At 71.0% G+C, this 56,771-nt stretch carries 47 protein-coding genes (2 of these 47 running past the window's edge); 10 read left to right on the top strand and 37 right to left on the bottom strand.

What is annotated here, in order from left to right:
* Positions 1-321, top strand: the 3' portion of a protein-coding gene (locus MQN93_RS33635) for an aminoglycoside phosphotransferase family protein (RefSeq protein WP_242712512.1). Its footprint begins 579 nt before the window's first position; only the last 321 of its 900 coding nucleotides appear in the window; its start codon lies beyond the left edge, outside the window; it ends in the stop codon at positions 319-321.
* A 182-nt stretch (positions 322-503) separates the two neighbouring features.
* Here MQN93_RS33635 and MQN93_RS33630 read toward each other — a convergent pair whose 3' ends face one another.
* The 12 genes from MQN93_RS33630 to MQN93_RS33575 form a co-directional block, all read right to left on the bottom strand.
* The gene (locus MQN93_RS33630; protein WP_242712511.1) at positions 504-2,207 is read right to left on the bottom strand and encodes a proline--tRNA ligase; all 1,704 of its coding nucleotides are present in this window, start codon (positions 2,205-2,207) and stop codon (positions 504-506) included.
* A gap of 72 nt (positions 2,208-2,279) precedes the next feature.
* Entirely contained in the window at positions 2,280-2,846 is a 567-nt protein-coding gene (locus MQN93_RS33625) for a GNAT family N-acetyltransferase (RefSeq protein WP_016432324.1), read from the bottom strand.
* Positions 2,847-2,900: 54 nt separating this feature from the next.
* Positions 2,901-3,749: a GNAT family N-acetyltransferase gene (locus MQN93_RS33620; RefSeq protein ID WP_016432325.1), complete on the bottom strand. Its 849-nt coding sequence runs from the start codon at positions 3,747-3,749 to the stop codon at positions 2,901-2,903.
* A gap of 144 nt (positions 3,750-3,893) precedes the next feature.
* Positions 3,894-4,787, bottom strand: a complete 894-nt coding sequence (locus MQN93_RS33615) for an ABC transporter permease (protein ID WP_242712510.1) — start codon at positions 4,785-4,787, stop codon at positions 3,894-3,896.
* Positions 4,787-5,686, bottom strand: a complete 900-nt coding sequence (locus MQN93_RS33610) for an ABC transporter permease (protein ID WP_242712509.1) — start codon at positions 5,684-5,686, stop codon at positions 4,787-4,789. Before MQN93_RS33610 ends, MQN93_RS33615 begins: the two co-directional genes overlap by 1 nt.
* Positions 5,683-6,789, bottom strand: a complete 1,107-nt coding sequence (locus tag MQN93_RS33605; protein ID WP_242712508.1) for an ABC transporter ATP-binding protein — start codon at positions 6,787-6,789, stop codon at positions 5,683-5,685. The genes MQN93_RS33610 and MQN93_RS33605 overlap by 4 nt, the downstream gene beginning before the upstream one ends.
* Positions 6,790-6,792: 3 nt before the next feature.
* Positions 6,793-7,959 (bottom strand): extracellular solute-binding protein, encoded by a 1,167-nt coding sequence (locus MQN93_RS33600; protein ID WP_242712507.1) that lies wholly within the window; start codon positions 7,957-7,959, stop codon positions 6,793-6,795.
* Positions 7,960-8,129: 170 nt separating this feature from the next.
* On the bottom strand, positions 8,130-9,134 hold the full coding sequence (locus tag MQN93_RS33595; RefSeq protein WP_242712506.1) for a LacI family DNA-binding transcriptional regulator: 1,005 nt from the start codon (positions 9,132-9,134) through the stop codon (positions 8,130-8,132).
* A gap of 116 nt (positions 9,135-9,250) precedes the next feature.
* Positions 9,251-10,408 carry a flavodoxin-dependent (E)-4-hydroxy-3-methylbut-2-enyl-diphosphate synthase gene (ispG, locus tag MQN93_RS33590; RefSeq protein WP_242712505.1) on the bottom strand — a complete coding sequence of 386 codons (1,158 nt, stop codon included), beginning with the start codon at positions 10,406-10,408 and terminating at the stop codon, positions 9,251-9,253.
* A 174-nt stretch (positions 10,409-10,582) separates the two neighbouring features.
* The gene (locus MQN93_RS33585; RefSeq protein WP_505016697.1) at positions 10,583-11,887 is read right to left on the bottom strand and encodes a M50 family metallopeptidase; all 1,305 of its coding nucleotides are present in this window, start codon (positions 11,885-11,887) and stop codon (positions 10,583-10,585) included.
* Positions 11,884-13,152: a 1-deoxy-D-xylulose-5-phosphate reductoisomerase gene (gene dxr, locus MQN93_RS33580; protein WP_242712504.1), complete on the bottom strand. Its 1,269-nt coding sequence runs from the start codon at positions 13,150-13,152 to the stop codon at positions 11,884-11,886. Before dxr ends, MQN93_RS33585 begins: the two co-directional genes overlap by 4 nt.
* 164 nt (positions 13,153-13,316) lie before the next feature.
* Positions 13,317-15,248, bottom strand: coding sequence for an acyl-CoA dehydrogenase family protein (locus MQN93_RS33575; RefSeq protein WP_242712503.1), 1,932 nt, complete (start codon positions 15,246-15,248; stop codon positions 13,317-13,319).
* Between the two features lie 295 nt (positions 15,249-15,543).
* Between MQN93_RS33575 and MQN93_RS33570 the strand changes: the two genes are divergently transcribed.
* Together MQN93_RS33570 and MQN93_RS33565 are read left to right on the top strand one after the other, a co-directional pair.
* The gene (locus MQN93_RS33570) at positions 15,544-16,560 is read left to right on the top strand and encodes a LacI family DNA-binding transcriptional regulator (protein ID WP_016432335.1); all 1,017 of its coding nucleotides are present in this window, start codon (positions 15,544-15,546) and stop codon (positions 16,558-16,560) included.
* Between the two features lie 55 nt (positions 16,561-16,615).
* Positions 16,616-18,673, top strand: a complete 2,058-nt coding sequence (locus MQN93_RS33565; protein WP_242712502.1) for a glycoside hydrolase family 31 protein — start codon at positions 16,616-16,618, stop codon at positions 18,671-18,673.
* Between the two features lie 81 nt (positions 18,674-18,754).
* Here MQN93_RS33565 and MQN93_RS33560 read toward each other — a convergent pair whose 3' ends face one another.
* Genes MQN93_RS33560 through MQN93_RS33535 form a run of 6 tightly spaced genes read right to left on the bottom strand, consistent with a single transcriptional unit; the run spans position 18,755 to position 27,375 of the window.
* Entirely contained in the window at positions 18,755-19,471 is a 717-nt protein-coding gene (locus MQN93_RS33560) for a glycoside hydrolase family 12 protein (protein ID WP_242712501.1), read from the bottom strand.
* A 35-nt stretch (positions 19,472-19,506) separates the two neighbouring features.
* The gene (locus MQN93_RS33555) at positions 19,507-21,696 is read right to left on the bottom strand and encodes a glycosyl hydrolase family 95 catalytic domain-containing protein (protein WP_242712500.1); all 2,190 of its coding nucleotides are present in this window, start codon (positions 21,694-21,696) and stop codon (positions 19,507-19,509) included.
* On the bottom strand, positions 21,693-23,660 hold the full coding sequence (locus tag MQN93_RS33550; protein WP_242712499.1) for a beta-galactosidase: 1,968 nt from the start codon (positions 23,658-23,660) through the stop codon (positions 21,693-21,695). Before MQN93_RS33550 ends, MQN93_RS33555 begins: the two co-directional genes overlap by 4 nt.
* Positions 23,657-24,595, bottom strand: coding sequence for a carbohydrate ABC transporter permease (locus MQN93_RS33545; RefSeq protein ID WP_242712498.1), 939 nt, complete (start codon positions 24,593-24,595; stop codon positions 23,657-23,659). Before MQN93_RS33545 ends, MQN93_RS33550 begins: the two co-directional genes overlap by 4 nt.
* Positions 24,592-25,629 carry an ABC transporter permease gene (locus MQN93_RS33540; RefSeq protein ID WP_016432341.1) on the bottom strand — a complete coding sequence of 346 codons (1,038 nt, stop codon included), beginning with the start codon at positions 25,627-25,629 and terminating at the stop codon, positions 24,592-24,594. The genes MQN93_RS33545 and MQN93_RS33540 overlap by 4 nt, the downstream gene beginning before the upstream one ends.
* Before the next feature lie 27 nt (positions 25,630-25,656).
* On the bottom strand, positions 25,657-27,375 hold the full coding sequence (locus MQN93_RS33535; RefSeq protein WP_242712497.1) for an extracellular solute-binding protein: 1,719 nt from the start codon (positions 27,373-27,375) through the stop codon (positions 25,657-25,659).
* 295 nt (positions 27,376-27,670) lie between these two features.
* Between MQN93_RS33535 and MQN93_RS33530 the strand changes: the two genes are divergently transcribed.
* A complete protein-coding gene (locus tag MQN93_RS33530; protein ID WP_242712496.1) occupies positions 27,671-30,508 on the top strand; it encodes a glycoside hydrolase family 3 C-terminal domain-containing protein in 2,838 nt (945 codons plus the stop codon).
* Positions 30,509-30,542: 34 nt separating this feature from the next.
* Here the strand turns inward: MQN93_RS33530 and MQN93_RS33525 are convergent, their stop codons facing one another.
* The 3 genes from MQN93_RS33525 to MQN93_RS33515 form a co-directional block, all read right to left on the bottom strand.
* Positions 30,543-31,988, bottom strand: coding sequence for an aldehyde dehydrogenase family protein (locus tag MQN93_RS33525; RefSeq protein WP_242712495.1), 1,446 nt, complete (start codon positions 31,986-31,988; stop codon positions 30,543-30,545).
* Between the two features lie 176 nt (positions 31,989-32,164).
* Positions 32,165-33,772: a PucR family transcriptional regulator gene (locus MQN93_RS33520; RefSeq protein WP_242712494.1), complete on the bottom strand. Its 1,608-nt coding sequence runs from the start codon at positions 33,770-33,772 to the stop codon at positions 32,165-32,167.
* 139 nt (positions 33,773-33,911) lie between these two features.
* Positions 33,912-36,029 (bottom strand): ATP-binding protein, encoded by a 2,118-nt coding sequence (locus tag MQN93_RS33515; protein ID WP_242712493.1) that lies wholly within the window; start codon positions 36,027-36,029, stop codon positions 33,912-33,914.
* 250 nt (positions 36,030-36,279) lie between these two features.
* On the opposite strand from MQN93_RS33515, the gene gabT reads away from it, so the two are divergent.
* Complete coding sequence (gene gabT / locus MQN93_RS33510) at positions 36,280-37,614, top strand: 4-aminobutyrate--2-oxoglutarate transaminase (protein ID WP_016432347.1); 1,335 nt, start codon at positions 36,280-36,282, stop codon at positions 37,612-37,614.
* A 220-nt stretch (positions 37,615-37,834) separates the two neighbouring features.
* Complete coding sequence (locus tag MQN93_RS33505; protein ID WP_242712526.1) at positions 37,835-38,677, top strand: phosphatase PAP2 family protein; 843 nt, start codon at positions 37,835-37,837, stop codon at positions 38,675-38,677.
* Here the strand turns inward: MQN93_RS33505 and MQN93_RS33500 are convergent.
* From MQN93_RS33500 to MQN93_RS33465, 8 genes are all read right to left on the bottom strand, one after another.
* Positions 38,616-40,421: a chitinase gene (locus MQN93_RS33500; protein WP_242712492.1), complete on the bottom strand. Its 1,806-nt coding sequence runs from the start codon at positions 40,419-40,421 to the stop codon at positions 38,616-38,618. The two genes, MQN93_RS33505 and MQN93_RS33500, sit on opposite strands and share 62 nt — an antisense overlap.
* A 69-nt stretch (positions 40,422-40,490) precedes the next feature.
* Positions 40,491-40,958, bottom strand: a complete 468-nt coding sequence (locus MQN93_RS33495; RefSeq protein WP_016432350.1) for a bifunctional DNA primase/polymerase — start codon at positions 40,956-40,958, stop codon at positions 40,491-40,493.
* A gap of 110 nt (positions 40,959-41,068) precedes the next feature.
* Complete coding sequence (locus MQN93_RS33490) at positions 41,069-42,487, bottom strand: NAD(P)/FAD-dependent oxidoreductase (protein ID WP_016432351.1); 1,419 nt, start codon at positions 42,485-42,487, stop codon at positions 41,069-41,071.
* 29 nt (positions 42,488-42,516) lie between these two features.
* Positions 42,517-43,317, bottom strand: a complete 801-nt coding sequence (locus MQN93_RS33485; protein WP_016432352.1) for an ABC transporter permease — start codon at positions 43,315-43,317, stop codon at positions 42,517-42,519.
* On the bottom strand, positions 43,318-44,241 hold the full coding sequence (locus MQN93_RS33480) for an ABC transporter permease (protein ID WP_016432353.1): 924 nt from the start codon (positions 44,239-44,241) through the stop codon (positions 43,318-43,320).
* The gene (locus tag MQN93_RS33475; RefSeq protein ID WP_016432354.1) at positions 44,241-45,392 is read right to left on the bottom strand and encodes an ABC transporter ATP-binding protein; all 1,152 of its coding nucleotides are present in this window, start codon (positions 45,390-45,392) and stop codon (positions 44,241-44,243) included. Before MQN93_RS33475 ends, MQN93_RS33480 begins: the two co-directional genes overlap by 1 nt.
* Before the next feature lie 5 nt (positions 45,393-45,397).
* Positions 45,398-46,645 carry an ABC transporter substrate-binding protein gene (locus MQN93_RS33470; protein ID WP_016432355.1) on the bottom strand — a complete coding sequence of 416 codons (1,248 nt, stop codon included), beginning with the start codon at positions 46,643-46,645 and terminating at the stop codon, positions 45,398-45,400.
* A gap of 76 nt (positions 46,646-46,721) precedes the next feature.
* Positions 46,722-48,260 (bottom strand): gamma-aminobutyraldehyde dehydrogenase, encoded by a 1,539-nt coding sequence (locus MQN93_RS33465; protein WP_016432356.1) that lies wholly within the window; start codon positions 48,258-48,260, stop codon positions 46,722-46,724.
* A 210-nt stretch (positions 48,261-48,470) separates the two neighbouring features.
* On the opposite strand from MQN93_RS33465, the gene ybiA reads away from it, so the two are divergent.
* Positions 48,471-49,061 (top strand): riboflavin biosynthesis intermediates N-glycosidase, encoded by a 591-nt coding sequence (ybiA, locus tag MQN93_RS33460; protein ID WP_037780325.1) that lies wholly within the window; start codon positions 48,471-48,473, stop codon positions 49,059-49,061.
* A 66-nt stretch (positions 49,062-49,127) separates the two neighbouring features.
* Here ybiA and MQN93_RS33455 read toward each other — a convergent pair whose 3' ends face one another.
* Positions 49,128-49,589 (bottom strand): DUF4190 domain-containing protein, encoded by a 462-nt coding sequence (locus MQN93_RS33455; protein ID WP_016432358.1) that lies wholly within the window; start codon positions 49,587-49,589, stop codon positions 49,128-49,130.
* 102 nt (positions 49,590-49,691) lie between these two features.
* Positions 49,692-50,372, bottom strand: a complete 681-nt coding sequence (locus MQN93_RS33450) for a DUF4190 domain-containing protein (protein ID WP_372504504.1) — start codon at positions 50,370-50,372, stop codon at positions 49,692-49,694.
* 176 nt (positions 50,373-50,548) lie between these two features.
* Between MQN93_RS33450 and MQN93_RS33445 the strand changes: the two genes are divergently transcribed.
* Positions 50,549-51,688, top strand: a complete 1,140-nt coding sequence (locus MQN93_RS33445) for an adenosine deaminase (RefSeq protein WP_242712490.1) — start codon at positions 50,549-50,551, stop codon at positions 51,686-51,688.
* A 19-nt stretch (positions 51,689-51,707) separates the two neighbouring features.
* Complete coding sequence (locus tag MQN93_RS33440; protein WP_242712489.1) at positions 51,708-52,406, top strand: glycerophosphodiester phosphodiesterase; 699 nt, start codon at positions 51,708-51,710, stop codon at positions 52,404-52,406.
* Between the two features lie 12 nt (positions 52,407-52,418).
* Here MQN93_RS33440 and MQN93_RS33435 read toward each other — a convergent pair whose 3' ends face one another.
* From MQN93_RS33435 to MQN93_RS33415, 5 genes are all read right to left on the bottom strand, one after another.
* Entirely contained in the window at positions 52,419-52,940 is a 522-nt protein-coding gene (locus tag MQN93_RS33435) for a hypothetical protein (RefSeq protein ID WP_242712488.1), read from the bottom strand.
* Positions 52,941-52,978: 38 nt separating this feature from the next.
* Complete coding sequence (locus tag MQN93_RS33430; protein ID WP_016432363.1) at positions 52,979-53,494, bottom strand: hypothetical protein; 516 nt, start codon at positions 53,492-53,494, stop codon at positions 52,979-52,981.
* Positions 53,478-53,969: an RNA polymerase sigma factor gene (locus MQN93_RS33425; RefSeq protein WP_016432364.1), complete on the bottom strand. Its 492-nt coding sequence runs from the start codon at positions 53,967-53,969 to the stop codon at positions 53,478-53,480. Before MQN93_RS33425 ends, MQN93_RS33430 begins: the two co-directional genes overlap by 17 nt.
* Positions 53,970-54,099: 130 nt before the next feature.
* Entirely contained in the window at positions 54,100-54,735 is a 636-nt protein-coding gene (locus MQN93_RS33420; protein WP_242712487.1) for a class F sortase, read from the bottom strand.
* Positions 54,732-55,085 (bottom strand): hypothetical protein, encoded by a 354-nt coding sequence (locus MQN93_RS33415; protein ID WP_016432366.1) that lies wholly within the window; start codon positions 55,083-55,085, stop codon positions 54,732-54,734. The genes MQN93_RS33420 and MQN93_RS33415 overlap by 4 nt, the downstream gene beginning before the upstream one ends.
* A gap of 217 nt (positions 55,086-55,302) precedes the next feature.
* Between MQN93_RS33415 and MQN93_RS33410 the strand changes: the two genes are divergently transcribed.
* The gene (locus tag MQN93_RS33410) at positions 55,303-55,977 is read left to right on the top strand and encodes a YceI family protein (RefSeq protein ID WP_037780331.1); all 675 of its coding nucleotides are present in this window, start codon (positions 55,303-55,305) and stop codon (positions 55,975-55,977) included.
* A 19-nt stretch (positions 55,978-55,996) separates the two neighbouring features.
* On the opposite strand, the gene MQN93_RS33405 is transcribed toward MQN93_RS33410, so the two are convergent.
* Positions 55,997-56,771, bottom strand: partial view of a polyamine ABC transporter substrate-binding protein gene (locus MQN93_RS33405; RefSeq protein ID WP_242712486.1) — the 3' portion only. It continues 416 nt past the right edge of the window; the window shows 775 of its 1,191 coding nt (coding positions 417-1,191); the start codon falls outside the window, past its right edge; it ends in the stop codon at positions 55,997-55,999.

Below are 56,771 nucleotides of genomic sequence, written 5' to 3'. Positions count from 1 at the left end.
CACGGGACGTTCCGGCAGAGCAAGGTGCTGGCCGGGGAGCGGATGCCGTGGCTGGCGGTCGGGCCCGATCCGGTGGTCGGTGAGTGCGCCTTCGACCTGGCGCGGCTGGTGCGCGACCGGGTGGAGGACCTGATCGCCTCGCCGTCGGGGGCGGCGACGACTCGGCGGCGGGTCAAGCGGCTCGCGGAGTCGCTGTACGTGGATCAGGAGCGGCTGCGGGGGTGGACGCTGTTCCGGGCCGTGGAGTCGGGGGTGCGGGCGCTGCGGGTGGGGCGCTCGAAGGATGCGGAGCTTTTGCTGGAGTTCGCCGCCTGGCTCTGAGGGGGTTCGCGGCTGCGGGCTCGTCGTGGTCGCCTCGCCCGGAGGTCGGCTTACGCCATCAGGCGGGCGGGGAAGTGCGTCCGGCGCGGGCCCGTCGTGGTCGCTCGCGCAGTTCCCCGCGCCCCTGTCGGGGCGCTCGGCCTCCCGCAGCGACACCCAGTCGCCGCGGGAGGGGCGGCCGGCTATGCCGTCAGGCGGGCGATTGCCTCGGTCACCGTGAGTTCCTCGCGCTCACCGGTCTTGCGGTCCTTCAGTTCCAGTACGCCGTCGGCGGCGCGGCGGCCGGCGACGAGGATCTTGGGGACGCCGATGAGTTCGGAGTCGGTGAACTTCACGCCCGGGGAGACACCGGCGCGGTCGTCGACGAGGACGCGGAGGCCGGCGGCGCGCAGCTTTTCCGAGACGTCGAGGGCGAGTTCGGTCTGCAGGGCCTTGCCGGCGGCGACGACGTGGACGTCGGCCGGGGCGACCTCGGCGGGCCAGCACAGGCCCTGCTCGTCGGCACTCTGCTCGGCGAGGGCCGCGACCGCGCGGGAGACGCCGATGCCGTAGGAGCCCATGGTGACGCGGACCGGCTTGCCGTTCTGGCCGAGGACGTCGAGCTTGAGGGCGTCGGCGTACTTGCGGCCGAGCTGGAAGATGTGGCCGATCTCGATGGCGCGGTCCAGCTTGAGGCCGGTGCCGCACTTCGGGCAGGGGTCGCCGTCCTGGACGACCACGACGTCGACGTACTCCGCGACCTCGAAGTCGCGCCCGGCCTGGACGTTCCTGGCGTGGACGCCCGGCTTGTTGGCACCGGTGATCCAGGTGGTGCCGGGGGCCACGCGCGGGTCGGCGAGGTACTTGACCTTCTCGCCCAGGCCCTGCGGTCCGACGTAGCCGCGGACCAGGTCCGGGCGGCCCGCGAAGTCGGTCTCGGTGACCATCTCGACGACGCCCGGCGCGAAGTGCGCCTCGACCTTGCCGAGGTCGACCTCGCGGTCGCCGGGGACACCGATGGCAACGATCTCGCCGTCGACCTTCACCAGGAGGTTCTTGAGGGTCTCGGAGGCCTGCACGCCGAGGAAGGCGGCAAGGCTCTCGATGGTCGGGGTGTCCGGGGTGTCGAGCTCCTCGACGGGACCGACGCCGGAGCCGTCCACCGGCTTCAACTCGTACGTGATCGCCTCGGTGTTGGCGGCGAAGTCGCAGTTCGGGCAGTCCGCGAAGGTGTCCTCACCGGCCTCGGCCGGGGCGAGGAACTCCTCCGACTTGGAGCCGCCCATCGCGCCCGCGGTCGCGGCGCAGATGCGGTAGTCCAGGCCGAGGCGCTCGAAGATCCGCTGGTAGGCCTGGCGGTGCAGGGCGTAGGACTTCGCCAGGCCCTCGTCGTCGGTGTCGAAGGAGTACGAGTCCTTCATCAGGAACTCACGGCCGCGCAGGATGCCGGCCCGGGGGCGGGCCTCGTCGCGGTACTTGTGCTGGATCTGGTAGAGGACGACCGGCAGGTCCTTGTAGGAGGACGCCTGGTCCTTCACGAGCAGGGTGAAGATCTCCTCGTGGGTCGGGCCGAGGAGGTAGTCGCCGCCCTTGCGGTCCTTGAGACGGAACAGCTCGGGGCCGTACTCGTCCCAGCGGCCGGTCGCGTCGTACGGCACCCGCGGCAGCAGGGCGGGGAGCAGCACCTCCTGGGCGCCGATCGCGTCCATCTCCTCACGGACGATCCGCTCGATGTTGCCGAGGACCTTCTTGCCGAGCGGCAGCCAGCTCCAGATGCCGGCGGCGGTACGGCGCACGTAACCGGCGCGGACGAGCAGCTTGTGGCTGAGGACCTCGGCGTCCGCCGGGTCGTCACGCAGCGTCTTCGCCATCAACTGGGACATGCGCTGGACCGGTGCGTTCGCCATGGTTCTCGTACTCCGTCTGCGTAAGGGTGATGGCAGGAGGTTATCCGGGGGGCCTGCGCCGGTGGAAATCGGTTAACGGCGCCGCAGCGGGAGCGGGGCGCCCATCACGGCGTACGGCATCGGGGCGCTCGGGAAGAGGACCTGGCGGGCCAGGTCCTGGTAGCCGAGGGAGTGGTAGAGGCCGCGGGCCGGGCTGTCGACGTCGATCGCCGAGAGGATCGAGCGGGGCTCGGCGGCGCCGTCGGTGATGTTCGTGATCAGGGCGCGGCCGACACCGCGGTTCTGGTGGTCGGGGTGGACGTGCAGCTCGGTGATCACGAACGAGTCGTCGAGCCAGTCCTCGTGCCCCTGTGCGCGCAGATAGGGCTCGACGACGGTGGACCACCAGTGGGCGCGGTCGTTCGGCATGCCGTAGACGAAGCCGAGGAGGCGGCCCTTGCTGGTGGCGCCGAGGGCGCGGGCTCCGGGGTAGGCCATGTGCCGCAGCACGATCTGCCGGCGTACGGCGACCTCGTCGGAGCCGAGTCCGAAGGCCAGGGCCTGCACGGCGAGCGCCTCGTCGACCCGGGCGGACAGGTCGAGCGGACCGATCACGACGTCGTCGGGCCGGCGGTGTCCGTGACCGGGAAAGCGCAGCATGCCGGGGAGACTACAGGGCTCGTGCGAGCGTCAGGCGGGCACTGTGAGGTGCGGCTAGAACAGGACGCTGGTGAAGGCGCCGACTTCCCTGAAGCCCACCTTTCGGTACGCCCTGCGGGCCGGGGTGTTGAAGTCGTTGACGTAGAGGCTGACGATCGGGGCGATGTCGGCCAGGGCGTAGCGGAGCACGGCGGCCATGCCCGGGGCCGCGTACCCCTGTCCGCGGTACTCGGGGGCCACCCAGACGCCCTGGATCTGGCAGGCCTGGGCGGTGGCCGCGCCGATCTCGGCCTTGAAGACGACCTTGCCGTGCTCGTCGAGACGGGCGAACGAGCGGCCGGAGCCGACGAGTTCGGCGACCCGGGCCTGGTAGAGCAGCCCGCCGTCACCGGCGAGCGGCGAGACTCCGACCTCCTCCGTGAACATCGCCACGCACGCCGGCATGATCGTCTCCAGCTCGTCCTTGCGGATGCGGCGGACGTACGGGTCCGGGGCGATGCCGTCGGGCATCCGGTCGGTGACCATGAGCGGCTGGTGGGAGCGGATCTCGCGGGCGGGCCCCCAGCTGGGTTCGAGCAGCTGCCACAGCTGGGTGGTGGGCTCGCTGGGGCCGACGATCGAGGAGCAGCGGCGGCCGGCCCTGCGGGCGCGGTCGGCGAAGGCGCGCACGGCACGCGGGCCGGCGCAGATCGGGACGAGGTTGGCGCCCGCGTAGCACAGGGAGGTCAGCATGCCCTCCTCGTAGAAGCCCCACATCTCGCCGCCGAGCCGCCAGGGGTCGAGGCCCGCGACCTGGACCCGCGACGTCACGAAGGCGTTCGCGACCGGCTCGCGGTCGAGGACGGCGAGCGCGGCGTCCAGGTCACTCGGTTCGAGCACCCGGGAGGTGGTCTGGGTCAACACGCGGGGGCCTCACGCTGCGGGTTCTGCTGATCTCCGCACTGTACCTGCCGAATTTGTGGCGCGCCGCCCTGTGGGCCGGCCCGGTGGGGCAGGGGGGTCGGCCGTGGCGCACGGGGCGGCCGGAGCCGGCCGTCCCGCGGCGGTTCAGTCGCGGCTCCGCTCCTCCCGGACCCGCGTGACGAGCTGGGTGGGATTGACGAAGCGCAGGGCGATGACCAGCAGGACGAGCATCGACAGCGTGTACATCACGGCCATCGCGTCGATGGACTGCTGGGTGCGGATACCGGCCGAGAAGACGGCGTAGTAGAGGGCGACGACCAGGGTCTGGCTGTCGGGTCCGGCGGTGAGGAAGGTCAGCTCGAACATGCCGACCGTGCGGACGAGGACCAGTACGGAGGCGGCGAGGATGCCCGGCACCAGCAGTGGCGCCAGCACCCGCAGCAGCACGGACGAGGTGCGCGCCCCGCACATCCGCGCGGCCGCCTCGATGCGCGGGTCGATCTGCTCGATGAACGGCGTCATGGTCAGCACGACGAACGGCACCGACGGCACCAGGTTGGCCAGCACCACTCCGCTCAGGGTGCCCGCGAGGTGGAACTTGTACAGGACGGTCGCGAGCGGGATGCCGTACGTCAGCGGCGGCACCAGGATGGGCAGCAGGAACAGCAGCAGGACGAGCCGGTGGCCGGGGAAGTCGCGGCGGGCGAGCGCGTAGGCGGCGGGCACGCCGAGCACCACCGAGATCGCGACGACGAGCAGGGACACCAGGGCGGTCGTCCAGAAGACCTGCCCGAGGCCGAACTCGCGCCAGGCCTCGCCGTACCACCTGGTCGTCCAGCCCTCGGGCAGCCAGCTGGTGAACCAGCGGGTGCCGAAGGAGTCGGCGACGGGGACGCCGACCACGCCGGCGAGGTTGAGGAAGAAGAAGCCGAAGACGAGGACGGCGACCCAGGTGGCGGGCTTGCGCAGGGGGTTGCGGCGGGTGGGTCCCGATGTCCCTTGCTCCTTGCGGGACTTGGTGAGTACGTCCGCCGCCATCAGCCCTTGCCTCCCGTCGCACCGCGGTACAGCAGCGACCGCCAGGCCAGCACCAGCACCACGACCGCGAGCATCACGGCGGCCATGACCATGGCGATCGCCGAGCCGAGCGGGTAGTCGAACTTCTGGAACGCCGCCTGGTAGGCCTCGATGGAGATGACATGGGTGGCGCCGCGCGGGTCGCCGACCAGCTGCGCCGACGGGAACACCGCGAAGGCCAGCACGAAGGAGAGACAGAAGGTGATCGCGAGGCCCGGCGCGAGCAGCGGCAGCGTGATGTACCGGAAGCGGTGCAGGCGGCCCGCGCCGAGAGTGGCCGCCGCCTGCTCCAGGCTGGGGTCGATGCCCGTCAGGTACGACAGCGTCAGCAGATAGGCGAAGGGGAAGCCGGTGATGAGCAGGGAGGCGAGAACTCCCCAGTAGTTGTGGACCAGTTGGACCGGCTGGTCCACCAGGCCGAGGGCACGGAGGATCTTGTTCAGCCAGCCGTTCGGACCGAGGTAGCCGAGCAGGCCCTCGGCGGTGAGGACCGTGCCGAGGGTGATCGGCATGACGAGCAGGGTGGTGAGCAGCCGGCGCCCGCGGAAGGGACGGCGGGTGCGGAAGGCGACCGGGACCGCGGCGAGGCAGTTGATCAGCGCGGCGGGCACGGCCAGCTTCAGGGTGGTCCAGATCGTCTCGCGCAGATACGCGTCCTCGAAGAAGCGCCGGTAGTCGGCGAGCGGGCCGCCGCCGTCCTTGGGCTGGAAGGAGAGCTGCAGCCCGTAGAGGAACGGATAGCAGAACAGCAGCACCAGGAAGACGACACCGGGCGCGAGCAGCAACAGGGTGCGGTCCACGCCCCGTTCGGCCAGGCGGTGGCGGAGTGCGGGGCGGGCCTCGGCGGTGGGCGCGCTCATCGGGCGGTCACCGCCGGCTCGTCGTCCGCGGCCACTGCCGTACGGTCCTCGTCCGCGGTGAACACCAGCACCCGGTCGGCGGGGGCGGCCAGGTGGACGGCGTCGTCGGGGGCGAGCCGCTCGCGGGTGCGGAAGTGCACGAGCTGCCCGTCCGGCAGGACGGCCCGGACGGCGAGTTCACGCCCGTGGTACTCGACGACCTCCACCCGGGCGGCCAGTCCGTCGGGCCCGGTCGTCACGTCGATGTCCTCGGGTCGCACGGCCGCGGTCACCGACGCGCCGACGCGCGCGCCGTCGCGGTCGAGGCCGGTCAGCCGGGTGCCCGCGATCTCCAGCTGGGCCCGGGTGCCGTCGGTCGCCACGACGCGGGCGTCGAGCATCGTGCGGTAGCCCATGAAGCCGGCGACATAGCGGTTGGCGGGCCGCCCGTAGACCTCCTCGGGGGTGCCGATCTGCTGGGTGCGGCCGTCCCGCAGCACCACCAGACGGTCGGCCAGCGACAGCGCCTCCTCCTGGTCGTGGGTGACGTACACCGTGGTCAGTCCGAGCCGGCGGTGCAGCCGCTTGATCTCCGCCCGCATCTCCAGTCGCAGGGCCGCGTCCAGATTGGATAGCGGCTCGTCCATGAGCACCAGACGCGGTTCGAGTACGACGGCCCGGGCGATGGCGACGCGCTGCTGCTGTCCGCCGGAGAGCTGTCCGGGCCGCTTGTCGGCGTGCTCGGTCAGGTGCACCAACTCCAGGGCCCGGTCGGTGCGTTCGGCGGCCTCGGCCTTCGGTACCCGGGCCATCTTCAGCCCGAAGGCGACATTGCCGCGCACGGTCATGTGCGGGAACAGGGCGTAGTTCTGGAAGACCATGCCGAAGCCGCGCCGCTCGGGTGCGAGGTGGTCGATGCGCGAGCCGTCCAGCAGGATCGCGCCACCGGTCAGCGGCAGCAGCCCGGCCAGGCAGTTGAGCGCGGTGGACTTGCCGCAGCCGGAGGGTCCGAGCAGGGCGACGAACTCCCCGCCGGAGATCTCCAGTTCCAGTTCGTGCAGCGCCCGGTGGCGGCCGTAGCTGCGCGAGACGCGTTCGAGCCGCAGGGTGTCGAACCGTGCCATGGCTCAGCCGCCCGCCACGTTGCGGCTCCACAGGTCGAACGCGGTGACCTGCTGTTCGGCCGGGAGCGACGGCTTCTTCGGGAACTGGTCGATCCAGGAGTCGAAGTCCTTGTTGCCGTACGTCTCGATGGTCTTGCGCGACTTGGCGGGCGCCAGCGACAGCGGTACGTCCCGGACTGCGGGCCCCGGGTAGAAGTAGCCGTCGTCGTAGGCCTTGGCCTGCTGCTTCGGCGTCAGGATCCACTTGATGAGGTTGAGGTCGGCGGACATCACGTCGGCGCTGACGCCCTTGGGGACGACGGCGTACTGCGCGTCGGTCACCCAGGTCATGTCGTCGAAGTGGCCGACCGCCATCTTCTTCGGGACGGTGCCGAGGGCGCGGGGGTTGATGTACCAGCCGGTGGTGCTCATGATCATGTCGACCTGGCCGGAGGCGAGGTTCTTCATGGTCTCGGTGGTGCCGGAGGCGTACGGCGCCGCGTACTTGTCGAGTTCCTTCAGGTACGCCCAGGTCTTGTCCCAGCCGTGCTCGGGGTCGGCGGGGTCCTTGTCGCCGAGCAGATACGGCAGGCCCATCAACCAGGTGCGCCCCGGGCCGGAGTTGGCGGGATCGGCGTACTGGAAGCGCTTGGGGTGGGCCTTGGCCCAGGCGAGCAGCGCCTGCGGGGTCTTCGGCGGGGCGGCGACCTTCCCGGGGTCGTACTCGACGAGCGGCCCGGACGGGTAGTAGACGATCGCCTGTCCCTTGCCCTGTGCCAGCTTCGCCATGTCGGCGGCGGGCGGCAGGTAGTCGGGGGTGCCGATGACGTCCTTGTGGGCGGCCAGGTCGGACCAGAGGTCCTGGGAGAGGCCGGCGGCGAGGCCGTCGGTGCCGGTGAGCACCAGGTCGATCTGGACGCGCCCTGCCTGCTGCTGCGCCTTGATCTTGCCGGCGAGGTCGGGGGCCGGGGCCTTGGAGTAGGTGACCTTGCCGACGATGTCCGGGTGCTGCCGGCGGAAGTCGTCGATCATGCCCTGGGTGAGCTGGAGATTGCCCGCGACATCGAGGATGTCCAGGTCGACGGGCTTCGCGGGTTTCGCGGGGATCTTCTGCCCCGTTTTGTCATCGGATGACTTGTCGTCGGGTGCCCCGCAGGCGGCTACGACACCGATGACCAGCAGAGCCGTCACGGCCAGCCGGGGTGTGGGGTGTCGAAGTAGTCGGGACCTGTTCTGCGTACGGAACACGGCGGCTCCTGCAGGCGTCGGCCGGGGAGGCCCCCGGCGATGAGACAGCGCTTTCTCAGTCCGTGTGCTGGAACAAGGTCCTGCGATACATCGGAGCTGTCAAGGACCTGCGCTCAGGCTGTCCCGGTGGATTCACGAACCCGCAGCTCAACGGGGAGGGTGCGGGACTCCAGGTCGTCCTCGCCGGCCATCAGCCGCGCCAGCGCCTCGCCCGCGGCCCGGCCGAGGTCGTAGCGGGGAACCGCTACCGTCGTGAGCGGGGGCGAGGAGTAGCGGGCGAGGTCGATCTCGTCGAAGCCGGTCAGGGAGAGGTCGCCGGGCACCCGTACGCCCAGCTCGGTCAGGCGGGAGAGCAGGCCGAGGGCGACGAAGTCGTTGTAGGCGACGACCGCGGTCGCGTCGGTGTCGAGGACGGCGGGTCCCGCGGCGTAGCCGTCGTCGGTGAGCGAGCCGCAGGCGAGCACGGTCACCTCCAGGCCGAAGGAGCGGGCGCCGGACAGGGCGCGCAGCCGTTCGCGGTTGGCCCACGAGCCCTCGGGGCCGGCGAGGTAGGCGACCTTGCGGTGGCCGAGCTGGGCGAGGTGGCCGCAGACGGCGAGCAGGCCGCCGTGGACGTCGATGCAGACCGAGTGCAGGGCGAGGCCCGGTTCCTGGCGGTTGGCCACGAGCAGCGGCAGACCCCGTGCGACCAGGGCGGCGAGGTCGGCGCGGGGCATCCGCGGCGCGCACAGCAGCAGTCCGTCGGCGTACCGGATGAGGTCCTCGGCGAGCTCCCGCTCCACGGCCGGGTCCTCGTCGGAGTCCATGACGAGGACGCGCGCGCCGAGGTCGCGGACGGCCGCCGAGAACACCTTGACCAGATCGCTGAAGTGCGGGTTGGCGAGGTCGGGCACGAGCACCCCGATGGTGCCGGAGCGGCCCCGGGCCAGCCCCTGGGCCGCGGCGCTGGGCCGGTACCCGAGCTCCTCGATGGCGAGGCGCACCCGCTCGGCGAGCGCGGGGTCGACGGTGCCGATGCCGTTGAGCACCCGCGAGACCGTGGACACGGAGGCGTCCGCGGCGCGGGCGACGTCGGCGATGGTGATCCGCCGGGTCCGCGAGGGCTTCGCCATGGCCATCGGCCCCTCCCTCCGTCAGCCTTCGGCACCGCACGAGGGAGCGCTTTCCCGTGACGGTCCTGGGGAGAAAGTAGCTGGCGTCGGAAGAGTCGGGAAGATCCCGGGGCGGGCGGCGGTCAGCCGGTGACGGAGACCGACGGTTCGCCCGAGGACACGCCCTCGTCCTGCATCTGCTCGGCGATCTTCATGGCCTCTTCGATGAGCGTCTCGACGATCTTCGACTCGGGGACGGTCTTGATGACCTCGCCCTTGACGAAGATCTGGCCCTTGCCGTTGCCGGAGGCGACGCCGAGGTCGGCCTCGCGCGCCTCGCCGGGCCCGTTGACCACGCAGCCCATGACGGCGACGCGGAGCGGGACCTCCATGCCGGTCAGGCCCGCCGTGACCTCTTCGGCGAGCTTGTAGACGTCGACCTGGGCGCGACCGCAGGAGGGGCAGGAGACGATCTCCAGGCCACGCTGCTTGAGGTTCAGGGACTCCAGGATCTGGTTGCCGACCTTGACCTCCTCGACGGGAGGCGCGGACAGGGACACGCGGATGGTGTCGCCGATGCCCTGCGACAGCAGCGCGCCGAAGGCGACCGCCGACTTGATGGTGCCCTGGAAGGCGGGACCGGCCTCGGTCACGCCGAGGTGCAGCGGGTACTCGCACTGCGCGGCCAGCTGCTTGTACGCCTCGATCATCACGACCGGGTCGTTGTGCTTGACCGAGATCTTGATGTCGCGGAAGTCGTGCTCCTCGAACAGCGAGGCCTCCCACAGCGCCGATTCGACCAGCGCCTCGGGGGTGGCCTTGCCGTACTTCTGCAGCAGCCGCCTGTCCAGCGAGCCGGCGTTGACCCCGATGCGGATCGGCGTGCCGTGGTCCTTCGCCGCCGACGCGATCTCCTTGACCTTGTCGTCGAACTGCTTGATGTTGCCCGGGTTCACCCGCACCGCCGCACAGCCCGCCTCGATCGCGGCGAACACGTACTTCGGCTGGAAGTGGATGTCCGCGATCACCGGGATCTGCGACTTCCGGGCGATGGTCGCCAGCGCGTCCGCGTCGTCCTGCGTCGGACACGCCACCCGCACGATCTGGCAGCCCGACGCGGTCAGCTCCGCGATCTGCTGGAGCGTCGCGCCGATGTCCGACGTACGCGTCGTCGTCATCGACTGCACCGACACGGGGGCGTCCCCGCCCACGGCCACGGTTCCGACCTGGATCTGACGGCTCCTGCGCCGCTCGGCGATCTTGGTCGGAACGGACGGCATGCCGAGAGAAATCGCAGTCATCTGCTGTGCAACCCCAAGTCGTGGATCAAGGCCAGGTCCCGTCAGCAGCGGGCTCCAGGCTTCGAGATTACGGCACGTACCTGAACACCGGCACACGGCGGCCCGACGATCCGCTCAATGGTGTCCCATGGATGCGGACCGCCGGGCCGCCGTGTGAGCCCGGAGCCGCCCCCCTCAGCTGATCTTGACCGGATTGACCACGTCCGCCACCAGCACCAGCAGGGTGAAGCAGACGAACACGCCGGCCACCACGTACGCCACCGGCATCAGCTTCGCCACGTCGAAGGGACCGGGGTCCGGGCGGCGCAGCACGCGCGCCAGGTTCCGGCGCAGCGACTCCCACAGGGCGCCCGCGATGTGCCCGCCGTCCAGGGGCAGCAGCGGCAGCATGTTGAACAGGAACAGGGAGAGGTTGAACCCGGCGATCAGCATCAGGGCCGTGGCCAGCTGCTGGGTGGGCGGGATGTCGAGGGTGAAGATCTCGCCGCCGACCCGGGCCGCTCCGACCACGCCCATCGGAGAGTCGGGTTGGCGGGGGGCGCCGTCGAAGGCCGCGTCCCACAGGGCCGGGATCTTGCCGGGCAGGGCCGCGAGGGAGTCGACGGCCTCGCTGATCCGGTCGCCCATCCAGGACACGGATTCGCCGAAGTCCTGCCGGACCACGCCGTTGGCGGCGCTGAAGCCGAGGAAGCCCGCGCTGACGAACTTGCCGGGGACCACCTGGCCGGAGGAGTCCTTCTTCGCGACCTGGTTGGTGGCGATCTTCGCGTGCAGGGTGACGTCCTGGCCCTTGCGCTCGACGACGATCGCCACGTCCTTGCCCGGGGTGGCCCGGATGAGGTCGGAGAGCTTGTTCCAGTCGTCCGTGCGCACCCCGTTGAAGGAGACGATCTTGTCGCCCGCCTTGAGGCCCGCCGCGGCGGCCGGGGAGGCCGGGTCGCCCTTGCGGCAGTCGTCGCGGTTCTGGCTCTGCGCGATGACGCACTGGGAGACGGAGCTGACGGTGGTGGTCTGCTGGGCGATGCCGAAGCCCATCAGGACCGTCAGGAACAGCGCGACGGCCAGGATCAGGTTCATGAAAGGGCCCGCGAACATCACGATGACCCGCTTCCAGGGCTTGCGGGTGTAGAACAGCCGCCTCTCGTCGCCCGGCTGGAGCTCCTCGAAGGCCGCCGAGCGGGCGTCCTCGATCATGCCGCGCCAAGGGGACGTGGAGCGCGCGGCGATACGGCCGTCGTCGCCGGGCGGGAACATGCCGATCATGCGGATGTAGCCGCCGAACGGGATGGCCTTGAAGCCGTACTCCGTGTCGCCCTTCCTGCGTGACCAGATGGTCGGGCCGAAGCCCACCATGTACTGCGGCACGCGGATGCCGAAGAGCTTGGCGGTGGACAGGTGCCCCAGCTCGTGCCACGCGATCGAGACCAGCAGGCCGACCACGAAGATCACTATGCCGAGAACCATCATCAGGGATGTCATGCACGCGCCTCCGCGGTGGCCGTAGCCGTCTGCGCCGTCAGTTCCCGGGCCCGGGCCCGTGCCCAGGTCTCCGCTTCGAGGACGTCCGACACGGTGAGCGAGGTTCCCGTCCGCGGTGTGCCGTGCTCCTCCACCACCCGGGTCACGGTCTCCATGATCCCGTTGAAGGGCAGCGCACCGCCGCGGAACGCCTCCACGCACTCCTCGTTTGCCGCATTGAACACCGCCGGGGCGGTGCCCGCGAGCTCACCCACGTGCCGGGCGAGGTTCACCGACGGGAACGCGTCGTTGTCGAGCGGGAAGAACTCCCAGGTCGACGCCGTGCGCCAGTCGAAGGCCGGGGCCGCGTCGGGGATCCGCTCGGGCCAGCCGAGACCGACGGCGATCGGCCCGCACATGTCGGGGGGCGTCGCCTGGGCGATCGTCGATCCGTCCGTGAACTCAACCATCGAGTGGACATACGACTGCGGATGCACGACCACCTCAATGCGGTCGAAGGGAATGTCGTAGAGGAGGTGCGCCTCGATCACTTCCAGCCCCTTGTTCACCAGGGTCGCGGAGTTGATCGTGATCACCGGGCCCATGGCCCAGGTGGGGTGCGCGAGGGCCTCCTCGACGGTGACGTTCGCCAACTGCTCCTTCGTACGGCCGCGGAAGGGGCCGCCGGAGGCCGTCACGACGAGCTTGCGCACGTCCGCGCGCGTGCCGGCCGCCAGGGCCTGGAACAGGGCCGCGTGCTCGGAGTCGACCGGGATGATCTGTCCGGGCTTGGCGAGCGCCTTGACCAGCGGGCCGCCGACGATGAGCGACTCCTTGTTGGCGAGCGCGAGGGTGCGGCCCGCCTCCAGGGCGGTGAGGGTCGGTGCGAGGCCGATGGAGCCGGTGATGCCGTTGAGGACGGTGTGGCAGTCGGAGGCGGCGAGATGGGTGGCCGCCTCGGGTCCGGCGAGGATCTCCGGGAGCGGCTCCCCCGCCCCGTACTGCGCGGCGAGTGCCTCGCGCAGCTCGGATACGACGTCCTCGCGGGCGACCGCCACGGTCCGCACCCGCAGCCGGTGGGCCTGCTCGGCCAGCAGCGCGACCCGGCCGCCGTTGGCCGAGAGCCCGGTGACCCGGAAGCGGTCGGGATGGCGCAGCACGAGGTCGATGGCCTGGGTGCCGACCGACCCGGTGGAACCGAGGATCACCACGTCCTTGGGGCCGCTGCCCGCCACGGGGTCGTAGACGAGGTGCGGGTCGGCGAGTGGGGCTGGACTATCGGTCATCTCTCCATTGTTGCCGAGGCGCGCCACCGGGAGGACAGTGCGTCGCCCGGGAGGGTGGCTTGTCGCGCTCTTCCCGGTTGGGGCGGGATCCCCCCTTGTGAGGGCTGCATGAAGACCGGGCGGCGGGGGGGATCCCTTCCGGGTGTGCCGTGACGTGCGCGACGTCACCCGATGGAGCGGTGCACGTTCTCCTTCTGTGAGGGTCCGGGATCGGATGCGGCGATCCACGGTCCTTCGCCCGAGGGGTCGACGATGCCGTCCTCCAGCCACTCGTACGTGCCCGACATCACGCCCTTGACCACCGTGCGGTCGAGGTCGTCGGTGTTGTTCCAGAGCCGGCCGAAGAGCTCCTCGACGCGCAGGCGGGACTGGCGGCAGAAGGCGTCGGCGAGCTGGTAGGCCTCGCGGCCGTGGTCGCCCTGGCTGCGCAGCAGTTCGGCCCGTACGCAGGCCGCGCTCATCGCGAACAGTTCGGCGCCGATGTCCACGACACGGCCCAGGAAGCCCTGCTTGGTCTCCATCCTCCCCTGCCAGCGGGACATGGCGTAGAAGGTGGCGCGGGCCAGCTTGCGGGCGTGCCGCTCGACGTAGCGCAGGTGTCCGGAGAGGTCCACGTCGCGCTTGAACTCGCCGTAGGAGACGGGGAGTTGTCCGGGTCCGGCGACCAGCTTCGGGAGCCACTTGGCGTAGAAGACGCCTGCGTTGGCGCCCGCCTTCGCCTTGTCCTGGAGGGACTTGTCGGGGTCGATGAGGTCGCCGGCGACGGACAGGTGGGCGTCGACCGCCTCGCGGGCGATCAACAGGTGCATGATCTCCGTCGAACCCTCGAAGATGCGGTTGATCCGCAGGTCGCGCAGGACCTGCTCGGCCGGGACGGCCCGTTCGCCGCGGGCCCTGAGGGACTCCGCCGTCTCGAAGCCGCGTCCGCCGCGGATCTGGACGAGTTCGTCGGCGATCAGCCAGGCCATCTCGGAGGCGTAGAGCTTGGCGAGCGCGCCCTCGATGCGGATGTCGTTGCGGTCCTCGTCGGCCATCTGGCTGGAGAGGTCGAGTACGGCCTCCAGGGCGAAGGTCGTGGCCGCGATGAAGGAGATCTTGGCGCCGACGGCCTCGTGGTGGGCGACCGGCTTGCCCCACTGCTCCCGCGCCCCGGACCATTCACGGGCGATCTTCAGGCACCACTTGCCGGCGGCCACGCAGGACGCGGGCAGGGAGAGCCGGCCGGTGTTCAGCGTGGTCAGCGCGATCTTCAGGCCCGCGCCCTCGGGGCCGATGCGGTTGGCGGCGGGGACCCGGACCTGGTGGAAGCGGGTGACGCCGTTCTCGATGCCGCGCAGGCCCATGAAGGCGTTGCGGTTCTCGACGGTGACGCCGGGCGAGTTGGTCTCGACGACGAAGGCGGTGATGCCGCCCTTGTGGCCCTCGCTCTTCGGCACCCGCGCCATCACGACGAGGAGGTCGGCGACCACGCCGTTGGTGGTCCACAGCTTGACCCCGTCGAGGACGTAGTCGTCGCCGTCGCGCACGGCCGTGGTCGCGAGCCGTGCCGGGTCGGAGCCGACGTCGGGCTCGGTCAGCAGGAAGGCGCTGATGTCGGTGCGGGCGCAGCGGGGCAGGAACTGCTCCTTCTGCTCGGGCGTGCCGAACAGTTTCAGCGGCTGCGGTACGCCGATCGACTGATGCGCGGAGAGCAGGACGCCGATGGCGGGGCTGGCGGAACCCGCCAGGGTCAGTGCCTTGTTGTAGTACACCTGGGTGAGGCCGAGACCGCCGTACTTGGTGTCGATCTTCATGCCGAGGGCGCCGATCTCCTTGAGGCCGGTGATGACCTCGTCGGGGATGCGGGCCTCGCGCTCGATCAGTGCTCCGTCGACCTTGGTCTCGCAGAAGTCGCGCAGTTTGGCGAGGAACTCCTCGCCGCGCTGGGTGGCCTCGTCGGTCGGCATGGGGTGGGGGTGGATGAGGTCGAGCCGGAAGCGGCCGAGGAACAGTTCCTTGGCGAAGCTGGGCTTGCGCCACTCCTGTTCCCTGGCCGCCTCCGCCACCTGGCGGGCCTCACGTTCGGAGACGGTGGGTTTGCTGGATGGTGCGGACATGAGGCTCACCTCGCCGCGAGGAGGGGATCTTGGACCGATTTGGTTACCGGTGGGTGCTACTCGATCGTATGTACCCGATCCCGGGCCACCCCACCACCCCTGGGACGCAGTCGTCGGTCCGAATTGACGGCCGGGGCTCCCGCGCGGAAGATCGGGACGCCTCGGGGAAGACGCTGTCGAAGCGCTTCGACAGCCTATGGACACCCACCTCCGCTAGAGCTAGTGTCGAACCACCCTCACCCGCCCCTGTTCGTCATGCGCACTGTCGAAGCGCTTCACACGCTTGGAGAGCTGGATGGTCACCCTCGCCGAGGTCGCCCAGCACGCCGGAGTCTCGGCGAGCACGGTGAGCTATGTCCTCAGCGGCAAGCGGTCCATCTCCACGACCACCCGGCAGCGGGTCGAGCGGAGCATCCGCGAGCTCGGCTACCACCCGAACGCGGGCGCGCGCGCCCTGGCCAGCAGCAAGTCGAACATCATCGCGCTGATGGTGCCGCTGCGCACCGACATGTATGTGCCGGTGATGATGGAGATCGCCATCGCGGTCGCCACCACGGCCCGCACACACGGCTACGACGTCCTGCTGCTGACCGGCGAGGAGGGCCCCGACGCCGTGCGCCGGGTCACCGGCAGCGGGCTCGCCGACGCGATGATCCTGATGGACGTCGAGCTCGACGACGAGCGGCTGCCGCTGCTGCGCGGCACGCACCAGCCGTCCGTGCTCATCGGACTGCCGGCCGACATCACCGGACTGACCTGCGTCGACCTCGACTTCAAGGCGACGGGCGCGCTGTGCGTCGAGCACCTGGCCATGCTCGGCCACCGTGACATCGCTGTCATCGGCGAGGCCCCCGCGGTCTACGAGCGGCACACCGGCTTCGCCGTGCGCACACTGGAGGGACTGCGCTCGCGGGCCCGGGAGTTGGGCGTACGACTGCTGCACCGGCCGTGCGAGGGCGGCTACGACGCCATGGCCCTCACCCTCGCCCGCATCCTCGACGAACGCCCCGGCACCAGCGGCTTCGTCGTGCAGAACGAGTCGGCCATCGAGCCGCTGCTCGCGCTGCTGCGCCAGCAGGGCCGCGCCGTGCCCGAGGACGTGTCGGTGGTCGCGGTCTGCCCCGAGCAGGTCGCCACCCAGGCCTCGGTGCGGCTGACGTCCGTCGCCATCCCCGCACAGGAGATGGGCCGGCACGCCGTGGAGCGGCTGGTCGCCAAGCTCGATGGCCGCGGGGCCGACGAAGTCGTCCTGATCTCCCCCGAGTTGACGGTCCGGGCGAGCACGGGCCCGGCGCCCTCCAGCACGACCTGACCGCCGCTTTCCCCAGCCCTGCGGGCACCCGCATGTCCCTTCGGGAGCACCCTTCGTGAATCAGCCTGCCGAAAATCAGACCCGGATCAGCCTCGCGCAGTCCTCCCCCACCCTCGGCACCTTCCGTGAGCGGGACGGCGCGCTGGAGTGGAGCGGCCGCCAGGAGACGCTGCGCATCGAGCCCTGGGGGCCGGACGCGGTCCGGGTCCGGGCCCGGCTCGGCGGGCCCGTCCTCATGGACACACCGGGTGCGCTGCTCGACGAGGTTCCGGCCGCCGAGAGCAGCGTCAAGATCGGTGACGGGGAAGGGCAGTTGACGGTCGGTGCGCTGACCGTCCAGGTCGACGCCGAGGGCCTGATCCGCTTTCTGCGCACCGACGACCTCTCGGAACTCCTGGCCGAGCAGCGAGCCCACTTCTGGTGGCCCGGCTCGCGGCTGTACACGGCCGTCGGCAACGGGCATCACCGTCTGGAGCAGCGCTTCGCCGCCTACGACGACGAGAAGCTCTACGGCCTCGGCCAGCACCAGCACGGCCGCCTCGACCAGAAGGGCCTGGTCGTCGACCTGGTCCAGCGCAACGCCGAGGTCGGCGTTCCGGTGCTGTGCTCCAGCCGCGGCTACACCCTGCTGTGGAACAACCCGGCGATCGGCCGGGTGGAGCTGGCGTACAACGGCACCCGCTGGGTGGCGGACTCAGCCCGTCAGATCGACTACTGGATCACCGCGGGCGGCCTCGCGGACGGGCAGCGCCGCTACAGCGCGGTCACCGGCCGTACGCCGATGCTGCCCGAGTGGGCGGCCGGGTTCTGGCAGTGCAAGCTGCGCTACCGCACCCAGGACGAACTCCTCGCGGTGGCACGGGAGTACAAGCGGCGCGGGCTGCCGATCTCCGCGATCGTCTGCGACTTCTTCCACTGGACGCATCTGGGCGAGTGGAGGTTCGACCCGGCCGAGTGGCCGGATCCGGCGGCGATGGTGCGTGAACTGGACGAGCTGGGCATCAAGTTGGTGGTCAGCGTCTGGCCGTCGGTGTCGCCGCTGAGCGAGAACCACCCCGTCATGGAGCAGCGCGGCTACTTCATCGGCACCGAGTACGGCCCGATGGCGCACGCCGACTGGCCCGACAAGGGTGTCGCCTCCACCGTCCAGGTCGCCTTCTACGACGCCACGAACCCCGGGGCCCGTGACTTCGTGTGGTCGAAGGTGAAGGAGCACTACCTGGAGCCGTACGGCATCACCGCCTTCTGGCTGGACGCCTGCGAGCCCGAGCTCAAGCCCGGGTTCCAGGAGAACCTGCGGTACTGGGCGGGTCCGGGTCTCGAGGTCGGCAACAGCTATCCGGCGGAGAACTCCCGGACCTTCTACGAGGGTCTGCGTGCGGCCGGCGAGACCGAGGTGGTGACGTTGAACCGGTCGGCCTGGGCGGGCAGTCAGCGCTACGGCGCCGCCCTGTGGTCCGGTGACATCGGCACCGACTTCGCGACGCTGCGCCGGCAGATCGCCGCGGGGCTGAACACCGCGATGTCCGGGATTCCCTGGTGGAACACGGACATCGGTGGGTTCCACGGGGGTGATCCGGACGATCCGGCCTACCGCGAGGTGATGATCCGGTGGTTCCAGTTCGGGGCGCTGTCGCCGCTGATGCGGTTGCACGGCTTCCGGGACCCGGGAATGCCGCTCGGGCCGGAGATGACCGGTGGGGCGAACGAGGTGTGGTCGTACGGGGAGGAGGCCGGGGCGATCATGGAGCGGTATCTGCGGCTGCGCGAGAGGCTGAAGCCGTACGTTCTGGACGTGATGCGCCAGGCGCACGAGGAGGGGGTGCCGGTGATGCGGCCGCTCTTCCTGGAGTTTCCGGAGGATCCGGTGGCGTGGTCGGTGGACGATGCGTATCTGCTCGGGCGGGATCTGCTGGTGGCGCCGGTGCTGACCGCCGGGGCGACTGCTCGGACGACGTATCTTCCGGCAGGGGGTTCCTGGGCGGACGCCTGGACCGGGGTGAGGTATGCGGGGGGTGCGGCTGTGACCGTGGACGCGCCGCTGGAGCGGATTCCGTTGTTTCTGCGGGATGGGGTGCGGTTGCCCATTGCGCCGGAGGGGGTGCCGGGATAGGTCCGTGGGCGGCTGCGCGTTCGTTGTGGCTGGTCGCGCAGTTCCCCGCGCCCCTTTCGGGGCGCGAGGTAACCGGTCCGCCTAGCTGCTGGTGACGCTCTCGCTGTTGACGGTGAAGTCCAGTCCGCCGGAGGAGGACGTGATCTCGAAGCCGAACTGCAGGTCCCCGATGGTCACGTTGCCGAACCAGCCCTTGGTGTCCTTGATCCACTTCAGGATCGGCAGGACGTTCACGGTGCCGGAGCTGGAGTTGGAGGTGCGGATGAAGGAGAAGACGTCGTTGGCGCCGTTGTTGCCCTTGTAGACGGTCCAGGTGTGGCCGCCCAGCGTGACGTTGCCCTGCGAGGTGCCGAGCGGGCCGACGGCTCCCGTCTTGTTCATCCAGAGCATGATCTCGTACTGGTAGCCGGTGTCCCAGATGTCGTACGAGGTGTTGTACGCGCCCGACGACGGGACGGAGACGTTGTAGCTGCTAGAGAGCGAACCGAGCGAGGTGATCGACTTGTTGATCACCTTCTTGGCGTTGGGGTAGGACTTGATGCCGCCGGTGTTCGGGTGGTTGGCGTTGACGCCCCAGTTGGTCCCGGAGTTGGCCCAGATGCACTGGCTGCCGGCGCCGGAGCCCCAGATGTTGTTGTAGAGCGTGTAGCCGTTCAGCGTGGTGTTGCCCCACTGGTCGCAGGAGCTCCAGACGGCGGCGGACGCGGGGGCGGAGGCCAGGCCGACGGTGGCGCCGAGCGCGAGCGTGGGAGCGATCAGGGCCATGCCGATCCGGCGGCCGAGCGTGCGTGTTGCCATGGTGTCCCTTCCATGGGTGGGGGGAGGTGCACAGGTCACCCCGTCCTCAGGGTGAGGACGTGGTCTTCTCCGGCGACGAGGTCGAGCGGTCGGGTCCCGGAGGAAGTCCGGAGTTCGACGCGGTGGGTGCGGGTGGGGCGGAGCACCGCGGTCGCTTCGTGCGGGGTCCAGGTCAGGTCGAGGCGCGCCCCGAACCGCGTGCGCACGCCGCGGAGTCGGCCGTGCGGATACGCGTCCGGGAGCGCGGGCAGCAGGACCAGTCGGTCGGGCGTGGACTGCACGAGCATCTCGATCAGTACGGCGGGCAGGGTGTGCGCGGCGTCCGCGTTGTAGACGTCGCGGTTCGGGTAGTGCGCGCTCATCAGCGAGGCGTGGAAGTAGTCGCCCTTGAGCACCTGGCCGAGCGCGTGCGCGACCCGTTCGCCGTCGCGCAGCCGGGCGGCGACGAGGGCGTGGTGCAGATGGCCGTGCGCGGAGTCATTCTCGGCGCCGCGCAGTTCGAGGGCGCGATGGGCGGCGGCCGCGAGCTCCGGGGTGTCGTACGGATTGATCTCGTCGAGCGGCCAGACCCCGTAGAGGTGGCTGAGGTGGCGGTGGTCGTAGGTGTCGTCGAGGCCGGGCCGGGCCCATTCGGCGAGGGCGCCGTCGGCGTTGATCCGGTGCGGCGGCAGCCGGTCGGCGAGCGCGCGCCACCGCTCGGCGTGCCGCGGGTGCCGGTCGGCCGCGGTCAGCAGGGCGTGCCGGGCGGCCGAGAGGTCCATGGCCGCGTTGACCGCGCCCCAGCCGGCGCCCACGGGCCGGTTCTCCGGCGAGTAGGAGGGGACGACGACCACACGACCGTCCGGGTCCGTCCGGTCGAGGAAGTCCTCGTAGAACAGGGCCACTTGGGCGAGCGCATGCGTGGTGCGCGGGTCGCGGGTGCCGTGGGTCTCGTCGTGGTCGACGAGCGGCTTGAGCAGCCAGTCGGCGCCCGCGGTCCACAGGTGCAGGGGGTATTCACGGCTGAAGTGGTACGACAGCCCGGACTCGCCGTCGGTGTGGGCCGGGGCGACCACGCCGCGGGCGCCGAAGACCGCACGGGCGTTCTCGGCCCAGTCATCGAGCTGACGGCAAATCAGCGAGGCGTGGGCCTCGGTCACTTCGGGTAGGGCGGCGGCCGCCGCGGAGGAGGTCTGGAGGTTGAGGTTGGCGTCGTTGGTGAACGCGGCGGACCAGGCGGTGTTCCAGTCGCCGGTCCAAAGGCCGACGAGCCGGGGCGGGAACAGCCCGCTCGCGCTGAGCAGGTGGTAGCGGCCGGCGGCGAAGAGGCGCTCCAGCAGCGCCGGGCTGTCGGGACGTGCCAGCAACTGTGAGCCGGGCAGGGCCCGTTCGGCCTCGTCGGCGCCCAGGTCCAGGGTGACGCGCTCGTAGGCGGTGCGGTGCAGGGCGGTGTGCCGGGCCAGGAGGGCGGCGTACGGGTCCTTGTCCTGAGGCACCAGCGAGCGCAGGGCGCGGGCGTGGGGTGTGATGTCCAGCTCGCCGGAGTGCCGCAGCACGCGCGTCAGCAGCAGGACCGACGCGGCGCCGGTGACCCGGGCGCCCGGCGGCGTGAGCACCGTACGGCCGCCCGTGGCCACGACGAGGGTCAGTCCGGTGTAGGCGGTGTCGCTGCCCGGGTAGCGGACCCGCAGCGTGAGCAGGGCGCCCTCCGGGGTGAGCACGGCCCCCTCCCCGACCGCGAGTCCACTGGGCGCTCCGGGGAGGCGGTGGTCCAGGGCGATGTCCACGTCGGGTGCCGTGAGGTGCTGGACGATGACGTCCTCCGCCCGCGAGACGAAGACCCGGCTGGTCCGGCCCTGGCAGACCGTCTGGACGACACCGGTGGTGAAGTCGACGCTGCGGCGGTGACCGGGCGGCTGTTCGCCGGGCGTGCGGCGCAGCCGGATCCAGAAGGCGGGGTGGAAGGGCTGCACCCACTGCAGCTCACGGCCGTCGGTGAAGGCCTCGGCGGCATCCCACTCCCCCGCCATCAACCGGTCCTTCAATGCGGGGAGTTGGTCCGCGAGTTCGGGCGGCCTGGCGCTCTCGCCGCCGTTGGGGCGTACGAGGGTGTGATGCGTGACGACGACCCGTTCGTCGTTCGGATCGCCGAACACAAGGGCGCCGTGGCGGCCGTTGCCGCTCAGGAATCCGTCCTCCCAGCGGGTGGCGGGCCGGGGCTCCCAGGTGCCGTGGACGATGCTCATGACCGCAGCACCGCCACCCCGTACCGGCCGAGGGTGAGTTTGTTCTCGACGGCCGACCCCGTGAGCAGGTCGTGGTGACGGCCCGGCAGCGCCACGGTCACCGGCTCACGCCCGTGATTCAGGACGAAGAGCAGGTCGCCGCGGCGGACCGCCTCGACCCCGTCGGGCAGGCCGTCGACGACGCGTCGGACGCCTGCGCCGGCCGCGATCCGGGCGAGCAGGACGCGCAGGGCGTGCGGCTCGGGGAGGGTGGAGAGGTACCAGGCGCGGCCCCTGCGCAGCACCGCGGGCAGCCCGTCGAGTTCGCCGCGCTGGTAGCGGGCCTCGATCGAGGCGCCCTCGGCGGCCTCGATCTCCTCCGACCACAGGGTCCCGCCGAAGGCGTCGGTCCCGGCGCTCTCGTCCTCGTCCAGCGGCCACCACTCGTGCAGGGTGCGGATGCCCAGCAGCTCGCGCAGGCGCTCGTCCATGCCGCCGGGGCGCACCCGGTCGTCCTGGTCGGCGACGCCGGTCAGGAAGCCGCAGACGAGGGTGCCGCCGTCGCGGACGTGGGCGAGGAGGTTGTCGACGGCCGCGTCCGTGAGGGCGTACAGCTGGGGGACGACGACCAGCTTGTACGCCCCGAGGTCGTGCTCGGGGTGGGCGAAGTCGGTGGCGAGGTGGGCCTGCCAGAGCGCGCGGTGCCAGACGGTCAGGACCTGGGCGTAATCGACCCGGGTGGAGAGGCGGCCCTGGTGGGCGCCCGCCCACCAGGAGTCCCAGTCGTGCAGGATCGCGATGTCGGACGGCGTGTGACTGCCCGTCACCTGGGTGCCGACCAGGGCGAGTTCTGCGCCGAGCTGCTTGACCTCCTGGTACGTCCGCCCCTCCTCCCCCGCGTGCGGGACCATCCCGGAGTGGAACTTCTCGGCGCCCTGCCTGGACTGGCGCCACTGGAAGCAGCAGACGGCGTCGGCGCCGCGGGCGACGGCCTGGAAGGACCAGAGGCGGTTCAGGCCCCGCCGCTTGGGGTGGTTGACGCCGCGCCAGTTGACGGCTCCGGCGGCCTGCTCCATCAGCATCCACGGGCCGCGGGCCTGCGAACGGGTCATGTCCTGCACGAGGGCGCCGTGCTGGGCGCCGAGGGGGTCGCGCGGGTCGGGATAGAGATCGACGGAGACGACGTCCTCCTCCCGCGCCCACCGCCAGGCGTCCTGTCCGGACCACAGCGGCATGAAGTTGGTGGTGACCGGGAGGTGCGGGGTGTGGCGGCGGACGATGTCCCGCTCGGCGGTGTAACACTCCAGGAGCATGTCGGACGTGAAGCGCCTGAAGTCCAGGACCTGTCCCGGGTTCTTCAGGTAGTGGGCGTGGCGGGGCGGCAGGATCTCCTCCCAGTCGCCGTAGCCCTGGCTCCAGAAGGCCGTTCCCCAGGCGGAGTTGAGGGCGTCGAGCGTGCCGTGTCTGCGCCTGAGCCACTGCCGGAAGCGGACCGCGGCCTCGTCGCCGTAGTCGTAGGTGCAGTACTCGTTGTTGATGTGCCACATGGTCAGCGCGGGGTGGCCGGCGTAACGGGCGGCGAGGTCCTCGGTGATGGCGGCGGCATACCGGCGGTAGGCGGCGCTCGCGTGCGAGAAGTGCTGCCGTCCGCCCCACCACTCGATGCGGCCGTCCTCGTCGCGCGGCAGGGTCTCGGGGTGCAGCCGCCCCAGCCACGGCGGGGGCGAGGAGGTGGGGGTGGCGAGGACGACGCCGATGCCGTGGTCGTCCATCAGGTCCATGAGCCGGTCAAGCCAGCCGAACTCCCGTGCCCCCGGCCGGGGTTCGAGCCGGGACCAGGAGAAGACCCCCATCGTCACGGAGTTCACCCCGGCGGCCTTCATGAGCCGGACGTCCTCCGCCCACACCTCCTCGGGCCACTGCTCCGGGCTGTAGTCCCCGCCGAACAGGATGCGCCCACGGGTGACGTCCGCGAGGCCCGTCATCCCTTGATCGCCCCGGTCAGCATGCCCTTCTTGAAGTGCCGCTGCACGAACGGCGACAGCACCGCCACCGGCAGCAGCGCCATCACCATCACGGCCATCTGCACGGCGAGCCCCGACAGTTGCCCCGTCTTGATCGCCTGCCCGAGTCCCACCGGGGCCTCCTGCTTCTGTACGAGCTGGATCATGACGTTCTGCAGCGGCATCATGTTCTGGTCGTTGAGGTACAGCGACGCGTTGAACCAGGCGCTCCAATAGCCGACGGCGTAGAACAGCGTGATCACGGCGAGGACCGCGCGGGACAGCGGCATCACGATCTGCCACAGGATCCGGAAGTCGCCGGCGCCGTCGATCCGCGCGCTGTCGATCAGTTCCTGCGAGATGCCCATGAAGAACCCGCGCAGGACAAGGATGTTGAAGACGCTCACCGCGCTCGGCAGGATCAGGGCGAGATAGCTGTCGGTCAGCCCCAGGGACTGCACCAGCAGATAGGTGGGGATCAGGCCCGCGCTGAAGAACATCGTCGCCAGCAGCAGCATCAGCAGCCAGCGGTGGCCGAGCGAGCCGATGCGGGAGAGGCCATAGGCGCACAGCACGGACACGGCCATCGAGAACAGCGTGCCGACCAGCGTGACCAGGACGCTGATGATCGCGGCCCGGGTGACCTGGCCGCCGCTCAGCAGCTCCCGGTACGCGACGAGGGTGATCCCCTTCGGGACCATCACCAGGCCGCCCGCCTCGTCGATCGTCTTCCGTGAGGACACACTGGTGACGACGACGATCCAGAGCGGGAAGAGGATGCCGAGGCAGGCCAGCGTCAGCACCAGGCCCTTGCCGGCGAGGCCCGCCCTGCTCGGCTCCTCCTCCCACACCGGGCGCGGCACTGCGGCCCACGCGGACGGTTTCCGGACCGGCGGCTTGTCGACGACGGCGGTCATTTCCTGTACACCCCCTGCTCGCCCATGAGATGGGCGATCTTGTTCGCGGCGAGGACCAGGCCGAGGCTGACCACGCCCTTGATCAGCCCGGCGGCGGCCGCGTAACCGAAGTCCTGGTTGCGTACGCCGTTCCACCACACGAAGGTGTCGAGGACCTCCGCCGCCCCCGGGCCCACGGCGTCGCGTTGGAGCAGGATCTGCTCGAAGCCGACGGTGAGCGCGTCGCCCACGCGCAGCACCAGCAGCAGGGCGATCACCGGCCGCAGCGCGGGCAGGGTGACATGCCACATGCGCCGCCACCGCCCCGCGCCGTCCATCGCGGCCGCCTCGTACAGGTCGGGGCTGACCGAGGCCAGCGCCGCGAGGAAGACGATGATGCCCCAGCCGGCGTCCTTCCAGATCGACTCCGCGGTGACGAGGAACTTGAAGGTGGACGGGTCGGTCATGATGTCCAGGCCGTCGTACCCGTGCCGGCGCAGCAGCTGCGACAACACGCCCGCCCCGCCGAGGAGTTGCTGGAAGACGGCGATGACCAGCACCCACGAGAAGAAGTGCGGGAGGTACATGATCGCCTGCGACAGCGCCCGCACCCTGGGTCTGACCACGCTGTTGATGAGCAGGGCGAGTGCGATCGGGATCGGGAAGAACAGCACGAGCTGCAGGGAGAACAGCACCAGCGTGTTCTGCACCGCGTTCCAGAAGGCCGAGTCCTCGAAGATCCGCTGGAAGTTCTCCAGGCCGACCCAGGGGCTGTGCAGCATGGAGACGATGCCGTTGTCGCTGACGTAGGGGTCGTAGTCCTGGAAGGCGACGATGTTGCCGAGGATCGGCAGGTAGTTGAAGAGCAGGAGCAGCAGGATCGCGGGCAGCGTCATCAGGAGCAGCACGCGGTCGCGTCTGAATCTGAGGCGCAGGCTCAACCTTCCCTTGATCGCCTTCTGTCGGGCGCCGGTCGCGCCGCCGGACGCCACCGGGGTCCGGTCCGCCGGGTGGTGTGCCTCGGCCCTGCTGCGAGGCACCGTGCTGTGGGACACGGCCTTCTCCTTGCCTCGGTGCCGGGGTCAGTTCGCCGAAGAGCCGTTGTCGTCGAGCAGCTTCTGATACCAGTCGCGCAGCTTGTCACCGCCCTTGCTCTTCCAGTCGGAGACGGCCTGCTGCATGTCGCTGATCTTCTTGCGGCCGCGGGTGATGTCGTCCTCGAGCTGCTCGAAGTCGTTCATGAGGTTGGTGTAGCGGGACGGCTCGGTGATCATCTGGCCGTAGAAGCTGGACTTCCTGGTGAAGGCGCCCATCCGCTGCTGCCATTCGACCTGGGCCTTGGCGACGTCGGGGAAGTCGGGGTGGGCGATGGTGGCGGCCGGGCTCGCGACCATGACGTAGGCGTTGAGGACCTCGTTGTTGCCCTGGGTGGTCTTGACGGGCACCCCGTTCTTGACGGTGTAGTCGGTGCCCTCGGGGCCGTAGTTGGTGAGCATGTACTCCTTGGTGCCGTACGGCGCCGCGGTGACGTTGGCGACGGCCAGCACGTCGCGGATCCGCGCCTCGGAGGCCTTCTTGTTGACGAAGGCGAAGATGCCCGCGGGCTGTTCGGCCCACAGCTCGGGGTCGCCGCCGTCGTGGCCGAAGATGTCCATGCCCCAGATCCTGTAGTCGGGGTTCTGGGTGGCCTGTTCGGCGGTGCGGCTCCACCACTGGCTGATGTTCTGGGCGTAGATCAGGAACTCGCCGGCGGCGAACTTGGGCCCCGGGTCGGGTGCGTTCTTGCCCATCTTGGCGTCGGGGTGCACGACCCCGGCGGCGAAGAGCTTGCGGGTCCACTCCAGCGCCTCGAGGTACTCGTCGGTCTCGATGCGGTTGATCAGCTTGCCGTCGACGAGGTTCCAGCCGAGCGGCTTCTCGCTGCCGGAGAGCACACCGAAGGCCTGGAAGGCCGTCCACTTCATGTCCATACAGGCCCAGCGCTTGGCCTTGGCGTCGGTGATCTCCTTGGCCAGGGACATGAACTCGTCGGCGGAGCGCGGGACTTCGTAGCCCTCCTTGTCGAAGATGTCCTTGCGGTAGAGGGGCACGATGCCGGTGACGTACGGGGAGGGCTGGGGCAGGCCGCGCAGTTTGCCGCCGATGATGCAGCGCCGCCAGGCGTCGGTCGGGATCGCGGCGAGGTTCGGGTAGTCCCTGACCTTGTCGCCGGAGAGATAGGGGCCGAGGTCGGCGAACTTGCTGATGATGGCGGTGGGTATCTTGCCGCCCATGTTCCAGCTGGGGACGACCACCACGTCCGGTACGTCGCTGGAGGCCAGGACCGCGCCGAGCTTCTGGTCGTAGGTGTTGCCGTCCTGGTTCTGCCAGACGACGTCGACGCCGATCAGGTCGTTCATCGCCTTGTAGTAGGCGTTGTTCTGCTTGGGCGGCGAGCCCCAGAACGGCGACATGATCGTGAGCCTGCCGCCCTTGCCGAGCTTCTTCGGGACCGAGGTCTTCACATTCGCGAGGTCGAGCTTGCCGGTGAAGCCGATCGCCGAGCCGTTCTTCGCCGGGATGTCCGGGCTCACCACGTTGCCGGCGACGTAGGCGGGCAGCAGCTTCCCCGCGTCCTTGCCGCCGGAGGAGCCGCCGCGCGACGTGCTGTCCGACCCCCCGCAGGCGGCGAGCAACGGCATCCCGCCCGCCACCGCGGCGGTGGCGACCGCCGTCGAGGCGAGGAAGCTTCTCCGGCTCGGGCCGGAGGGGCCGGAGGAGCCGGCGGAGCCGGAGGACGGGGAAGCGGCGTTCGGCGTCATTGCGTCAACCCTTCGTGGCGCACCAGGACACCCGGCGGTGGCCGTCGGCAGTGGTGTCTCGCAGGAAATGAGCGAATTCGACAGTCGAAGCGCTTCGATGTCGGAGGTGAGGGTAGGTGAACGCCAGGGGGTGCACAAGGGTCGCTCCCAAGATTCCCCGGAGCTGTGGGAGTCGACCTTTGCTCATGCGCCACTTGAAGCAGCGATGAGGATCCCTTGACACCCGACTACTGGTCGATCGAGCATCGAAGCGCTTCGAAAGCGCCATCTCGCCCCAGCGCAAAGGGACCCCCACGTGACCGCACAGACGCCGCACCTGCCGCCGTTCCGCGATCCGCAGCTGCCGTTCGCGAAGCGCATCGACGACCTGCTCGGGCGGCTCACGCTCGACGAGAAGATCTCCTTCCTGCACCAGTTCGCGCCCGCGGTGGAGCGCCTGGGCGTCGGCGCCTTCCGCACCGGCCAGGAGGCGCTGCACGGCGTCGCCTGGATGGGTCCCGCGACCGTCTTCCCGCAGGCCGTGGGGCTCGGCGCCACCTGGAACACCGATCTCGTACGCCGCGTCGGCGAGGCGGTCTCCAAGGAGGCCCGGGCGATGCGCGCCGAGGACGAGCGCGTCGGGCTCAACGTCTGGTCCCCCACCGTGAATCTGCTGCGCCATCCGCTGTGGGGACGCAACGAGGAGGGCTACTCCGAGGACCCGAGGCTGACGTCGGCCATCGCCACCGCGTACACCCGCGGGCTGCGCGGCGACCACCCCGTGTTCTGGCGCACCGCGCCCGTCCTCAAGCACTGGCTCGCCCACAACAACGAGACGGACCGGGCGACTTCGTCCAGCTCGGTCCGTCCGCGCGTCCTGCACGAGTACGACCTGCGCGCCTTCCGCGAGACGGTCGAGGCGGGCGCGGTGGCCGGGGTGATGCCGGCGTACAACCTCGTCAACGGCCGCCCCAACCACGTCTCGCCGTATCTGCGCCGGCATCTGCGCGCCTGGACGGACCAGGAGCTGCTGGTCTGCTCGGACGCGGGCGCACCCTCCAACCTGGTCGACGCCGAGCACTACTTCGGCACCCACGAGGAGGCGACGGCGGCCGCGCTGCGGGCGGGCGTCGACAGCTTCACGGACCACGGCACGGACAGCTCGCAGATCGTCGGACGGGTCAAGAGGGCTTATGAGCAGGGCCTGTTGACCGAGGACGACATCGACACCGCCGTGCGCCGCCAGCTCTCCGTACGCTTCCGGCTCGGCGAGTTCGACCCGGACCGGGACCCGCACGCGGGCACCGCCGCCTTCGACACCCCGGCGCACCGCGCGCTCGCCCAGGAGGCGGCGGAGCAGGCGATCGTGCTGCTGAAGAACGACGGACTGCTGCCGCTGGCACCCGACACCCGCATCGCCGTGGTCGGTCTGCCGGCCGACGAGTGCAAGCTCGACTGGTACAGCGGCACGCTGATCCACCGCTCGACCCCGCTGGAGGGTCTGTACGAGCGGTTCGGCGCCGAGCGGGTGGAGTTCGCGGAGGGTGTGGACCGGATCCGGCTGAGGACCTCCGCCGGTACGTTTCTGCATGTGCCGCCGTCGGAGGCGGCCGACGAGGTGCGCGGCGCCGAGGGTGCCCTGGACCCGGCGCTGCTGGCGGGCCGCACCGACCTGCCGCCGCTCACCACGGACGCCACGGGCACCGAGTTCGCGCTGATCGACTGGGGCGAGGGGCTGCTGACCCTGCGGGCCCCCGACGGCCGCTATCTGTCGGTCGCCGACGACGGCCTGGTGCGCGCGTCCGCCGACCAGCCGGGCGGCTGGGTCGTCCAGGAGACGTTCCGGCTGGAGGCCCATGACGGCGGCCACCTCCTGAGGCATGTCGGTACGGGTCGCCACGTCCGTGTCGCCGCCGACGGCGTGCAGGTCGCCGACACCGATCCGGAGCCGTTCGAGGTCGTCGTGACCGAGCGCGCCGAGGACGCGGTCGCCCGGGCCACGGCCCAGGCCGACGTGGTGCTGGTGGTGGCGGGCAACGATCCGCACCTGAACGGCCGCGAGACCGAGGACCGTACGACGCTGCGGCTGCCGGAGCACCAGGAGCGCATCCTGCGCGCGGCCCGCGCCGCGAACCCGCGAACGGTGCTGGCGCTGGTCTCCTCGTATCCGTACGCGGTCGAGACCGCCGCGCTCCCGGCGGTGCTGTGGACCGCGCACGGCGGCCAGGCCGCGGGCACCGCGCTGGCCCGGGTGCTGTCGGGGGACGTCTCCCCCGCGGGCCGGCTGCCGCAGACCTGGTACGAGTCGGACGCCGACCTGCCCGACCTGCTGGACTACGACGTGATCGGTGGCCGCCAGACCTATCAGTACGTCGAGGGGATGCCGCTGTTCCCGTTCGGACACGGGCTGTCGTACGCGTCGTTCGCGTACGGCGACCTGTCGGCGCGGGTGACGGACGCCGCAGTGCACGTCTCCTTCACGGTCACCAACACCGGCGACGTCACCGCCGACGAGGTCGCGCAGCTCTACGCGCGCGCCGTGGAGCCCGCCCTGCCGCGCCCCCGCCGGGAGCTGGTCGCACACCGCAGGATCACCCTGGCGCCGGGCGCGCGTCAGGAGCTGTCCTTCGAAGTCCCGCTGTCCGCCTTCGAGTTCTGGGACGTGGCGCGGGGCGGATGGCGGCTGGATCCGGGCCCGTACGAGCTGCTGGCCGGTGCCTCCAGCGAGGACGTCCGGCTGCGGACGACGGTGCTGCTCGACGGCGAGCCGCCCGCCCCGCGCCCGGTCGTGCGGCGCGGTCTGGAGGCGGCCGACTTCGACGAGCAGAGCGGGGCCGCGATCGTCGACCGCACGAAGGTGTCGGGGGACGCGGTGGCTCCGGCCGCGGGCGGCAGCGCCGAACTGGTCTACCGCGACTGCGACTTCGGCGACGGTGTCACGGAGGTGACGGCCCTGGTGGCGGGTGAGGGAGTCGTGGAGCTGTCGTTGGACGGGGGCGCCGTGCTCGCCGTGCTGCGGCCCGAGAACGCCGCCCCGGACGACCCGTACGCCTACACCACGGCCGCCGCGGGCATCGACGCCGAGGGCGTGCACGACGTGCACCTCGTCCTGCGCGGCCCGCTGCGGCTCGCCCGCGTCGGCTTCCGCGGTTGAGAACCCGCGGAGGCCGACGCGGCGAAAGGGACCGTCAGAGAGCCAGCCCCGTGAGGACCAGCACGCGCTCGTAGGTGTAGTCGTCCATCGCGAACTTCACGCCCTCGCGGCCCACACCGGACTGCTTGGCGCCGCCGTAGGGCATCTGGTCGGCGCGGTAGGAGGGGACGTCGCCGATGACGACGCCGCCGACCTCAAGGGCCCGGTGGGCGCGGAAGGCGACCTGCAGATCGTGCGTGAACACCCCTGCCTGGAGGCCGTACTTGGAGTCGTTGGCCGCGGCGAACGCCTCGGCCTCGCCGTCCGCCTTCTGCACGGTCAGCACCGGTCCGAAGACCTCCTCGCAGGAGATCGTGACCTCGGCCGGTACGTCGGTCAGGACGGTCGGCGCGTAGGAGGCGCCGTCGCGCTTGCCGCCGGCCAGGAGCGAGGCGCCCGCGTCGACCGCCTCCTGGACCCAGGACTCGACGCGCTTGGCCGCGTCCTCGCTGACCAGCGGGCCGACGTCGGTCGTGGCGTCGGCCGGGTCGCCGGTGACCTGGGCCTCGACGGCGGCGACGATGCGTGGCAGCAGACGGTCGTACACGGACGCGTCCGCGATGACCCGCTGCACGGAGATGCAGGACTGGCCGCCCTGGTAGTTGGAGAACGTCGCGATGCGGGTGGCGGCCCAGTCGAGGTCGGCGTCGGAGGAGTAGTCGCCGAGGACGACGGCGGCGCCGTTGCCGCCCAGCTCCAGGGTGCAGTGCTTGCGCGGCACCGAGTCCATGATCGCGTAGCCGACCTTCTCAGAACCGGTGAAGGAGATGACCGGCAGCCGCTCGTCCTGGACCAGGGCGGGCATCTTGTCGTTGGCGACCGGGAGGATGCTCCAGGAGCCCGCCGGGAGGTCGGTCTCGGCGAGCAGCTCGCCGATGATCAGGCCGGAGAGCGGGGTGGCGGGGGCCGGCTTCAGGATGATCGGCGCACCGGCCGCGATCGCCGGGGCGATCTTGTGGGCGCACAGGTTCAGCGGGAAGTTGAAGGGCGCGATGCCGAGGACGACGCCCTTGGGGAAGCGGCGGGTGAGGGCGAGCCGGCCCTGGCCGCCGGCGTCGGTGTCGAGGCGCTGGGCCTCGCCGCCGTTGAACCGCCGGGCCTCCTCGGCGGCGAACCGGAACACGGAGACGGCGCGGCCGACCTCGCCGCGGGCCCACTTGATCGGCTTGCCGTTCTCGGCGGTGATCAGCTGGGCGATCTCCTCGGTGCGCTCGACGAGCCTGCGGCTGACGTGGTCGAGGGCGGCGGCGCGGACATGGGCGGGCGTCGCGGCGAAGTCGTCGAGGACGGCGTGGGCGGCGGCGACCGCCTCCTCGACCTGGGCATCGGTCGGCACGGCGACCCTGCCGACGAGACGGCCGTCCCAGGGGGAGGTGACGTCGAAGGTGTCCTCGCCCGTGGCCTGGCGGCCGGCGAGCCAGAAGGCGGTGGTGGAAGTCATAGGGGTCCCGGCCCTTCCGCATCAGGGGGTGTACAGGGTGGTTCGGGTACACCGTAGGTGCGCGGGGGCGGGGGCGTGTTTGGCCGCGGTGGAGGGGTTGGAGGCGCGGGTGTGCCGGTTCGGCCATTTTCCAGGGCGCGGGCGTGCCGCGCCGTCCGCAACCGCCGCCCAGGTGGCTACTCCGACGCCGCCTTCAGCGCCAGCCACAGCTCCATCCGTACGTCCGGGTCGTCCAGCGACCGCCCGAGGATCTCCTCCACGCGCCGCATCCGGTAGCGCAGGGTGTGCCGGTGGACGCCCAGGTCGGCCGCCGCGGCGTCCCACTGGCCGTGCCGGGACAGCCAGGCGCGCAGCGAGGCCACCAGGTCGCCGCGGCCGGTGGCGTCGTGCTCGTAGAGGGGGCGCAGCAGGCCGTCCGCGAAGGCCTTCACCGCGTCGTCGTCCAGCAGGGGCACCACGGAACCGGCCGCCAGCTGCTCGTGCGCCACGCACACCCGCCCGCGCCGCCGGGCCACCGACAGCGCCTGCTCGGCCTGCTTGTAGGCCGCCGCCGCGGCTATCGGTCCGACGGGGGCCGACAGCCCCACCACCAGTTCGTCCTCGTCGCCGGCCGGTTCCCCCGTGGCCGCCGTCCCGGTCCGCGCCGCCTCCAGGGCGGCCGCGTACTCACCGCACGCGGCGACCGCCGCGCCGCCGTCCGTGGCCAGCACGATCAGCTGGTCGCCCTCGGGGACCACCAGCACGGGCTCCCCCGCCCGCGCGGCCGCCGCCTCCACCGCCTCGGCGAGCGCGGCCGACGGATCGGCGCCCGCGTCGGCGGCGGCACGGGCACCGGACGCCGACGGCGACTCGGCGACGATCATGCGGAAGGGCGAGTCCAGCAGGCCGCCGTACAGATGCCCGGCGACGGCCCGCGCATGGTCCGGCTCCCCCGCGAGCAGCATGCGCAGGACCGCCGCGCCGATGCGCTGTTCCGCCGCGTACAGCGAGCGGGACCGTTCCGTCGTGAGGGTCAGCAGGGCGATCGCCGAGTGGAGGGCGTAGCGCTCGGCCGTGCCGAGCGGGGTCGCCGTGCCCACGGCGAGCGCGGCCCGGGGCCGTCGTCCGGTGCCCAGCGAGTGCAGTTCGACGCGGTCCTCGTCGTCCGGCGGGCCGACCACCGAGGAGGCCGGTGCCGGCCGCTCGCGCAGCCGCTCCACCTCCGCCGTCAGCCGCGCGGCCCTGCGGCCCGCCCACTCGGGGGCCGTGGCGACGACGGTGCCCGAGGCGTCGTAGAGCGCGGCCCAGCCGTCGACCTGCGCGGCGAGCGCGGACAGTACGCCCTCGGGGCCGGCCGTCAGTGCCTGCCTGGTCAGCTCCCGCTGCGCGGCGAAGCCCGCGGTCACCGAGCGGTACTGGTCGGCGGCGATCGCGGCCGAGACGGCCTTGCTGATGGCGAGGAAGGGGGTGCGGCGCGGCACCTCGATGAGCGGCAGGCCTTCTTCCTCCGCCGCGTCGACGAGCGCCTTGGGGATCTCCTCGTAGTTGACGCCGACGGCGAAGCCGAGGCCGACGACCCCCGCCCCGACCAGTCTCTTCACATACCGCCGCATCGCCTCCGGGTCCTCCGCGTCCAGCTTCAGCGCGGTGACCAGGAGCAGCTCCCCGCCCTCCATGTACGGCACGGGGTCGGCGAGTTCGCTGACGTGCGCCCAGCGGACGGGCACGTCGAGGCGGTCCTCGCCCGCCCGCACGGTCAGTCTGAGCGCGGAGTGGTGGAGAAGCGAGGCGAGCGTCGGGGGCATGTGGCCTTCAGGTCTGCGGGGATCGGGCGAACCTTGTGATCATTTGGCCGCCATGTATGAACGACCTATGGCGATTCTGCCCCACTGTACGGTCACTCGGCGCAGCGGAGTGCCCTGAGTCCGGTCGTAAAGTCCGGTCCTAACCCCTCAGATCCACCAGCAGCGGCGGAGCGTGTTCTCCGTTCACGTCCGTCAGCGACAGCACCGCGTGCCCGGCCGGCAGCCCGTGGGCCAGTTCGGAGGCCGACCAGCGCTCGCGCTCCACCTGCCGCACGGTCACCGCCCGCGCGGTCGGCGCCTTGCCGGTGATCACCCGGCGCAGCATGTGCACGGCCTTGCCGGCCGGGGTCTCGGCGATGATCTGCCGGTCGGTGACGTCCCGCGCCTCCGTCCACTCCTTGCCCCAGACCTCGGCGAAGTCCTGCCCGTCCCACGGGGTGAGCCCGGACAGCGCCATCCGGCAGCCGGCGGAGCCGAGCAGCGGCCCGCGCAGCGGCCTCGGCACGTCGTCGAGCGTGCGCAGGGTGAGCACGGCGCCCGCGTTGACCGACCGCAGCCGCTGGATGCCGCGCACCGTCTCCGGGGTGACGACGCCCGTCGCGTCGTCCAGCACCAGACAGGCGAACAGCGAGCGGTCCTCGCGCACCGCGACGCTCGCCGTGAACTGCGCGAGCACCAGCCGCGCCAGCATCCGCGAGGCGTCCGCGTGTCCGCGCTCGGGCAGGTCGATGCGGACCCGAACCGGGTGGTCGAGGGCCTTGAGCGAGAACGGCTTGGAGTGTCCCGAGGTGTCGAAGAACCCGGCGAAGGCGGGCCGGTCGAGCAGCGCCACCCGGTCCGCGAGCACCGCCGCCATGTCGCCCGGGTTCCCCAACTGCCGCTCCCGCGCGTCCAGTTCACGCAGCAGCGAGTCCTGCCCCGAACCCTGCAGCGCCGTGCGCAGTGCGTCCAGGGGTCCGGGTGCGCCGTCCAGCAGCTGCCGCAGCTCCGGCACGGAGGGGAAGCGTGCGTGGACCGCCCGGAACGGTCCGAGCAGCTGGGCGAGGACGGTCGTGGCGCGCCGGCTGTCACTGCCGGGATGCGGGTCGGCGAGATCACCGACCAGCGCCTCGGCCAGCACGGCCGCGGCCTCGTCGGGGTCGGTGGTGCCGCCGTAGAGGTCGAGGTCGTACACGGATGCGGGATTCCCGATCTGTACGACGACGTCATAGGCGTCGACAGGGCCGAGCCCGGCGCCGGCCGCGCCGACCACGACCACGGCGGCCCGTCCGGCGAGGGCGTGCAGGCACAGCGACTCGGCGAGCGGCCGCACCACGGTGGCGGTCTTGCCGGAGCCGGCCGGGCCGACCGCCAGCAGGGAGGTGCCGAGCAGGTCGGGGCCCAGGGCGAGGGCGGCGCCGCGGTAGGCGTACGGGTTGCGGGGGTCGTCGGCGGTCGTGCCGAGCCGCACCTGCCCGGTCACCAGGTCGTGCCGGGCCAGCCGGGCCGGCAGATCGCGCTCCCCGGAGGGGTGCAGACAGGCGGCGGCACCGTCCTTGAGCACGGCACCGGTGAAGGCGGCGAGCGTGTGCCGGCCGGTGCGCACGCCCTGCCAGGCCCGGACGATCCGGGCGTGATCGACGTCCCGCATCAGCCCCGCCCGCGCCTCCGAGGCCAGCCGCTCGGCGGCGGCGTCGGCGCCGGCGGCGCGCAGGTCGGGCCACTGTGCGGGGTCCTCGGTGGGGACGGGCGGCGCTTCCTGGCGCTGCGGGCCGCGCAGGCGGGGGGCGACGAAGCGGCGCCACACCTCGCCCCAGCGGCCGAGCTTGCCGACCGCGACCATGATGATCAGCGCGACGAGCAGCTGGTAGCCGTTGTAGAGGAAGGCGGTGCCCGTGGGGCCGAGGTCGCCGTCGGAACCCCGCCAGGAGTCGGGGGTGACCAGGAAGAGGGGGACCCACCACCAGCCGCCGAGGTAGCCGTTCTGCAGGAGGGACCAGATCAGCCAGCCGGCCAGGAACGCGATCAGGGCCCCGCTGACCAACTGCCGCGCCGGGATGTCCTCCGGCTCCTCGTCCGGGCGCGGCCGGTGTCCGAACCGCCACACACCGGGCAGCGCCTTGGGCCGCGGGGTCCTGAGCCAGTCCAGGAACGCCGAGCCGTCCGGCAGCGGCGGGACCGACGGCGCCCGGGAGGGTGGCGGCGGGACGGCGGCACGTGCCCGCGGCACAGGATTCGCATGCGTACCCCGCGCGTCCTGGGTCCCGTCGCTGTCCATCGCCCTCGCCCCTCGACCAGCCGCTCCGTGCACCGTCAGCGGTCAATCTAACGCCCCGTACGGACAGTTCACCGCCTCACACGGCCGGGCCCGCGACCTGCGCCATGTCCACGGTGGACAATCGCGCCGCCCGACAACGCCCACATGGAGCATGCCCAGCTTCCGTCCCCGGTCCTAGCCTGCGAGAAAAGAAGGCAAGAGCCCGTTCAACGCCGTCCGTACCACCGCGCACAACCCCCAGGAGCCCCTCATGAGCGCACTTCCGCAGGAGCGCCGGATCGTCACCGCGATCCCCGGCCCGAAGTCGCAGGAACTGCAGGCCCGCCGCAGCGCCGCGGTCGCGCAGGGCGTGGGCTCCGTGCTGCCCGTGTTCACCACGCGCGCGGGCGGCGGGATCATCGAGGACGTCGACGGCAACCGGCTGATCGACTTCGGTTCCGGCATCGCCGTGACCTCCGTCGGCGCCTCCGCCGAGGCCGTCGTGCGCCGGGCCTCCGCGCAGCTCGCCGACTTCACCCACACCTGTTTCATGGTGACCCCGTACGAGGGGTACGTGGCGGTCGCCGAGGCCCTGGCCGAGCTCACGCCGGGCGACCACGCGAAGAAGTCCGCGCTGTTCAACTCCGGCGCCGAGGCCGTCGAGAACGCGGTCAAGATCGCCCGCGCGTACACGAAGCGCCAGGCGGTCGTCGTCTTCGACCACGGCTACCACGGCCGGACCAACCTCACGATGGCGCTCACCGCCAAGAACATGCCGTACAAGCACGGCTTCGGGCCCTTCGCGCCCGAGGTCTACCGCGTCCCGGTCGCCTACGGCTACCGCTGGCCGACCGGCCCCGAGAACGCGGGCCCCGAGGCCGCCGCGCAGGCCGTCGACCAGATCAGCAAGCAGGTCGGCGCCGAGAACGTCGCCGCGATCATCATCGAGCCGGTGCTCGGCGAGGGCGGCTTCATCGAGCCGGCCAAGGGCTTCCTGCCCGCGATCCGGAAGTTCGCCTCGGACAACGGCATCGTCTTCGTCGCCGACGAGATCCAGTCCGGCTTCTGCCGCACCGGCCAGTGGTTCGCGTGCGAGGACGAGGGCATCGTCCCCGACCTGATCACCACCGCCAAGGGCATCGCGGGCGGTCTGCCGCTGGCCGCCGTGACCGGCCGCGCCGAGATCATGGACGCCGCGCACGCGGGCGGCCTCGGCGGCACCTACGGCGGCAACCCGGTGGCCTGCGCCGGTGCGCTCGGCGCCATCGAGACCATGAAGGAGCTCGACCTCAACGCCAGGGCGAGGAACATCGAGTCGATCATGAAGTCCCGGCTGACCGCCATGGCCGACAAGTTCGACGTCATCGGCGAGGTGCGCGGCCGGGGCGCCATGATCGCCATCGAGCTGGTCAAGGACCGTACGACCAAGGAGCCGAACCCCGAGGCGACCGCCGCTCTCGCCAAGGCCTGCCACCAGGAGGGCCTGCTGGTCCTGACCTGTGGCACCTACGGCAACGTCCTCCGCTTCCTGCCTCCGCTGGTGATCGGCGAGGACCTCCTGAGCGAGGGTCTCGACATCATCGAGCAGGCCTTCGCGGGCGTCTGAGCCAAACGGAATCCCCAGCTCACCCACAGGATGCGCGCCACTTCCGTCCCCTCCGTCCCAGCCCTCGCGGGCACCGGGATTCCGCGTTGGGGGCGGCGGCGTCAGGCCATGTGAAGAACGTGTGCGAGGTGGATGGCGGGACGGGATTCCACCTGTCTTCCACCCATCTGCTGCCGTAGGTTTCTTCCAGATGAGAGATACACCCCGCTCACAGGGGACTGTGGGCGACTTCAGGCCGTGGCCTCCCCAGCTACGACCTGGTCGTGCCCTCGCGCACACACCCGGAGCCTCCGGCTTCGGATCTCCTCACCGATCGGACAGTCGCCCGCCCCAAACCCCCCGGGGTGGGCGTCCATCCGGTCTGATCGGCCGCCTCGGAACTACCCCCCCTGTTCCGGGGCGGCCGGCCTCCTTTCTTCCACTTCTCGCGCTCATGGGCCTTCCGGCCCTCCTCTTCGCGCTGATCACCTGGCAGGTCGTCGACGACGGCCCGCTCCGCCGTCTCGACGAGCGGATCAGCGACGCGGTCGTGGACCCGCTGCGCCTCTACGGCGGCCTCTCCGACCTCGGCAACGTCACGGTCGCGGTCCCGGTGCTCGCGGTCGTGATCGGCTACGTCGCCTGGCGCGGCCGTCGCGCCGGGACGAACCGCTGGTGGCTGCCGCCGCTCGCGGCCGCCGTGCTGATGGCGCTGGTCCCGGTGCTGGTCGTACCGCTGAAGGAACTGATCGACCGGCCGGGTCCGCCGATCATGCACGGCGGACCCGGCTACTACCCGTCCGGCCACACCGCGACGGCCTCCGTGGCCTACGGCGCCGCCACGCTGGTCCTCCTTCCCTGGCTGCGCGGCCGGTACGTCCGCCGCGGGCTCGTCGTGGCGTGCGCCGTCGTCAATCTCGCCGTCGGGTTCGGTCTGGTGCGCCGCGGTTACCACTGGCCCCTGGACGTCGTGGCCAGCTGGTGCCTGTGCACGGTGCTGCTCACGGCGCTCTGGCTGCTGCTCAGCCGAAATAGCCGTCGAACGTCCGCTGGAACTCCCAGTTCGAGAAGCGGTCCCAGTTGACCGACCAGGTCATCAGGCCGCGCAGGGCGGGCCAGCTGCCGTGGGTGGGGTACGAGCCGCAGTTGGTCTTCTTCGTCAGGCAGTCGAGGGTCTTGGTGACCTCGGCGGGCGCGACGTAGCCGTTGCCCGCGTTCACCGACGCCGGCATGCCGATCGCCACCTGGTCCGGGCGCAGCGGCGGGAAGACGTTGTTCGCGTCGCCCGCCACGGGGAAGCCGGTGAGCAGCATGTCGGTCATCGCGATGTGGAAGTCGGCGCCGCCCATCGAGTGGTACTGGTTGTCGAGGCCCATGATCGGGCCCGAGTTGTAGTCCTGGACGTGCAGCAGGGTCAGGTCGTCGCGCAGGGCGTAGATGACGGGGAGGTAGGCGCCGCAGCGCGGGTCCTGGCCGCCGAACTTGCCGGTGCCGTAGAACTGGTAGCCCATCTGCACGAAGAACGTCTCCGGGGCCATGGTCAGCACGAAGTCCGAGCCGTACTTGGCCTTCAGGGTCTTCAGGGCCGAGATCAGGTTGACGATCACCGGGGTCTTCGGGTTCTTGAAGTCGGTGTCGTCGGCGTTCAGGGAGAGTGAGTGGCCCTCGAAGTCGATGTCCAGGCCGTCGAGTCCGTAGGTGTCGATGATGTTCGAGACCGAGGAGACGAAGGCGTCGCGGGCGGCGGTGGTGGTCAGCTGGACCTGGCCGTTGGCCCCGCCGATCGAGATCAGCACCTTCTTGCCGGCCGCCTGCTTGGCCTTGATCGCGGCCTTGAAGTCGGCGTCCGACTCGACGTTCGGGCATTCGCTGACCGGGCAGCGGTTGAAGCGGATGTCGCCGGAGGTGGCGGAGGTCGGCTCGCCGAAGGCCAGGTCGATGACGTCCCAGCTGTCCGGGACGTCGGCCAGGCGCGTGTAGCCGGAGCCGTTGGCGAAGCTCGCGTGCAGATAGCCGACCAGGGCGTGCGTGGGGAGGTCGGTGGAGGGGCCGGTCGGGCCGTCGGTCGTGGTGGCGGTGACGGCGGCCGACTTCGCGGACTCGCCGGCGTCGTTCACGGCGGCGACCTGGAAGCTGTACGCGGTGGCCGGGGACAGTCCGCTGACGGTGGCCGAAGTGCTGCTCACCGTCTGGACCTTGGCGCCGTCGCGGTAGACGGCGTAGCCCGTCGCGCCGGTGACGGCGGACCAGGACAGGCCGACGCTGGTGGAGGACACGGAGGTGGTCCGCAGGCCGCTGGGTGCGGACGGCGGCTGGCTCGTGCTCCCGCCCGGGCCGACGAGGGAGACGTCGTCGGCGTAGTAGGCACCGGTGCCGTACCAGCCGTGCGTGTAGAGGGTCACCTTGGTGGTGGAGGCGCCGGTGGTGAAGGTCGTGGTGAGCTTCTGCCAGTCGGGGGCGGACTGGGTCCAGGTGGAGACGTCGGTGGTGCCGGTGCCGTTCGCGCCGAGGTAGACGTAGGAGCCGCGGACCCAACCGCTCAGCGTGTACTGGGAGTTGGGCTGCACGGTCACGGTCTGCGTGCACTGCGCGTTGTCGCTGCCGGCGGGGGTCGCCTGCAGCGCCGAACTGCCGCTGTGCACGGGTGCGTTGACCACCGTACCGGCGGTGCAGCTCCAGCCGTCGAGGCCGGATTCGAAGCCTCCGTTGCGGGCCAGGTCCGCGTCGGCCGCCTGGGCCGACGCGGAGAGGGCGGTGAGGCCGGGCACGGCCAGCAGGGTCGCGGTGAGCGCGGCGAGGACGGGTCTGATGTGTCTGGGGCGGTCCACAAGTGCCTCCGGGCAGGGGGGAATTGGAGGGGTGGAGCGCGCCCAATTTGGTCCAGACCAATGCTCGTGTCAAGACCTCGGGCCCCGGCCGCCGTCCTCACCGGCCAGGCCCGCCGCCGCCTCGTGCAGGGCCAGTTCGAGCAGCGCCGGGTCGGTGAGCAGGCCGGAGCCGTCCGGCGGCACCAGCCAGCGGACCCCGCTGGCGGAGCGGCCCGGGTACGGCACCACGATCCAGGCCCCGTCCCCGACCGTGCGGATGCCCGTGCCGAGCCATCGGGCCGCGGTGCCCGGTGGCACCAGGAAACCCATCCGCGCGTCCCCGAAGTCGGCCAGCACCGGGCCGAGCCGGTCGAGGACGCGGGTGAGCACGTCGAGCGTCGGATAGCCGAGTTCGCTCGGCAGGATCAGCACGTCCCAGGCCTTGCCGGCGGGCAGCAGTGCGATCCCCTGCGGATTGCGCTCCCACTCCCGGCGGCAGGCCTCGGGATCGGGCGCAGCGGATGCCAGCCACTCCACCGCCGTCTTCGCCCCAGCCATGAGGAGACCTCCCTGTCTCTCCGTGACGCCGTCGCGTCACAGGGGAGAGCAGGGCCTGCCCGCAGCATTACGCGGGTTCTGACGCCCCTGTGGGGTGAACCGGATCACATTCAGCTGTCGAAGCCGAGGCCCAGCCGGTCCATCGTCCGCAGCCAGAGGTTGCGTCGGCCGCCGTGCGCATCCGCGTGCGCCAGCGACCACTTGGTCAGGGCGATACCGGCCCAGGCGAAGGGCTCGGGCGGGAACGGCAGCGGCTTCGTGCGGACCATCGCGAGCGACGTGCGCTCCGTCCGCTCCCCCGCCAGCAGGTCCAGCATCACCTCGGCGCCGAACCGGGTGGCACCCACGCCGAGGCCGGTGAAGCCCGCCGCATAGGAGACCCTGCCCCCGTGCGCGGTTCCGAAGAACGCCGAGAAGCGCGAGCAGGTGTCGATCGCGCCGCCCCACGCGTGGGTGAAGCGGACGCCCTCCAGCTGCGGGAAGCAGGTGAAGAAGTGCCCGGCGAGCCTGGCGTAGGTCTCGGGGCGGTGGTCGTACTCGGCGCGCACCCGGCCGCCGTAGGGATAGATCGCGTCGTAGCCGCCCCACAGGATGCGGTGGTCGGCGGTGAGGCGGAAGTAGTGGAACTGGTTCGCCGAGTCCCCGAGGCCCTGGCGGTTCTTCCAGCCGACCGAGGCCAGCTGCTCCTCGCTCAGCGGCTCGGTCATCAGGGCGTAGTCGTAGACGGGGACGGTGTACGCCCGCACGCGTCGGACCAGGTTCGGGAAGATGTTGGTGCCGAGCGCGACCCTGCGGGCGCGGACCGAGCCGTAGGGGGTGCGTACGGCCATGCCGGCGCCGTACGGCTTCAGGCTCAGGGCGGGCGTGTGCTCGTAGACGCGGACGCCGAGGCGCAGACAGGCGCGTTTGAGGCCCCAGGCGAGCTTCGCCGGATGGACCATGGCCACGCCCCGGCGGTCCCACAGGCCCGCCCGGAACGTCGGTGAGTCGACCTGCTCCCGCACCGCGTCGGCGTCCAGGTACTCGACGCCCTCGGCGAGGCCCTCGCGCTCCATCTCCGCGTACCAGTCGCGCAGTTCGCGCACCTGGTACTCCTGCGTCGCCACGTCGATCTCGCCGGTGCGCTCGAACTCGCAGTCCAGCTCGTGCCGGGCGACCGCGTCCTCGATCGCGTCGAGGTTGCGGGCGCCCAATTCCTCGAGCTGGTGGATCTCCTCGGGCCAGCGGGCCAGCCCGTTGGGCAGGCCGTGGGTGAGGGAGGCGGCGCAGAAGCCGCCGTTGCGGCCGGAGGCGGCCCAGCCCGCCTCACGGCCCTCCAGCAGGACGACGTCCCGTCCGGGCTCGCGCTCCTTGGCGATGAGCGCGGTCCACAGTCCGCTGTAGCCACCGCCGACGACCAGCAGATCGCAGGTCTCGGCGGCGGTGAGCGCGGCCTCGGGGCGGGGCCTGCCGGGGTCGTCCAGCCAGTACGGGACGGGCTGTGCGTCCGAAAGCGACGCGGTCCAGCGGTTCATGGCGCTCGGGGCCATGATGTCAACTCCCTACAGGAACTGTGCGGTTACGCCTTCTGCCGGTTGCGGCGGTTGCTGATGACCATGGAGGTCAGCACCAGCAGGACGGCGACCAGGAACATCGCCGTGCCGATGACATTGATCTGGACGGGCGTTCCGCGCTGTGCCGAGCCCCAGACGAACATGGGGAAGGTGACGGTGGAGCCCGCGTTGAAGTTGGTGATGATGAAGTCGTCGAAGGAGAGCGCGAAGGACAGCAGCGCGCCCGCGGCGATCCCGGGGGCCGCGATCGGCAGGGTGACCCGCAGGAAGGTCTGCGCCGGACCGGCGTAGAGGTCCTGTGCGGCCTGCTCCAGACGCGGGTCCATGGACATCACGCGCGCCTTGACGGCGACGACGACGAAGCTGAGGCAGAACATGATGTGGGCGATCAGGATCGTCCAGAAGCCCAGCTGCGCACCCAGGTTGAGGAACAGGGTGAGCAGCGAGGCCGCCATGACGACCTCGGGCATCGCCATCGGCAGGAAGATCAGCGAGTTGACGGTGCCCCGCGCGCGGAACCGGTAGCGGACCAGCGCGAAGGCGATCATCGTGCCGAGCACGGTGGCGCCGAGCGTCGCCCACAGGGCGATCTGCAGGCTGATCGACAGCGATCCGCACATGTCGGCGACGCCGCACGGATCCTTCCAGGCGTCCGTGGAGAACTGCTGCCACTGGTAGTTGAAGCGGCCCTTCGGCTTGTTGAAGGAGAAGACCGTGACGATGACGTTCGGCAGCAGGAGATAGGCGAGGGTCACCAGCCCCGCGATGACGACGAGATGGCGCTTGAGCCAGTTGACGACAGGCATTCAGACCAGATCCTCCGTCCCGGCCCTGCGGATGTAGATCGTGACCATGAACAGAATCGCGGCCATCAGGATGAAGGAGAGGGCCGCGGCCGTCGGGTAGTCCAGAATGCGCAGGAACTGGGTCTGGATGACGTTTCCGATCATGCGGGTGTCGGTCGAGCCGAGGAGTTCGGCGTTGACGTAGTCGCCGGCCGCCGGGATGAAGGTCAGCAGGGTGCCGGAGACCACGCCGGGCATCGACAGCGGGAAGGTGACCTTGCGGAAGGTGGTCCAGGGTTTGGCGTACAGATCGCCCGCCGCCTCGTGCAGCCGTCCGTCGATGCGCTCCAGCGAGGTGTAGAGCGGCAGGATCATGAACGGCAGGAAGTTGTACGTCAGTCCGCAGACCACGGCGAGCGGGGTGGCCAGGACCCGGTCGCCCGCGGTCCAGCCGAGCGCGTTGGTGACGTCCAGGACGTGCAGCGTGTTGAGGGTGCTCACCACGGGGCCGCTGTCCGCCAGGATCGTCTTCCAGGCCAGCGTGCGGATCAGGAAGCTGGTGAAGAACGGCGCGATCACCAGGATCATGATCAGGTTCCGCCAGCGGCCCGCCCGGAAGGCGATCAGATACGCGAGCGGGTAGCCGAGGATCAGGCACAGGATCGTCGCCGAGCCGGCGTAGAGGATCGAGCGCAGGAACTGCGGCCAGTACTCGGACAGGGCGTCCCAGTAGGTGGCGAAGTGCCAGGTGACCTTGTAGCCCTCCTCCAGGGAGCCCGTCTGCACGGACGTGGAGGCCTGGTAGATCATCGGCAGCGCGAAGAAGACGATCAGCCAGAGCAGGCCGGGCAGCAGGAGCCAGTACGGCGTCCAGCGGCCCCGCTTGCGCGGGGGCTTCGTCTCGGGGGCGGGCGCCAGGGGCGGCGCCTCGGTGACGGTGGCCATCAGGCGGCCTCCTCCTCGACCTCGGCGACACCGGCGTCGATGTCCTGCGCCGCGTCGAGGCCGAAGGTGTGGGCCGGGTTCCAGTGCAGGACGACCTCGGCGCCGGGCACCAGCCGCGGGTCGCGGTCGATGTTCTGCGCGTAGACCTCGAACTCCGGGCAGACCGGGCTGTCGATGACGTACTGCGTGGAGACGCCGATGAAACTGGAGTCGGCGATCTTCCCGGTGATGCGGTTGCGGTTCTCGGCGATCTCGCCCGCGTCGTCGGCGTGCGTGAGAGAGATCTTCTCCGGGCGTACGCCGACCAGCACCTTGCCGCCCGTCGTGGTGGGCGCGCCGCAGCGGGACTCGGGCAGCACCAGCTTGCCGCCGCCTGCCCTCAGGACGATGTCCTCGCCGCTCTTGGAGTCGACCTCGGCCTCGATCAGGTTGGAGGTGCCGAGGAAGTTGGCGACGAAGGTCGTCTGCGGGTTCTCGTAGAGGTCGGTGGGCGAGCCGAGCTGTTCGACGCGGCCCGCGTTCATCACGGCGACCGTGTCGGCCATGGTCATGGCCTCCTCCTGGTCGTGCGTGACATGGATGAAGGTGATGCCGACCTCGGTCTGGATCCGCTTGAGCTCCAGCTGCATCTGGCGGCGCAGCTTGAGGTCGAGGGCGCCGAGCGGCTCGTCGAGGAGGAGCACCTTGGGGGTGTTGATCAGCGCGCGGGCCACGGCGACGCGCTGCTGCTGGCCGCCGGAGAGCTGGTGCGGCTTCTTGCGCGCCTGCTCCCCGAGCTGCACCAGCTCCAGCATCTCCTCGACCTGCTTCTTCACGCTCTTGATGCCGCGCCGGCGCAGACCGAAGGCGACGTTCTCGAAGATGTCGAGGTGCGGGAAGAGGGCGTAGGACTGGAAGACCGTGTTCACCGGCCGCTTGTACGGCGGCAGGTGCGTGACCTCCTGGTCGCCGAGGTGGACGGTGCCGCTGCTGGGCTCCTCCAGGCCGGCGATCATGCGCAGGGTGGTGGTCTTGCCGCAGCCGGACGCGCCGAGCAGGGCGAAGAACGAGCCCTGGGGCACGGTCAGTTCGAGCGGGTGGACGGCGGTGAAGGAGCCGTAGGTCTTGCTGATGCCGGAGAGGCGGACGTCTCCGCTGTTGTCTGTGGTCATCTTCGTCACGCCCCTGTGAGCTTCGCGAACTTCTGCTGGTAGGCCGTCTCTTCCTTCGAGCTCAGCGCGCGGAAGGCGACGGACTTCGCCTGCATGGCCTGGTCGGGAAGGATCAGCGGGTTGTCCGCCGCCGACTTGTCGATCTTGGCGAGGTACGGCTTCACGTCCGCGACCGGGCTCACGTAGTTGATGTAGGCGGCGAGTTCGGCGGCCGGCTCGGGCTCGTAGTAGTAGTCGATGAGCCGTTCGGCGTTCGTCTTGTGGCGTGCCTTGTTGGGGATCATCAGGTTGTCGGTGGACGTCATGTAGCCGCTGTCGGGGATGATGTAGCCGACGTCGGGGTTGTCCGCCTGCAGCTGGACGATGTCGCCGCCCCAGGCGACACAGGCCGCCAGGTCGCCCTTGCTGAGGTCCGAGGTGTAGTCGTTGCCGGTGAAGCGGCGGATCTGTCCCCGGTCGACGGCCTTCTGCAGCCGGGCGATCACCGCGTCGTAGTCGTCGTCGGTGAACTTCGCCGGGTCCTTGCCCATGTCGAGCATGGTCATGCCGACGGTGTCGCGCATCTCGGTCAGCAGACCGACCCGGCCCTTGAGCTTGGGGTTGTCGAGCAGGTCGGACATCGACTTCACCTCGACGCCGCCGAGCGCCTTCTTGTTGTACGCGATGACCGTCGAGATGCCCTGCCACACGTACGAGTAGGCGCGGCCCGGGTCCCAGTCGGGGTTGCGGAACTGCTGGGAGAGGTTGGCGAAGGCGTGCGGCAGATGGGACGGGTCCAGCTTCTGCACATAGCCCAGCCGGATCATGCGGGCGGCCAGCCAGTCGGTGAGCACGATGAGGTCGCGGCCGGTGTCCTGGCCTGCGGCGAGCTGCGGCTGGATCTTGCCGAAGAACTCGTCGTTGTCGTTGATGTCCTCGGTGTACTTGACCGTGATGCCGGTCCGCTTGCGGAACGCGTCCAGCGTCGGGTGGTGCTTCTCGCTGTCGTCGACGTCGATGTACTCGGGCCAGTTGGAGAAGTTGATCTGCTTCTCCTTCGCCGAGTGGTCGTCGGCGGACACCCCGCCCTGCGTCTTGCCCGCCGCGGGGATACCGCAGCCGCTCAGCGCCGCGATGCCGCCGGCGGCGAGTGCGCCGCCCGCGGAGGCGCGCAGCAGCGAACGGCGGGTCATGGCGGCCCGTCCGTTGCGGTAACTGCGCCGCACGGCGGCCGCCACGGCCGGTGACAGGCGGTCGGGCTCGTACTGCTCCATGCGCGTGCTGCCCTTTCGGGAGGTGCGGCCGCGGGTCGGGCGGCCTGTGCTTCACCCGGCGGTAGCCGGATCCTGACTACAGCCGGTCCCCGAAGACGGTGCGGTGCCAGTCCTTCATGGCCACCGCCGTGTTGTCGAACATGACGTGTTTGATCTGGGTGTACTCCTCGAAGGAGTACGCGGACATGTCCTTGCCGAAGCCGGATGCCTTGTAGCCGCCGTGCGGCATCTCACTGATGATCGGGATGTGGTCGTTGATCCATACGCAGCCCGCCCTGATCTCGCGGGTGGCGCGGTTCGCCCGGTAGACGTCGCGGCTCCAGGCGGAGGCGGCGAGGCCGTACGGGGTGTCGTTGGCGAGCCCGATCCCATCGTCGTCGCTGTCGAAGGGGAGGACCACCAGAACCGGGCCGAAGATCTCGGACTGCACGATCTCGCTGTCCTGGGCGGCGTCCGCGACCAGGGTGGGACGGAAGTAGGCTCCCTTCTCCAGGTCTCCCCCGGGCGCCTCGCCGCCGCTCACCACGCGCGCGTAGGAGCGCGCCCGCTCGACGAAGCCGGCCACGCGGTCGCGCTGGGCGTGCGAGATCAGCGGGCCGAGGTCGGTGCCGGGGGCGAAGGGGTCGCCGAGCCGGACGCTCTCCATGAGGGCGGCCGTCTTCTCCACGAAGGCCTCGTACAGCGGGCGCTGCACGTACGCGCGCGTGGCGGCCGTGCAGTCCTGGCCGGTGTTGATGAGCGCACCGGCGACGGCGCCGTTGACGGCGGCGTCGAGGTCCGCGTCGTCGAAGACGACGAAGGGGGCCTTGCCGCCGAGTTCCAGGTGGATGCGCTTGACGGTGGCGGTGGCGATCTCGGCGACGCGCCTGCCGACGGCGGTGGAGCCGGTGAAGGAGGTCATGACGACATCGGGATGGCCGACGAGGTGCTCACCGGCCTCCTTGCCGGTCCCCGAGACGATGTTGATCACGCCGTCCGGGATGCCCGCGTCGGTCGCGGCCTGGGCGAACATCAGCGAGGTGAGCGGGGTGAGTTCGGCGGGCTTGAGCACGATGGTGTTGCCTGCGGCGATCGCCGGGAGGATCTTCCAGGCGGCCATCTGCAGGGGGTAGTTCCAGGGCGCGATCGAGCCGACGACGCCGATGGGCTCGCGGCGGACGTACGAGGTGTGGTCGCCGGAGTACTCACCGGCCGACTGGCCCTGCAGATGCCGGGCGGCGCCCGCGAAGAAGGCGGCGTTGTCGATGGTGCCCGGCACGTCGAACTCGCGGGTCAGCTTCAGTGGTTTGCCGCACTGCAGGGACTCCGCGCGGGCGAAATCCTCGGCGCGGTCGGCGAGCACGGCGGCGAAGCGGTGCAGTGCGTCCGAGCGCTCGCCGGGGGTGGCGGCGGCCCAGCCGGGGAAGGCCGCGCGTGCCGCTGCGACGGCCGCGTCGACGTCGTCGGGGCCTGCCAGTTCGTAGCGGTAGACCTCCTCGCCGGTGGCCGGGTCGACGACCGCGTGCGTACGGCCGGAGGTGCCCTTCGTCAGGCGGCCGCCGATGAACTGCGCACCGTCCGCGAAGCGGTCCTGCGCCGGAAATCGTTCCGGGGTTGTGGTGCCCGGGTTGTGCATGTCGCTCTCCTCCGCCGTCGCCCCGCGGCTCGGGGGGCGGGTGGCGTAGCTCCAGCTCGATTTGAGTGCCGATCCTGACAGAGCTATAGCGGTCATACAAGGGATTCCGTTGTTGCCTTTCGGTTACGCGACGGAATCTGTCGACCAGGTGTCGAGTGAGCGAGGAAAAGGGGGGACGGAGTGTCAGTGGTGCCTGCCAGACTCGCGTGCATGGAGAGGACCACGGGGAAGATCGACTCACGGGAGGCCCTGGTCAGGGCGGTCCGCGCGGGGGCGAAGATCAAGTATCTGCATTTCTGGGGGCACCGGGCGCGGGCCGACGGGCGGGTGGGCGCCAGTTGCCTCAGTCAGTGGTGGCCGTCGCCGTTCACGGTCGACGGGGTGGAGTACGGCACGGCCGAGCACTGGATGATGGCGCGGAAAGCGCAGCTGTTCGGGGACGCGGAGGCGGAGCGGCGCGTTCTCGCCGCCGGGCACCCGTCCCTCGCCAAGAAGGCGGGCCGCCTGGTGCGCGGCTTCGACGAGGCGATATGGGAGCGCGAGCGCTTCTCGATCGTGGTCGAGGGCAGCATCCACAAGTTCGCCGCCGACACCTCCCTGCGTGACTACCTCCTGGGCACCGCCGACCGCGTACTGGTCGAAGCAAGCCCGGTCGACCGCGTATGGGGCATCGGCCTCGCGACGACCGACGAGTCGGCAACGGATCCGGAGCGCTGGCAGGGGGCGAACCTACTGGGGTTCGCACTGATGGAGGCACGGGAGCGGCTGAGGGGGGCGGCGGACGGGGCGGGGGCGCCGTGACGGCGGTGCGGCTATGAGAAGGGGCCGGCCGGCGGCCGGCCCCCTCACTGGGCATGCGCCGGGTGTTCAGGCCGCGCCCAGGCCGCCCATGATGCTTGCGAAGAGCAGGACGCCCAGGAGTGGCAGGATCACGCAGGCCACGATGCCGCAGACGAGGCCCGCGGTCGCCGCGCCCTTGTTGTTGGCCTCGCCGCGGTTGGCCCTTCCGCGGCCGATGGCGCCGAAGATGATCGCGAGGATGCCGAGGATGACGCCGAAGAACCACAGGAAGAAGGTGAGACTGCAGACCACGCCGATGATGCCCAGCACCAGCCCCGAGGTGCCCATGCCGTTGCGCGGCTGCATCGGCATGCCGTAGCCGGGGGCCTGCGGGTAGCCCACGGGCGGCGCGGCCGGGTAGGACGGGCCCGTCTGGGGATAGCCGTAGCCCGGACCGGGCTGTTGCGGGTATCCGTATCCCGGGGCCGGCTGCTGCGGGGGCGGGTTCGGCGGGCCGAAGCCACCGGGCGCGGGATTGGTGTCGGACATGGAACGGTCTCCCCTCCGTTGACGTCAAGGCATCGTAATGGCCGTGCAAGGCGCCGACGAGAGGGTCTGCGCAGGCAGTTGGGGCGGACGGGGCCGGCCGTCTCAGCGGTCGAGCGGGACCGTCGCCGAGATGGTGTGGGCGGAGCCGTAGTAGTACGGATCGGGGTCCGCGTCGTCGTCGTTGTTGATCGCGGCCGTGATGCCGATCGCGATGAGGACGATCACGACGATGCCGAGCACGATCCCGATGATCCCCATGACCAGGCCGGCCTGGGCCTGGCCGCGGTTGTCCGCCTCGCCCCGCTCGGCCCGCCGGCGGCCCTTGATGCCGAAGACCACGGCGAGGATGCCCAGCACGACGGAGACCACGCCGTACAGGCAGAACAGGCACAGGGAGCAGATCCCGAGCACCATCGACGCGATGCCCATGCCGTTCTGCGGGGCCATCGGCATACCGGGCCAGCCGTAGCCCCCGGGGTAGCCGTAGCCGTAGCCGCCGTGCGGCGGGGCGGGCATGCCCGGGCCGGAGGGCGCGGGCGGCGGGGGCGGCACCGGGGAGCCTGCCGGCCCCGGGCCGGGCGGGCCGTAGCCCGAGGCGGCGGGCGGGGCGAAGCCGTCGGACGGCAGGGAGGTCACCGTGGCCTGATCGTGCACGGACGGCGGCTGGTCGCGCACCGGCGGCTGCGCGGGCTGCTGCGGCGTCTTGTCCAGCGATGGCCGGTGCTCGGGCGGCGCCCACGGATCGCGGTCGGCGGCTCCGTTCGGCTGCGTTCCGTCCGTCACGTGCACGTCCCCCCTCGGTCGTTCGTCCCGCCATGCTAAGGCCTGGCCCCTGCGCTGCCGCTTCCCGGTCCTGCTGCCGTCTCGTACCGGTCCGGTGACAACGCCGTCCGCCCGTCGTCCGGACCGCTCCCGCCGAGCGCGAAATACGATGCCCCCGTACGATCACGCGAATTACGATGTCCCCACACGATCAGCCGATCACCCGCGCCGCGCCCCGTGAGGCATGCCGGCGCCGCTTTGGGGAGGAACCCTTGACCGAGCATCTCGACGCGTCCGCCGCCCCCCTGCGTGACCTGCACGCCTTCATCGCCGGACTGCCCAAGGCCGAACTGCACGTCCACCACGTCGGTTCCGCCTCCCCCCGCATCGTCTCGGAGCTGGCCTCCCGCCACCCCGACTCCAAGGTGCCCTCCGACCCCGAGGCCCTGGTCGACTTCTTCACGTTCACGGACTTCGCCCACTTCATCGACGTGTACCTGTCCGTCGTGGACCTGATCCGCACGCCGGAGGACGTACGGCTGCTGACGTACGAGATCGCCCGCGATCTGGCCCGCCAGCAGGTCCGCTACGCCGAGCTGACCATCACCCCCTGGTCCTCCACCCGCCGCAACATCGACGAGCGCGCCTTCATGGACGCCATCGAGGACGCGCGCAAGTCGGCCGAGGCCGAGTTCGGGACCGTGCTGCGCTGGTGCTTCGACATCCCCGGCGAGGCCGGTCTGGAGGCCGCCGAGGAGACGGTCCGGCTGGCGACCGACGACCGCCTGCGTCCCGAGGGCCTCGTCTCGTTCGGCCTCGGCGGGCCCGAGATCGGCGTGGAGCGGCCGCAGTTCAAGCCGTACTTCGACCGGGCCATCGCCGCCGGACTGCGCTCGGTGCCGCACGCCGGCGAGACCACCGGCCCGCAGACGGTCTGGGACGCGCTCACCGACCTGCGGGCCGAGCGCATCGGCCACGGCACCAGCTCCGCCCAGGACCCGAAGCTGCTCGCGCATCTCGCCGAGCACCGCATCCCGCTGGAGGTCTGCCCCACCTCCAACATCGCCACCAGGGCGGTGCGCACCCTCGACGAGCACCCGATCAAGGAGTTCGTGCAGGCCGGGGTCGTCATCACCGTCAACTCCGACGACCCGCCGATGTTCGGCACCGACCTCAACAACGAGTACGCGGTCGCCGCCCGGCTGCTGAACCTCCACGAACAGGGCCTGGCGGAGCTGGCGAAGACCGCGGTCGACGTCTCCTTCCTCGACGAGCCCGGCAAGGCGCGCATCCGCCAGGAGATCGACTCCTACACCGCCTCTTGGCTCGCGCCCTGATCCCGACACAATGAGGGCCATGCAGAACGTGACCGTCGTGGCCCACCGCGGCGACCCCTACCGGGTCCGTGAGAACACCGTCGCCTCGCTGCGTTCCGCGCTCGAACTGGGCGCGGACGCCGTCGAGATCGACGTACGCCTGACCAGGGACGGCGTCCCCGTGCTGCTGCACGACGAGACGCTGAAGCGGCTGTGGGGGCACGAGCGGCCCCTCGCCTCGCTGTCGGCGGACGAGGTGCGCGGTCTCACGGACGGCGGCGTGCCGACCCTGGCGGAGGCGCTGGCCGCCGCCGACGGCGGAGGCAGGCTCATGCTCGACCTGCCCGGCACCCGGGACGTGCGCACGGCCCGCCGGATCGTGGACGCCGTACGGGAGGCGGGGGCGGCCGACCGCGTGTACTACTGCGCGGACGCGGCCGCCATGCTCGCCGTGCGCGGCGCCGACCCGTCCGCCGAGATCGCCCTGACCTGCACCAGTCTCGCGCCGCCGCGTCCCGCCCTGCTCGACGCGGTGAAGCCGCGCTGGCTCAACTACCGCTGGCCGCTGGTGGACCACGGTCTCGCGGCGCACATCCACCACGCCGGGTATCTCGTCGCCGTCTGGACCCCTGACACCCGGCGCTCGATGCGCCGGCTGATCGACGCGGGCGTCGACTCGATCACGACGAACCGCGTGGACGTGCTGTGCGCGCTGCGGGATCGCGTCTCCCAGCACTGAGGCACCGTCGGCTCAGACAGCGGGCACCGCGGCAGGATACGGAGCGAGCGCCTCCAGCCGCTTGATCCTGCTGCGGACGATGTACAGCGGGATCACCCCGAACACCCCGAACGACATGTCGATCACCGACCACCACAGGGGGATGCCCCGGATCGGTCCGCAGATCAGGGCCAGCGGGATGATCCCGGCGCAGGCGATCATCGCGAACTCGACGACCCAGACGTTGCGTACGGGGTCGCGGTAGGGGCCGTAGAAGGCGACCGCGATGACGAGATGGGCGAAGGCCAGCCAGTCGGTGCCGTAGAGGAGGAAGGGGTAGTCGGCGTCGGCGGTGTCCAGTCCGTGCCGGACGCGCTCGATCCAGTGCATGAGCGCGGGGAGGTGCTCGGGCACGGACAGGGACCGCAACAGGTCCTCGGTCCAGCGCAGTTCGTGCACCAGGGGGAAGGCCGTGGCGCCGCTGAGCACCAGGCATACGACGAAGAGGACCAACCAGGCACGGATGCCCTTGAGCAGGGCGGCTCTGTCGCTCATGGGGACAGCGTACGCCGAGAATTGAACACGTTCAAAACTTATCGGCGCCGGTCGGCCGCCGAAGGGGTCGAGGCCGTACCGGTCCTTGCCGCGGACGGCTGCATCGAGGGGACCCGGGTGACGGTCTCCGCGGCGGAGGCGGACGGGCTGGGGCGGTCGTTCGCGGCCGGTCGCCGGGTGGGTGTGGTGGTGGGTGCGGCGCCGGTCTCGGCGGTCCGGCGGTCCTGGCTCGGGTCAGGGCTGCTCGGCTCCGGCGTCGCCGGCCGGTGCGGCGGCGTCGACGGGCTGCTCGCGGGCGGCGGGGCGAGCGGGACCGTCGGGGAGCCATGGCCCTCCGAGGCGGTCAGCCGCAGGGGCAGCACGATGAGGGCGGCCACACCGCAGGTCACGGCGGCCCCGGCGGCGGCCCGCAGCATCCGGCGGCGGGACGCGCCGCGGCGGATCGCCTCGTAGCGGCCGGGGGGTGCGCCGAGATACTCGGCGGGGGGCCGCATGATGACGGTGAGCGGGTCGTCGGGGTCGTACTCCGGGCCGTCGTCAGAGTGTGTGATCAAGGCTTCTCCTCAGGTGGGCGCGGAGCAGTTCGCGGGCCGTGTGGAGGTCGGCCTTGACCGTCCCTTCCTTGCGTCCGGTGAGCACGGACACCTCCCGGATCGGCATGTCAGCGTAGTAGTGCAGGAGGATCGGGACGCGCAGCCGTTCGGGGAGCGACTGCACGAGCAGCCGTACCGAAGGGTCCGCCTGTTCCGGCGGCGGGGTGACCGCGGCCTCGGTGGTGGCCCGGCGCACGGCTCTGCGCTCGCGCTCCAGCTTGCGCCAGTGGTCCCGGACGAGATTGGCCGCGGTGACGTAGAGGAAACCGCGCGGCTCGGCCACGGCCGTCCAGCGGGCCCAGAGCCGGGTGAACGCCTCCGAGGCGATCTCGTGGGCCGTCTCGTCGTCGTCGACCAGCCGACGGACCCAGCCGGCGAGACGCGGGTAGAGGGCGGCGAACAGCTCGGACGCGGCCTTCTCTCGGGACCGGTTCAACGTTCTCCCGGGGTGTGGGGCATTCGTGTGGGGGGGGGCGGGTGGCAGTGGGTCTCGTGGGGGAAGAGCCCGGGCCGGGGGCGTACGTTCCCTCGGCCCGGACTTCGGGACGGAACCGGCCGGGGCCGGGTCAGCGGCTCGTGGAGCTCAGCCGGGCGAAGACGATCACGTTGTCGCGGTAGCCGTCACCGGTCCGTGCGCCGCCGCAGGTGATGAGCCGCAGCTCGGGCCGGTCCACGTCGCCGTAGACCTCGTCCGCCGGGAAATGGTCCTTGGCCACCGTCCGTACGTCGGTCACGGAGAACTCCGCAGCCGTGCCGTTCTCCAGGCGTGCCACGATCCTCTCGCCCCGGTGCAGGTCCTTGAGATGCCGGAACACCCCGTCCCCGTAGGCGCCGACCGTGACATGGCCGAGGATCACCGACGGACCGGTCCGGCCCGGCGTCGGGGAGTGCTCGTACCAGCCCGCCTCGTCGTGCGCCGTGATCGGCGGCACCTCGACGGTGCCGTCCGCGGCCAGGCCCAGCTTCATCACCGGGGTGTCGACCCCGATGGCCGGAATCCGGAGCCCGACCGGGGCCGATCGCCCCACCGCCGGCACCGACCCGGCGGACGGCGGTGCGGAGGACGAGGGCGCCGAGGCGGACGGTGCGCCCGCCCGGCCCGCGTCGGACGCGGCGCCCGTCGTGGCTCCGGGACCGCCGCAGCCCACGAGCAGCGTGGCCAGCGCCGTGGCGGCGAGGGCGTGCCTGGAGAGCGGCCTCATGCCCCGTTCGCCTGCCGGCGGCGTACGAGGAAGACCGCTCCGCCACCGAGCGCGACGGCCGCGGCGGCGCCCCCGCCGATCAGCGCACCCGCGCCGGAGCCGGAACTCTGCGGCGCCACACCGGTGTCGGGAGCACCGCTCGGCACGACGGAGACCTGGCGCGAGGGCACCCGGGTCGCCGCGCTCGGGACGGGGCTCGCCTCGGCGGCGGAGGGAGCGGGGCTGGTCCGGGTGGCGGCAGTGCGGGCGGGGCTGGGGGTCGAGGTCCCGGAGTCGGCGAAGGCGGGCACGGCGCCCGCCAGGACGGCGGTGCACGCAAGTGCCATGGCACTGAGGCCCGTTCGGCGCATGAATCGCTCTCTTTCGTCGGCCCGACGGTGGTCGACCGGCGGGCTGTGTGATGGATCGAGCGGAGAGACGAGGCAGGCCCGGAGCGGGTTGTAAAGAGCGGGCAAAGTCCCCGGGGCGGCCTGCGGGCCCGCTGGTCGGGGGCTATTTGGTGACGAGTGTGCGCGGCTGTTGAAGGTGTCTTGCGGCGCTTCCTGCCATGACGTAACTACGTGAATCATGAACCTGTTCACCCGAGCTGCGTCCCTGCGCCGCCCGGCTCCCCCCACCGCACCCGCCCCCCGACTCGCCCCGGAGGTACCGGCCTTTCCCCCCAGGGCCGGTATGCCGGATCCCGCACTCGCGGAGCTGACGGGAGAGTGGATCATCGACCCGGCGCACAGCCGTATCGGCTTCTCCGTGCGCCACGCCATGGTGACGACGGTCCGCGGGGCGTTCACGGAGTACGAGAGCCGGCTTCACTTCGACGGCAGCGATCCCTCCCGTTCCCGGGCCGAGATCGTCATGGCCACCGCTTCGGTCGACACCGGTGTCGAGCAGCGCGACGCCCATCTGGTCGGCCGCGACTTCCTGGACGCCAGGAACTACCCGCAGATGCGCTTCGTCAGTACGACGGTGAAGCTGGTGGGCAGCGACGTCTACCGCATGACCGGCGACCTCACCATCAAGCGCACCACCCGCCCGGTCGACCTGGACCTCACCTACATCGGGCACGTCACCGATCCGTTCGGCATGCAGCGGGTGGGATTCGACGGCACGACCACCATCAACCGCACCGAATGGGGCCTGAGCTACAGCCAGAAGCTGGCGGAGGGCGGCGCCATGGTGAGCGAGAAGGTGCGTCTGCAGTTCGACATCGCCGCCATCCGCTCCGACGCGGCACCGCAGTTCTGACCGGCGGTCCCGGCCCTGCTCACAACCCCACGATCCCGTTCCATCTCCTGGCGAACTCCACCCGTTCCCTCGACGTGATGTCGCGCGCGATCACGAGCCGCTCGCGCATCGCGTCGTCCGGGAAGATCAGGGGGTTCTCGGCGAGGCCGGCGGTGTCCTCGTCCTTCGCGTCGGCGAGGACGTCCCGGGCGGCCGGGACCGGGCAGACGTAGTTCACCCAGGCGGCGAGTTCGGCGGCGACCTCGGGCTCGAAGTAGTGGTCGACGAGGCGTTCGGCGTTGCGCTTGTGCTCGGCGTGGTCGGGGACCATCAGGGAGTCGGACCACAGCTCCGCGCCCTCCTCGGGGACGACGAAGCGGATGTGCGGGTTGTCCGCCTGGAGCTGGATGACGTCGCCTGAGTACGCCTGGCAGGCCAGCACGTCCCCGCTGACCAGGTCCTTGGTGTAGTCGTTGCCGGTGAAGCGGCGGATGTGGCCCTGGTCGACGTACTTCTCGACCTGGTCGCAGACCTGGTGGAAGTCGTCCGCCGTCCACCGGGTGATGTCGACGCCGTTGCCCTGCATCAGCAGCGCGAACGCCTCGTCCAGACCGGACAGCAGGGTCACCCGGCCCTTGAGGTCGCGCGCCCACAGATCGGAGACGTGCCGGATCTCGCGGCCCAGTCTGCGGCGGTCGTAGGCGATGCCGGTGATGCCGGACTGCCACGGCACCGAGTATCTGCGGCCCGGGTCGAAGGCGGGCGAACGCAGCTGGGGGTCAAGGTACTTGGCGACGTTCGGCTGTCCGGCCCGG

The organism is Streptomyces spinosisporus (assembly GCF_022698145.1).
GTDB lineage: Bacteria > Actinomycetota > Actinomycetes > Streptomycetales > Streptomycetaceae > Streptomyces > Streptomyces spinosisporus.
Note: the sequence above shows the minus strand (reverse complement) of the source record. Positions and strands in the feature narration are given on the sequence as shown.

What these genes read in the sequence shown, in the direction of transcription:
- MQN93_RS33630 (WP_242712511.1), bottom strand. Translation starts at nt 2,207, where the DNA reads ATGGCGAACGCACCGGTCCAGCGCATGTCCCAGTTGATGGCGAAGACG.
- MQN93_RS33625 (WP_016432324.1), bottom strand. Translation starts at nt 2,846, where the DNA reads ATGCTGCGCTTTCCCGGTCACGGACACCGCCGGCCCGACGACGTCGTG.
- MQN93_RS33615 (WP_242712510.1), bottom strand. Translation starts at nt 4,787, where the DNA reads ATGGCGGCGGACGTACTCACCAAGTCCCGCAAGGAGCAAGGGACATCG.
- MQN93_RS33610 (WP_242712509.1), bottom strand. Translation starts at nt 5,686, where the DNA reads ATGAGCGCGCCCACCGCCGAGGCCCGCCCCGCACTCCGCCACCGCCTG.
- MQN93_RS33605 (WP_242712508.1), bottom strand. Translation starts at nt 6,789, where the DNA reads ATGGCACGGTTCGACACCCTGCGGCTCGAACGCGTCTCGCGCAGCTAC.
- MQN93_RS33595 (WP_242712506.1), bottom strand. Translation starts at nt 9,134, where the DNA reads ATGGCCATGGCGAAGCCCTCGCGGACCCGGCGGATCACCATCGCCGAC.
- ispG (WP_242712505.1), bottom strand. Translation starts at nt 10,408, where the DNA reads ATGACTGCGATTTCTCTCGGCATGCCGTCCGTTCCGACCAAGATCGCC.
- MQN93_RS33585 (WP_505016697.1), bottom strand. Translation starts at nt 11,887, where the DNA reads ATGACATCCCTGATGATGGTTCTCGGCATAGTGATCTTCGTGGTCGGC.
- dxr (WP_242712504.1), bottom strand. Translation starts at nt 13,152, where the DNA reads ATGACCGATAGTCCAGCCCCACTCGCCGACCCGCACCTCGTCTACGAC.
- MQN93_RS33575 (WP_242712503.1), bottom strand. Translation starts at nt 15,248, where the DNA reads ATGTCCGCACCATCCAGCAAACCCACCGTCTCCGAACGTGAGGCCCGC.
- MQN93_RS33570 (WP_016432335.1), top strand. Translation starts at nt 15,544, where the DNA reads ATGGTCACCCTCGCCGAGGTCGCCCAGCACGCCGGAGTCTCGGCGAGC.
- MQN93_RS33560 (WP_242712501.1), bottom strand. Translation starts at nt 19,471, where the DNA reads ATGGCAACACGCACGCTCGGCCGCCGGATCGGCATGGCCCTGATCGCT.
- MQN93_RS33555 (WP_242712500.1), bottom strand. Translation starts at nt 21,696, where the DNA reads ATGAGCATCGTCCACGGCACCTGGGAGCCCCGGCCCGCCACCCGCTGG.
- MQN93_RS33550 (WP_242712499.1), bottom strand. Translation starts at nt 23,660, where the DNA reads ATGACGGGCCTCGCGGACGTCACCCGTGGGCGCATCCTGTTCGGCGGG.
- MQN93_RS33545 (WP_242712498.1), bottom strand. Translation starts at nt 24,595, where the DNA reads ATGACCGCCGTCGTCGACAAGCCGCCGGTCCGGAAACCGTCCGCGTGG.
- MQN93_RS33535 (WP_242712497.1), bottom strand. Translation starts at nt 27,375, where the DNA reads ATGACGCCGAACGCCGCTTCCCCGTCCTCCGGCTCCGCCGGCTCCTCC.
- MQN93_RS33525 (WP_242712495.1), bottom strand. Translation starts at nt 31,988, where the DNA reads ATGACTTCCACCACCGCCTTCTGGCTCGCCGGCCGCCAGGCCACGGGC.
- MQN93_RS33520 (WP_242712494.1), bottom strand. Translation starts at nt 33,772, where the DNA reads ATGCCCCCGACGCTCGCCTCGCTTCTCCACCACTCCGCGCTCAGACTG.
- MQN93_RS33515 (WP_242712493.1), bottom strand. Translation starts at nt 36,029, where the DNA reads ATGGACAGCGACGGGACCCAGGACGCGCGGGGTACGCATGCGAATCCT.
- gabT (WP_016432347.1), top strand. Translation starts at nt 36,280, where the DNA reads ATGAGCGCACTTCCGCAGGAGCGCCGGATCGTCACCGCGATCCCCGGC.
- MQN93_RS33495 (WP_016432350.1), bottom strand. Translation starts at nt 40,958, where the DNA reads ATGGCTGGGGCGAAGACGGCGGTGGAGTGGCTGGCATCCGCTGCGCCC.
- MQN93_RS33490 (WP_016432351.1), bottom strand. Translation starts at nt 42,487, where the DNA reads ATGGCCCCGAGCGCCATGAACCGCTGGACCGCGTCGCTTTCGGACGCA.
- MQN93_RS33485 (WP_016432352.1), bottom strand. Translation starts at nt 43,317, where the DNA reads ATGCCTGTCGTCAACTGGCTCAAGCGCCATCTCGTCGTCATCGCGGGG.
- MQN93_RS33480 (WP_016432353.1), bottom strand. Translation starts at nt 44,241, where the DNA reads ATGGCCACCGTCACCGAGGCGCCGCCCCTGGCGCCCGCCCCCGAGACG.
- MQN93_RS33475 (WP_016432354.1), bottom strand. Translation starts at nt 45,392, where the DNA reads ATGACCACAGACAACAGCGGAGACGTCCGCCTCTCCGGCATCAGCAAG.
- MQN93_RS33470 (WP_016432355.1), bottom strand. Translation starts at nt 46,645, where the DNA reads ATGGAGCAGTACGAGCCCGACCGCCTGTCACCGGCCGTGGCGGCCGCC.
- MQN93_RS33465 (WP_016432356.1), bottom strand. Translation starts at nt 48,260, where the DNA reads ATGCACAACCCGGGCACCACAACCCCGGAACGATTTCCGGCGCAGGAC.
- ybiA (WP_037780325.1), top strand. Translation starts at nt 48,471, where the DNA reads ATGGAGAGGACCACGGGGAAGATCGACTCACGGGAGGCCCTGGTCAGG.
- MQN93_RS33455 (WP_016432358.1), bottom strand. Translation starts at nt 49,589, where the DNA reads ATGTCCGACACCAATCCCGCGCCCGGTGGCTTCGGCCCGCCGAACCCG.
- MQN93_RS33445 (WP_242712490.1), top strand. Translation starts at nt 50,549, where the DNA reads ATGTCCCCACACGATCAGCCGATCACCCGCGCCGCGCCCCGTGAGGCA.
- MQN93_RS33440 (WP_242712489.1), top strand. Translation starts at nt 51,708, where the DNA reads ATGCAGAACGTGACCGTCGTGGCCCACCGCGGCGACCCCTACCGGGTC.
- MQN93_RS33435 (WP_242712488.1), bottom strand. Translation starts at nt 52,940, where the DNA reads ATGAGCGACAGAGCCGCCCTGCTCAAGGGCATCCGTGCCTGGTTGGTC.
- MQN93_RS33420 (WP_242712487.1), bottom strand. Translation starts at nt 54,735, where the DNA reads ATGAGGCCGCTCTCCAGGCACGCCCTCGCCGCCACGGCGCTGGCCACG.
- MQN93_RS33415 (WP_016432366.1), bottom strand. Translation starts at nt 55,085, where the DNA reads ATGCGCCGAACGGGCCTCAGTGCCATGGCACTTGCGTGCACCGCCGTC.
- MQN93_RS33410 (WP_037780331.1), top strand. Translation starts at nt 55,303, where the DNA reads ATGAACCTGTTCACCCGAGCTGCGTCCCTGCGCCGCCCGGCTCCCCCC.